Raw genomic sequence first — 56,505 nt, 5'->3', positions numbered from 1 at the left:
CAAGTGACCTTGCCGTTGATAACCAGAATGCAGGCGTGCTTACTCTATATTTAGGGGTTATTCAGCGCTTTGTGTTCACTCTTATTATGTTTGCAATCGGTATTAAAGTATTAGGCTTGGTTCCACCGTTCGCCATTATTATTGGATTCGCGGTGGCACAACTTGGATTTATGATTAGTGGCGTCCGGCAGCAGGCTGCTGATGGTGCGGCTAAGTGAAGTATTTTTTAACTTTAAAAGGTGGGTAAGTTGTGAGCGAAGGTAATGCGCCAGCAATTTCGAGCCCTGTTGAGTATATCCAGCACCATTTGCAGAATGGAAGTATCGGGGGTAAGCCTGAGTCTCTAGTAGACTTCAGCGTTTTCTTCTGGGACATCTTTGCAGTGACTGTGATTCTTGCAGGTCTTCTAGCATTTGTTTCCTGGAAAGTGGGTCAGAATCTTGATCCGGATAAACCAACAGGTATACAGAATGTTCTTGAGTCAATTGTCGAATTTGTAAATCAGCAAGTTCAGGATATTTTCCCGGATGCTGATGAGTGGATTGGTCCGCTGGCTATCACCATATTCATCATGGTCATCCTGATGAATACCATGGATATCATCCCGGTTGATTTGTTCCCGTCTTTGGTTGCTGGTGTTGCAAGTATCTTCGGAGCTGACCCTCATCACGTTTACTTTAAGCTTGTTCCAACAACAAACCTTGATACGACTTTCGCACTTGCATTGATGGTGTTCATCTTAGTGATGTTCTACAACATCAAAAGCAAAGGTCTGCTTGGTTACTTAAAAGTATTCGTTACTCACCCATTTAGTGCTGAGAAGACATGGGTCAAAATTATCCTTGCACCTGCAAACGTCATGATGACGATTATCGAAGAGCTAGCTAAGCCAATCAGTATGGGCTTACGACTATTCGGAAATATGTTCGCTGGTGAGTTGTTGTTCCTACTGATCGCTCTATTAGGTGTGGGTTGGGCAATGCCAGGTCAGATTGTTCTGGGATCGTTGTGGTCTATTTTCCACATCATGGTAATTATTCTTCAGGCATACATCTTTATGCTGCTGACTGTTATCTTCTTAGGATTAGCTAGTCAGAAGGCCGAAGATCACTAATTTTTAGTTTTATTATTTTTTAAGTTTTTATTTTTATTGTTTTAGGAGTTTCACAATGGATGCAACAGTAGTATCTGAAATCGTATCATCAACTGCATTAGTTGTAGGTATCGTTCTGGCAGCTGCAGCGTTTGGTTCTGCGCTAGGTTGGGGTTTAATCTGTTCTAAGTTTATCGAAGGTATTGCTCGTCAGCCTGAGATGCGTGCTCAGTTGACAGGTCAAATGCTATTCACAGGTGGTTTGATGGAAGCATTCCCAATGATCGTATTGGGTATTTCAATGTGGTTCATCTTTGCTAACCCATTCCTGGATGCAGCAAGAACAGCTATTGGCAGCTAATTCTCCTTCAATGTTAGAGAAGTTTTAAACTTAACATTCGGAGAGAGTAATTATGAATGTCACAGCTACCCTGTTTGGACAGCTAATAGTTTTTACTGTCCTGATTTGGTTTATCAAACAGTACCTGTGGGAGCCTGTCATCAGCACTTTAGAAGCGCGTAAAGCGCGTGTTGCTGAAGGCTTGGCAGCTGCTGAAGAAGGTCACAAGTTCGAAGAGCAAGCGCAAAAGCAAGTTGAAGCGGAGTTGGGCGAAGCAAAAGCTCAGTCAGCTGAATTAATTGCTCAAGCGCAGAAGCGCGCAGCTGAGATTGTTGATAAGGCGAAAGCTGATGCAGCAAGCGAAGCAGATCGTATTAAGACAGCTGCTGAAGCTGAAATTGCGATGGAGCGTAGTCGTGCGACTGAAGAGCTTCGTTCTCAGGTAGCGACATTAGCAGTTAGCGGTGCTGAAAAGATCCTTGGTAAGGAAATTGACGGTGCGGCACATGCTAAAGCGCTGGATGAACTGGCCGCAAAAATCTAGGTGGTGCCAAAATGTCTGAATTGACAACTGCTGCACGCCCTTATGCTAAAGCTGTATTTGAAATCGCTGAGGCGACTGGTTCTTTAGACTCTTGGTCTGATCAACTTGGTCTCATGGCGTCGATTGTTTCTGCGGAAGGTTCAGCGTCATTGCTGGAAAGTCCAAAGGCAAGTGCGACTCAAAAGGTTGATATGTTTGTTGATGTTGCTTCGGGCAACTTAAATGAGCAGAGCGTCAACTTACTGAAGTCACTTGGCGAGAATAATCGTTTTGCATTATTACCGGACATGGCTTCGTTATTTGAAGAGCTAAAGTCTGAGTCTCAAGGTGAAGTAGAAGGTGAGCTTATTGCTGCCGCTGCAGTTAGCCAAGAGCAGGAAAGTGCGATCGTTACAGCGTTAGAAAAGCGTTTGGGCCGTAAAGTAAAACTCGTTACCAAAATCGATGAGTCCTTATTGGGCGGCGCGGTGATTCGCGTAGGAGATTTGGTAATTGATGGTTCGCTACAAGGGCGTTTTCAAACAATGAAATCGAACTTGAGCTGATATAGAGGAATATCTAATGCAACTGAACCCAACTGAAATCAGTGATCTGATCAAGAAGCGTATTGAAAGCTTCGAAGCAGATTCTGAAGCAAGAACAGAGGGTACAATCGTCTCAGTAATGGACGGTATCGTTCGCATCCATGGCCTTGGCGATGTGATGTCGGGTGAGATGATTGAATTCTCAAATGGTACTTATGGTTTGGCGCTTAACTTAGAGCGTGATTCTGTTGGTGCCGTAGTCCTTGGTGACTACAAAGATATTAAAGAAGGCGACACGGCTAAGTGTACTGGTCGTATCCTTGAAGTACCTGTCGGTCCTGAACTAATGGGTCGCGTTGTTGACTCTTTGGGGCAGCCAATTGATGGTAAAGGCGCAATCGAGACTAAAGAGTTTGGTCCTATCGAGCGCGTTGCTCCTGGTGTAATCGATCGTAAGTCGGTTGATGAGCCAATGGAAACTGGTATCAAGGCACTTGATTCGATGGTTCCTGTTGGTCGTGGCCAGCGTGAATTGATCATCGGTGACCGCCAGACTGGTAAGACTGCAATCGCAATCGATGCAATCATCAACCAGAAAGGTAAGGACGTTAAGTGTATTTACGTAGCAGTAGGCCAGAAGGCTTCTTCTGTTGCTGGTATCGTACGTAAACTTGAAGAATACGGCGCAATGGATTACACAATCGTTGTTGCGGCTAATGCTTCAGATCCAGCGTCTATGCAGTACCTTGCGCCATATGCCGGTTGTGCAATGGGTGAGTACTTCCGTGATCGTGGTGAAGATGCACTGATCATCTATGATGATTTGACTAAGCAAGCATGGGCTTACCGTCAGGTATCTCTATTGCTACGTCGTCCGCCGGGTCGTGAAGCTTATCCTGGTGACGTTTTCTACCTTCACTCACGTCTGCTTGAGCGTTCTGCTCGTGTTAACGCTGACTATGTTGAGCGTATGACAAACGGTGAAGTGAAAGGTAAGACAGGTTCTTTGACTGCTTATCCAATCATCGAAACTCAGGAAGGTGACGTATCTGCATTCGTTGCAACAAACGTTATCTCGATCACTGATGGTCAGATCTTCCTGGATACAGATTTATTTAACTCAGGTAACCGTCCTGCGATCGATGCTGGTTTGTCAGTATCTCGTGTAGGAGGTTCTGCTCAGACTAAGATCATCAAGAAACTTGGTGGTGGTGTTCGTCTTGACTTGGCGCAGTATCGTGAATTGGCAGCATTCTCTCAGTTTGCTTCTGATCTTGATGAAGGGACTCGTAAGCAGCTTGAGCGCGGTCAGCGTGTAACAGCTTTGATGAGTCAGCCTCAGTACTCTCCACTGACAACAGGTGAATTAGGTTTGGTGCTATATGCAGCGAACGAAGGTTTTCTGGATGATGTAGAAGTATCTAAGATCGGTGATTTTGAATCTGCATTGCGTGCCTATGCTAACTCAGAAAAGTCAGACTTTATGGATTCTATTAATGAGTCCGGTAGTTACAGTGATGATATCGCTGGTGAGATGCGTAGCTTGATTGAAGATTTCAAATCCAAAAGTACTTGGTAACGGGAGGTAACGTCCCATGGCAGGTCTAAAGGAAATACGCTCACAAATTGGTAGTATTCAAAATACCAAGAAAATCACCAAAGCAATGGAAATGGTTGCTGCGTCCAAAATGCGTCGTGCAAAAGAGCGAATGGAAGAGTCTCGTCCATACGCTGACAAAATGCGACAAGTTGTTGGGCATTTAGCGGGTGGCCACCTCGAGTACAAACATCCTTACACGGTAGACCGTGATGATGTGAAGCGAGTTGGTTATATTATTGTCTCTACAGACCGTGGTTTGTGTGGTGGCTTGAACGGAAACTTGTTCAAAGCCGCATTTCGCGATATTGCGGACTGGAAAGAAAAGGGTGCTGAAGTTGATATTGCTGTTTTTGGCAGCAAAGCATTGTCAGCATTTCGTCGTTACGGCGTCGTAGCAGAGAAAACCCATATGGGCGATAAACCTTCAGTGACTGATTTGATCGGTACTGTGAAGGTAATGCTTGATGCATATGATGAAGGTCGTATCGATCGCTTATTCTTAGTAGAGAATAAATTCGTTAACAGCATGACTCAGACACCACAGGTTACTCAATTAGTACCTGTCGTTGCTTCCGGGCTTGAAGAGGTTGACCAGTCTCACTGGGATTACCTTTATGAGCCAGAGTCGGAAGTTGTAATTGATCGTTTGATGACTCGCTATATTGAGTCTTTGATCTATCAGGGTGTCGTCGAGAATATCGCCTGCGAAATGTCGGCGCGTATGATTGCTATGAAGAGTGCATCTGATAATGCGGGTAGCATCATCAATGACTTGAAACTGGCATATAACAAGGCGCGTCAGGCTGCGATTACTCAGGAAATTTCCGAGATCGTTTCAGGTGCTGCGGCGGTTGAATAAACCGCTGGCGACTGGCTGAGCAAAGTTTAATATATTTTATAGAGGTACTATCAAATGAGTACTGGACATGTAGTGCAGGTTATCGGGCCGATTGTTGACGTGGAATTTCCACGCGACGCGGTACCGAGTGTATACGATGCGCTTAAAGTGGCAGACCACGGCGGTTTGACATTAGAAGTGCAGTCTCAGCTTGGTGACGGTGTGGTTCGCACAATCGCCATGGGTGAGGCAGAAGGTTTGAAGCGTGGTATGGAAGCTGCTAACACAGGTTCCCCGATTCAGGTTCCGGTTGGTGAAGGAACGCTGGGTCGTATCATGAACGTTTTGGGTGAGCCGATTGATCACGCTGGTGACGTTAAGTGTGAAAAGACAATGGGGATTCACCGCGAGCCACCAAAGTATGATGAGTTGTCATCTGGTTTGGATATCTTAGAGACTGGTATCAAGGTTGTTGACTTGATCATGCCTATCGCTAAGGGTGGTAAAGTTGGTTTGTTCGGTGGTGCGGGTGTTGGTAAGACCGTAACACTGATGGAGTTGATCAATAACATCGCTAAGGCACACTCTGGTTTGTCTGTATTTGCTGGTGTTGGTGAGCGTACTCGTGAAGGAAACGACTTCTACTACGAGATGGAAGAGGGGGGCGTACTTGATAAAGTAGCGCTGGTTTACGGTCAGATGAATGAGCCACCAGGAAACAGATTGCGTGTTGCCTTGACTGGTTTGACAATGGCTGAGCACTTCCGTGACGAAGGTCGTGACGTACTAATGTTCGTTGATAACATTTATCGTTACACACTGGCGGGTACTGAGGTATCAGCACTGTTAGGTCGTATGCCTTCAGCGGTAGGTTACCAGCCTACACTGGCTGAAGAAATGGGTGCACTTCAGGAGCGTATTACCTCTACAAAGACTGGTTCGATCACATCGTTCCAGGCGGTATATGTACCTGCGGATGACTTGACGGATCCATCTCCGGCAACAACCTTCGCTCACTTGGATGCGACTCTTGTATTGTCTCGTTCAATCGCCGAGCTTGGTATTTACCCAGCGGTAGATCCATTGGATTCTACATCTCGCCAGCTTGATCCGTTAGTTATTGGTGAAGAGCATTATGGTGTTGCACGTGATGTACAGGGTGTACTTCAGCGTTATAAGGAGTTGCAGGATATCATTGCAATTCTGGGTATGGATGAATTGTCTGAAGAAGATAAGCAAGTGGTTGGTCGCGCACGTCGTGTTCAGCGTTTCTTGTCTCAGCCATTCCACGTAGCGGAAGTATTTACCGGTTCTCCTGGTAAGTATGTTTCTCTTGCTGATACTTTGGCTGGTTTCAAAGGCATCATTTCTGGTGAGTATGACCATATGCCTGAGCAGGCATTCTACATGGTTGGCGGAATTGATGAAGCCATCGAGAAAGCAGCTAAGCTGTAATAGCGGGGTAATATCATGGCTACAACGATACGTTTAGATGTTGTAAGTGCTGAAGAAGCACTATTCTCAGGTGATGTGCTGGAGTTGACAGCGCCCGGAGAAATGGGTGCGATGGGTATTTTGCCTAATCACAGTCAGTTAATTGCAACGCTGAAGCCTGGTGAACTCAACTATAAAACTAGTGAAGGTGTTTCTACACTGTTTGTTGCTGGCGGAATTATCGAAGTCCAGCCAACGATCGTTACGATTTTGGCTGACTCTGCGGTTCGTGCAGAAGACTTAGATGAGAAAGCTGCTGAAGCTGCAGTGGGTCGTGCTCAGGATGCACTGGCAGGTAAAGATCCGGAAGACTTGGATTATGCTGCTATTCAGGCTGAGCTAGACGCTGCTAAAGCACAGATTGAAATGATTCATCGAATCGGTAAAACGTTAAAGCACTAGTTTAACGGCTGTTAAGTAATATAAAAAAGCAACCTTTTACGGTTGCTTTTTTTATGTATACGAACTTAATATCTTCTTCAGGATGTGCGTTGATCATATTTTTAGGCATTTAAACAAAAAAACCGTATGTTTATCGCACCTTTTTTTTGAATATAGCTTGATTTAATACTATACTTCGGGAGCGGATAAACAATAATATATAGATCGTTTGTTCAATCTAAATCTACGCAGTTAACTAGTTAAAGGATGTATTACATGAAAATTAAACATCAACTCTCGGTTGCAACTTTAGTGATGGCTGGTGTCTTCGCTACGGGTTGCTCGCAGCAGTCAGTGATGGGTGAAGGAGCTTCACAAGTAGCAGGCGGTCAGCAAGTTGCTGGTGGTGCTCAGGTAGCAGGCGGTCAGCAGGTTTCTGGTGGCGAGCAAGTTGCAGGCGGCCAGCAGGTTGCAGGTGGTGAGCAAGTTGCAGGCGGCCAGCAGGTTTCTGGTGGTGAGCAAGTTGCAGGTGGTCAGCAAGTTGCAGGTGGTCAGCAAGTTGCAGGTGGTCAACAAACAGCTGGTGGTCAGCAAACAATAGATTCTCAAATTCCTGAGAAAATGGTTCCAAAGACTCCTATGGTTCCAGCAAAGCCGATGGCTCCGGCTAAGCCAATGGTTAAGCCTAAGCAAGTAATGAAGCCTAAGCCAATGGCTCCACGTCCTGCTAGCAACTGTCACGGTCATGCGGCTAACTCAATGACAAAGACTGTACGCCACTGTCACAAGAACCCACGTGGTCAGCACAACTACAAAGCTAAGCAAGCAGCTCGTCCAGCAGCTCCACGTGTTGTAACTAAGACTGTCTATAAGCCAGTTGTAAAGACTGTATACAAGACAGTACCTAAGGTTGTTTACAAAGATCGCGTTGTATATAAGCCAGTATACAAAACAGCTCCGGCTAAGCCAGCTGCTCCAGTACGTAAGCCAGTTAACCGTTGGTGTCACAGCCACCCGGCTAACAGCATGACTAAGAGCGTGAGCCACTGTCATAAGTACAACCAGCGTAACCACAGCCACATGTATGGTGGTAAGCGTCCTGCAGCTAAGCCAGCTTACCGAGCTCCAGCTAAGCCAGCATACGTAGCTCCAGCTGCACCTAAGGCTGCTACTCCTCCACCAGTTGATGTTTTTGCTCTACAGCAGAAGCTGAAAGCTAAAGGTTACTACAAAGGTCCAATCGACGGTGTAGTAGGAAGTGGTACTCGTGCAGCACTTCAGCAGTTCATGCAAAATCGTTAATCAGAAATAATGCACATTAGTGTATTGCTCTGATAAATGAGAGTTTAAAGTGGGATTGGGGGCTAACTTCAATCCCATTTTTTTTATGATTTTTTTGAACACCGAGTAATAAATTTATTATTAACAGTTCTAAGAATACTGAGCCAAAACGCATACTTAGAAAAATCTAAATGAGTAACTTATGGATAAGAAAATAAAGGGTTTCGTCATTAACGGTATTCTCTTGGTTGGGATTTTGTTTGCTTCATCAGCTAGTGCTGCTGTGTGGAAAGCAAAAAATACCTGGGATGAACGCTGGGAAAATAATTACCGTGCCTGGGTAACCCGTAATTGGAACGAAGAGTTTTTCATGGATGAGAAAAAACCTTTGTACTATAAATTTGAGCATGACTGTGCGGATGCAGTTTATGCGATGAGGCTGGTTTTTGCGTATGAGCACAGACTGCCTTTCGTGATTAACGACCCAACCAGAAAAAAGAAATTTATCACCAACAATATGAGTAAATGGGACAAATTGCCTGAACATCAACGGGTAAGAAAGTTCATGGATTATATCTCAGCTGTCGGTAGTACTTCATCGCTTAAGAAAGATACTTACCCTGTTGCTATGAATGATATTAAACCGGGCGATATCTATGTTGCACCGGGAGTACATTCATATACGATTGTGAATGTTACTGATGCAGGTGTTGCTGAAGTTGTCTATTCTACTACACCAAAAGCTGCTCGTTTTATGGATCGTATAGAGTCTTTTCCATTCTATGTGCCTGAAGACATGAAGGGCTATAGCGATGGCTATCGCCGTTTTGTTCAACCACAAAACATTAAGAAATCGTTGAAAAAGCAGCCTGGCTACAGTATCGAACAGTTTACGATTTCTAAGTCAGTAAAGCAGGATTATGTGAAATTCACGGATATTTTATCTAGTGCTTTAGGTAAGAGAAAAGAGCGTCCTGAAGAAAAGTCACTGCGTCTAATGATTGCGCTGTGTCAATATGCTAATGACCGCAGTGTTTATGTGTATGATGCTCTATGGCATTTACAGAAAATAAGAAAAGCTGGTCGACAGTGCATGAATAGATCTGAGTATGATAGTTACTCAACTCCATCACGTGACCGCAGGCTTAAGGCTTTCTTCAACGCGATTGGTCAGCACCATGCAAGAACCAGAGCAACGGCACCTAATAGTCAGCCACAGCAGTGGACAAACACATTGTTTTCTCCATCTGATCCAACACCTGCACAGAAAAAACAGTTAAACGATTTCTGCATGGTGCAAATGAGTTTGGGTGAAAACTATTATATGCCTCTTAGAGAGCTGAGAAAGAACCTATACGCCGGTCATGTGTCCTCGAACCCTAATGCTCCATTGGAGTACAGATGGGGGATTGTGCCAAAGCCATATAAATCTTCATGCAAGACTTATTGATCTATTTGCTTGATCTTAATTGTTTAACGGCCGATAATTTGTCGGTCGTTTTTGTTTGTAATGTTTACTTCATCGCAAAAAAAACATCTGTAATCGTTTATTACACACGACCTTTCGCTTAACTTGGTATAGTTTTGCCAATCTAAAAATAAGTTAATTGTATGAATATTAAATCTATTATTCTGGCCGCAGGTAAGGGAACCAGAATGCGTTCTGAACTTCCGAAGGTAATGCATAAAATTGGCGGTAAGCCGATGTTGCAGCATGTTATTGATACCTCACGTGAGCTAAGCTCAGGTCCAATCGTGGGTGTTGTTGGTCATGCAGCTGAGTCAGTAATTAACGGTATAAGCGACGACACTATTCAATGGGTGCATCAGTATGAACAGCTGGGCACAGGACATGCAGTCCTTCAGGCTGTTCCATACATTGATGATGAAGATATTGTACTAATCGCATATGGCGATGTTCCATTAGTGAAAAGTGAAACTCTGCTTCCATTGTGTGCTTGTATTGGTGAATACGACTACGCACTGCTGACTACTAAGTTGCGGCAACCATTTGGTTATGGCCGTATCGTAAGAGATCCGGCAGGTAATATTCGTAGGATTGTTGAAGAAAAAGATGCTGATGAAGAAATCAAGAAAATTAATGAAATCAATACTGGAATAGTCGCTGCCAAAGGGAGTTGTATAAAGCGATGGCTGTCCTTATTAGATTCAGATAATGCTCAGAATGAGTATTACCTGACTGATTGTGTTGAGCATGCCGTAGCGGAAGGTGCGTCAATCACTTCTGTTGATTGTGCTAATCCTGATGAAATACAGGGTGTTAATAATCGTCAGCAACAAGCAATGCTCGAAAGAGTTTATCAAGCAAGAAAAGTCTCCGAATTAATGGCAGAAGGCGTCACCATTCTTGACCCAGCCCGAGTCGATATCCGTGGTAATGTGAGTGTTGGTAAGGATGTTGTGATTGATATCAATGCTGTTTTAGAGGGTGATGTGAAGCTCGGCGATGGTGTTGTTATTGAGACTAATTGTGTGATTAGCAACAGTGTTATCGGCCCGAATGTTACTGTTAAATCGCATTCTGTAATCGATAATGCTGTTGTTGGTGAGTCCTGTGATATTGGCCCCTTTGCAAGAATTCGTCCTGGCACAGAGCTGGCATCAAATGCGAAAGTTGGCAACTTTGTTGAGATCAAAAAGAGCAACATTGGTGAGGGTAGTAAAATTAGTCACTTGAGTTATATCGGCGACACAGAAATGGGTGCCAATGTAAACATTGGTGCTGGGACCATTACCTGTAATTATGATGGTGTGAATAAGTTCAAAACGATCATTGGTGATGACGCTTTTGTTGGCTCAGACAGCCAACTCGTTGCACCTGTCTCAATTGCTAAGGGTTCTACAATTGGTGCCGGTTCAACGATCACTAAAAATACACCAGAAGACTGTTTGAGTCTTTCACGTTCGAAACAAGTCAGTATTCCAAGCTGGCAGCGCCCAGTCAAAACAAAATAGGATTAAGAGAATATGTGTGGAATAGTTGGAGCTGTTGCTCAAAGACCTGTTGCAGGAATACTGTTAGAGGGGCTACGTCGCCTTGAATATCGTGGATATGATTCAGCGGGTGTAGCGGTCATCGACAGTGACTATCAAATCAGTAGAACACGTGCCTTAGGTAAAGTTGCTGAACTTACAGAGAAGTTAAATGATGAGCCTGCCTTAGGTTCTATCGGTATTGCTCACACACGTTGGGCAACACATGGCGCTCCGTCTGAGCGTAACGCTCACCCTCACTTGAGTAATGAGCGCATCGCAGTAGTTCACAATGGCATTATTGAAAACTATGAGTCGCTTCGTGAGGACTTGACAGCGAAAGGTTATCGCTTTGATTCTGACACCGATACAGAAGTTGTTGTTCATCTGATCGATACTTTCCTTGAGTCAGGAACCACATTGCTTGAAGCTGTGAATCTTGCGACTAAAGAGTTGCGTGGTGCTTATGCTTTAGGTGTGATTTCAAAAAATGATCCTGATCACCTGATTGCAGTCAGACAAGGCAGTCCACTTGTTTTAGGGCTTGGTATTGGTGAGTATTTTATAGGGTCTGATATTCAGGCATTGCTGCCTGTTACAAATCGCTTTATCTATCTTGAGAATGGCGACAGTGTTGAGCTGGGACGTGGCGGTTTCAAAGTGTATGATGAGTCAGGTGCTGCTGTAGATCGTCCAGTGAAAGAGTCTAGTGCCAGCTCAATGGATGCTGATTTGGGTGAGTATCGCCATTTCATGCTTAAAGAGATATATGAGCAACCCGCCGCAATTCAAAACACACTATCGGGCCGTGTTGATTTAGAAAACGTACGTGATTGCATCTCTGGCAATCCTCAGAAGCTTGCTCAGGTTTTTGATGAAATTAAAGAGGTACAAATTATTGCTTGCGGAACGAGTTTTCACTCTGGTTTGACGGCAAAATACTGGATCGAAAGTTTGACTGATTTACCTTGTCAGGTTGAGGTTGCGAGTGAGTATCGCTATCGACGTCAGCCTAAACGCGATGGCGTGCTTGTTGTGACGATTTCTCAGTCCGGTGAGACTGCCGATACCTTGGCTGCGCTTGAAAAAGTAAAGAGTGAAAGCTATCTGGCAACACTAACCATTTGTAATGTGCCTGAAAGCTCGTTAACCAGAGAATCAGACTTTGCTTTGATGACAGTTGCTGGCCCTGAAATCGGTGTTGCATCTACTAAAGCATTCACTACCCAACTGGTCGCACTACAGTTGCTTACAATTGCCTTGATGCAGCGAGATTCAGCTAATGCTGAAAAAGCGACCGTCATGCTGAATAATCTTAAAAGACTGCCAGCGTTAATCGAGCAGTCATTACAAAAAGATGCTTCCATTAAAGCAATGAGTGAAGCATTCATAGATAAACATCACTCGCTCTTCTTAGGGCGTGGTGAGCTTTACCCGATTGCAATGGAAGGCGCACTGAAGCTAAAAGAAATATCCTATATTCATGCCGAAGCTTATCCTGCGGGTGAACTAAAGCATGGTCCATTAGCGCTTGTTGATGCGGATATGCCGATTGTCGCGGTCGCACCCAACACGCGGTTACTCGAGAAGTTGAAGTCTAATCTGGAAGAAGTCCGTTCACGTGGTGGTGTATTGTATTTATTTGCAGATGAAAATGCAGATATTGCTGAGCAGGAGAATATTCATATCATTCGGGTTCCGGAAATGCCAGAAAGTTTGGTTCCCATTGTTTACACAATTCCGCTACAATTACTGTCTTATCATGTTGCAGTATTTAAGGGAACAGATGTTGATAAGCCAAGAAATCTCGCAAAATCAGTTACTGTTGAGTAGGAAAACATTATGAAGGCTGTCAAAGTTTTATATTTTGCCAGTCTTCGTGAGCTACTCGGCAAATCAGGTGATACCTTACCGTTAGATGTCGAACAGACCGCATTGACCATCTGGCAAACACTTAATCCAAATAGTTCACTACCTGAATCTTGTTTGATAGCGATCAATCAAGAATATGCTGCGGCTGACTCTATCGTCAATGCCGGTGACGAGCTTGCATTCTTTCCACCTGTTACAGGAGGCTAAATGAATAAAGTTAATATTCATCCGGCGCCTTTCAACCCTTGGCGGGAAATAACTGATTTTCAGGAAACTAACTTACAAGGCCTTTGTAACTATGGGGCGACGGCAACATTTGTCGGTACCATGAGGGATTTTAATGAAGGCGATGATGTGGCTGAGATGGAGCTGGAGCATTACCCGGCAATGACTGAAAAGCAGTTACAATCGATAATCGCTGACGCTGAACAGCGATGGCCACTGCAACATGTCTTACTGAGTCATCGGGTTGGGCTAATAAAGCCTGCTGATCCAATTGTTCTGGTTTCAGTGTGGTCTGCGCATCGTGCAGCGGCTTTTGATGCATGTCGTGAGATCATGGAAGCATTAAAGCATAAGGCGCCTTTCTGGAAAAAAGAGAATCTGTCTTCCGGTGAGTCTCGTTGGGTGGCTTCCAATACACCTGGATTCAGCGAAGACTAAACTTCATTATGTCTTTATTAGTTAAAAAAGACCCAATCAATAATTATTATTTAAATAACTATCTGATTAGGTCTTTTATTTACTTATCGGTTAGTGCTGACAAGATTTATTGAGCTGACACCCACTGACCGTTCACCATGCAAGCTTTACCTTGAACTCGTTCAGGCTGGCCACCCATATCCACTAACATTGTATAGTTACGGCATTTTGTTGGCTTGTTATTGACCTGTGTCTGATAACTGCTCGTCGGAGTGAATGTGTAATTAGCGCCAGAGTTGTTGTTATTCCAGCGTACCTGACGATTATCCGGAGTACTGTTAAGAGCAGTATTTACATTGTTCGTATCGTAACCATCTAAGCTACGGCCCAATGTTGAACCCAGGTAACCACCCAATGCTGCTCCTAGTAGAGTTGTCACTCTACGGCCAGAGCCGCTACCAAACTCGCGACCGATAGCGCCACCAACGACGGCTCCCACAACGGCGCTGGTTTCACCACTAGTCATGCCGCTACCTGCGCAACCAGAAAGAATGATTACTGAACTGAATGATGCTAGTAATGCACCTGTTTTTAGTTTTCTTAACATTGTGGAAACCCTCTTTAAATTATTTATGATATTTGATTAATAGGTAGACTTTTCTATGCGTGATAAGTTTCTGGAATTTGTCGTTGAAAGATAAAAAAGTTCTGCATGTCAGGTTTATCCAGAGAAGTCAGGCGCATAGACATCTGGTGCAAAGTTATCAAAGCGCGTGTATTTACCATGGAATGTTAAACGTACGGTGCCAATAGGGCCGTTACGCTGTTTACCAATGATGATTTCTGCCTGACCTTTGTCTGGTGAGTCTTCATCATATACCTCATCACGATACACAAACATGATGATATCCGCATCCTGCTCGATTGCACCGGATTCACGCAGGTCAGACATGATTGGACGTTTATTGGGTCGTTGCTCAAGACTACGATTAAGCTGCGAAAGTGCGATTACTGGGCAATTGAGCTCTTTAGCCAAACTCTTTAGTGATCGTGAAATTTCAGAAATCTCACTGGCCCTGTTATCCGCTTTATTGCCTGACTGCATTAGCTGTAGATAATCGATGACGATTACCCCGAGTTGTCCGTGTTCTCTAGCCAATCGACGCGTTTTTGCACGAATCTCAATAGGAGACTGACCACCAACATCGTCAATAAACAATTTTGTTTTAGAGAATGCTTTAACCGCCATTGCGACGCGGGGCCAGTCTTCTTCACGAATTTTACCGGTACGAATATCACTTAACGGAACGCGGCCATTGGACGCAAACATTCTGAGAATGAGTTGCTCCGCCGGCATTTCCATGCTGAAGATTACAACAGGCTTATCATTGAGAGCGACATGCTCCGCCACATTCATCGAGAAGGTGGTCTTACCCATTGCAGGACGTCCTGCAACAATGACTAAGTCACCCGCGTTCAGGCCAGAGGTCATACTGTCAAGCTCAGTGTAACCTGTTGGCGTACCTGTAACTGTGCCTTCTGTTTCAGCTAAGCGTTGGATATTGTCCAAACTGTCTTTCAGAAGCTGTTTAATGGGCTTAAAGGATTGCTCTCTATTCCCTTGTTCTGCTATGCGGAATACTCGTTTTTCTGCTTCATCGAGTAGTGACTTACTGTCTCTGTCTCCACTGTCGTAAGCAAGGTCTGAAATATCGGTTCCCACTGAAATGAGCTGCCTTAGAACGGACTTCTCTCGCACTATGTCCGCATAGGCGCGAATGTTGGCGGCACTTGGTGTGTCTTTTGCTAAGGTGCCTAAGTACGCTTTACCGCCAGCATTTTCGAGTTCTGAGCGTTGCTTCAGCCACTCCGAAAGCGTAATAAAGTCTAGTGGTTGATTTTGTTCAGCAAGCTCGGCGATTGAGCGAAAGATTAGCCGGTGATCATGCCGGTAAAAATCCTCTTCTGACACACGGTCTGCGATAGTTTCCCATGCATGATTATCAAGCATGAGTCCGCCTAATACAGACTGCTCCGCATCTATTGAGTGGGGTGGTATTCTTAGTGATTCAAAGCTTTCATTATCCATGGCGAGATTGTATTCCCAAATCAGCCTTCACGATAGACTACAAAACTATCTCTTACATAAGGGCTTCTTTTATAACGTCTTTTTATTTTGTCGTTAACAGCAATCGCTTCCGCGCGGCTATAAGGGCCTAGTCTTACTAAATACAAAGGACTACCTCGCTGAGACGTTTCCACAATGAAGGAGGAGTAACCATCCAAAGCAAATTTATTCATTACCTTTTTTGCTTCAGCAAGGCTCGTCGTGGCGACAACCTGCACACCAAAACCTTCGAATTCATCCTTAAATGGATTGATTTTTTGCATGGGGGCGGTGATGGTTTTGGTATTCAAACCAAAATAATTGTTTTGATGAATCCATCTCAAGCTCAATATCAGCAGCACCAGTGATACAAGGATGAGTAGTATTTTGCTGAAGGCGATACCTGTTTGACGCGACGGTACGCTAGGTTTTTTTGAGTGTTTTAGCATGAGACGGTTTCCATATTATTCGTTTTCGTCGGGCATCCGATGCACGGTGATGTGTACATGATAGTACATGCCTTTTGAAACGTATACTGTCCGTCCAGAGCTGTCAGTTTAAACTTTCAACAGCTCAAGCTTTGATAGAGTCTTTACTGGGGTTGATAGCGATTGCTAGCCAAGATTCATAATTAATAGAATGAGGCCGCAAAGCGTCAGAAGCAGACCGCTGGCAATAATCATGATTCGGGACACGATCGAGCTCTCTTCAGGCTCAGCACTCATCATCATGACGCTTTCATAGGCTTCCTGATTAATTGTTTTATTTGTCTCACGATTGAAATAGCGATTGTATGTGCTGAAATCGAGACTAAAGCGGTCTTGTTCCTGTAGATGAGATAAGGTGTCGATTAGCGGGAGTTCTCTTTTGTGAACGGCATTAATCGTTTTGATATTTTGATTCTCATCCAGCACAGACATCCCTGTGACGGTACGGGTATTACCCAGCTCATCAGTGATATGGTAGGTCAGCATACCTTTTTTAGGAGAAATTGTTTGCTGTACGATTTTTTCAAGCGTAAATGTCTTAATCATTGCCAGGGCATCCATAATTAATTGTTATTGATATTGCATAGGATCTGACAGGTCCTTGTAGAGATTTTATCACTATCAAGTGGGAGTGGAATTAACTTCCGATGAGCGTCTCTTTTCCATTCATATTAAGAGCTTAGCCAACAAGCGAGTTACCTATCAGGAAAGTAAATATTGCAGGAAAGGCGTAATACACCAACACCGATTTACGGTCTTTTTGCATCACGATGCCCGGACGAATTAAGCCAACTAGAGTGATTAGCGTGAGCGCAACGCTCAGAATTACTAAGATAGAACCAAGGCTAGACATATTTAACTCCTGTGATAGTGAGTAGAGTATGGAGTCAGCGTATGGATCACTGCACACTGACATTCAGTAGGGTTGTTTCTAAAAAATAACAATCGCTTTGTAAGGTGTAACACTTCTTCTATGCAGGGGTAATGGCGTGCACAACCCGTACATTACGAATGTTAGCCAGTGCACTGCAATGTTGCTGTAGTTGAGCTAACACACGTTGAGAAGGTGCTTCTGATAGCGTTATTTCAACTTCAATTTGACCATCCAAATAATGCAAAATGACATTATCAAGTTGGTCAGCAAGTCCGACCTCTTTAAGTACCGGCTTGAGTTGTTTCAGAATATCTGCACGATTCGGAAGATCTCTGGATGGCGCTGCAGTTTCATCATCCTCTGGATCAATGTGCACCATGATATCGCTTACTTCGTCGTAGTGCTCTTTCAACGCGCCCATGACTTGTTCTGCAATATGATGACCTTCAGAGACGCTAATATAAGGTGACACCTGAATATGCACATCAACCAGTACGTTAGAACTCATTTTACGAGTTCGCAGCATATGCGCACTTTGAACACCATCGATATCACCAATTAGGCTCAGCATCGATTCAACTTTTTCAGTCTCCCAAGCCGTATCAACCAGCTCCATGGTGCTATCAAGAATCAGTTTTGCGCCCATGTAGAAAATCATCACGGCCACCGCCATTGCTGCCAGCGCGTCCAGCCATGGAATTGAGAACATAACGCTGGCACCGACACCAATAGCCACCATGACCGATGAGACTGCATCACTGCGGTGGTGCATTGCGTTTGCTTTTAATATGCTGGAGTTGACCGTCTTGCCAACCTTATAAGTGTACCGATAGAGACCTTCTTTACAAACAATCGCCAGAATCGCCAGTGAAACAGCTAAGGCACCGGGTTGTAACAGCTTTTCCGGGTTCTGCAGTCTATCCACGGCATCGAGTGCGATACCAATGCCGACACCGCCCAAGGCAAGCCCAAGAATAATCGTGGCAACCGTTTCGATTCTTTCATGGCCATAAGGATGGTCTTCATCAGGAGCCTTATTAGCCATTTTAGCAGCGACCAATACCACAAAATCTGTAATTAAATCAGACAGTGTGTGGAAGCCGTCGGCGATCAATGCTTGTGATTGAGCAATGAATCCACCGATGACCTGCGCCAGTGCTAAAACTATATTGACTACAACGCCAACCAGCGTTACTTTCTGTACTGCCTGGTAACGTAAGTCTTTCTTTTCGCTTTGATTCAAGCTGCTTCCTCAGGCGTGAGGGCAGTGATGGTCAAAGCATGAAGTTCACCTGATGTAATAGCTGAGTTTACAGCTGCGTAGACCATTTGATGACGCTTCACTTTGCCCAAGTTGGCAAACACAGGGCTGATAACGGTAGTCTCATATTTGTAGCCATCTCCGGATACAGTCACATCTGCATCGGATAGTGTCTCCAAAATCAAGGCTTTAACCGCTTCGTTACTAATGCTCATAGGTAAATATTCCTGTTGTAAAAGTCCGGAACTCCGGAATTAACCGTGTATTATAGCTTTTTTGGTGATTGCGTATAATACTAATCATAAATAGAACTAAGTGGATGTCCGAATGGATCCTTACCTGCAAAAACTAGCGAATACAGTGATAGAGACAAGTCCTGACTTCTGCGCTGCGCTCACTCGTGATGAAATAGAAAAATTCGTGGCCTTTACCCGTGAAAAAGAAGTCGGTGGTAACGAGGTGCTGAGCGAGCTGGGATCAATTAGCGATGAATTTTATTTGATCGTTGGAGGTGAGGTGGTGCTTTACAGGGAGGAGCTGGGGGAAGAAATTGAAATAGGACGTCTCGGACCAGGTCGGTTAACCGGACACATGTCGTTTTTTGATCGTGAACCACGTACCATCCGTCTCAGGGCTTCATCATCCGGAGCGCAGCTTCTCGGTGTGACACGTCCGATGTACAAGCGTCTTTGCATCGAACACCCATACATTAGCGTAAACCTTGTTGAATTTGTGGTGCTCAGTTTAGATAGTCTGCTGCGTTCAACGAGTCGAGAAGTCTCATCGTTATATCAAAAGCTAAGCACCTCCGGCTGAACCAAGCGACTTTGATAGCGTCAGACCCTTCAGAATTCCCCCGTCAGGTCTCGATATGTTAGCCGATTTTTTATACGGTCTTTTAATAGTCACTACTGTCTTAGCCGTATTTGGTATCTTCCGGATTGTCAGGCGTATTCGTCGCACATCAGGCGCGCCGACGGAACGGCTGTTAGTACTGACATTAGTCATGCTGGGTGGTCTGACGATACTGTTCTTTTTCCTCAGTGGCCAGTTAGATAATTACCGAAGCGCCAATGGAGAGGTGCGAAAAACAGACCAACAGCTGTTTGTTGAGAAAATCTATCCACCATTAGCTGAATCGCAAACGCTACTGGACTATCAATTAAAACAACTGACAACACTTCAGGAGCGTATCTATGAGCTGAGCAGGGATCATCCTCAGCAGTCATCACGCTTACAGTTCGCCTACAATACGTGGAAATATGAGCGTCAGGGCCTGACAAAGCTCAAAGCCAGAGCAGACAGGGCGGTACGGGTGGCTATGGGCGTGCATTCAGTGTCTGATAAGTCATACATCGAAAGTGCATTTACACAAGAAGCCGTTGATTGGGAGAAGGTTATCAGTGATCGTTTAAATGAATATCATGATAGCCAGTTGAAAGTGACAAACTCCATGATCGACAATGTAATATTGCAGAATAAGAACCTGAGTCAGCTTCGTCAGAATAAGAACACACTGGCAACCTCAAACAGAACGAGTCTGAAGTCTGGTTTTGATGCTAAGACGGTAAAGCTGCTTATTGAATATCTGGAAAATACAGAGTCTGGTTTGGCTGAAAGCCTGACGCAGTTAGAAGGTGAGGTTACCAATGCTACACAGAAGCGGAGGCAAGCCAGAAATTATGCACTAGAGAATCCTGATCTGGAACCCGTATTTCGTAAAGTGATTGATGGTTGGTTGCAACTTGAGAATAAAGGTGTCTACTTTCGTGATCAATTATTGCACGCGGTTCAGGCAGAATATTTGGCGGTATTGTTAGGGGCCAATAAAAAAGACCCACAAGTTGTTCGCTTAAAAAAATTAGTCTCGCAGTTGGCGCAGACTCTCTATGAGGACTTGGTAAGTTCACGCAAGGTTCTCGAAAAAAGCTATAGAATAGCGCCCAGATAACGGGAAATATTAGGAGTAGTGTTACATGCTGATCTCAAACCTTGAAATCATTCCTGACCGAAAAGTCGTCAAACACCTTGGCTTAGTGCAAGGCAGTTCCGTGCGGGCTAAGCACGTTGGTCGGGATATTATGGCGAGTCTGAAAAATATTCTGGGTGGCGAGTTGGTTGGCTATACCGAGCTATTGTCTGAGTCACGCGAAGAAGCAATGGATCGTTTGAAAGCTCAGGCAGAATCCATTGGTGCAAATGCCATTCTTAATGTGCGCTTTTCGACCTCTAGCGTTGCTCAGGGTGCGGCTGAGATTTATGTCTACGGCACTGCTGTCGTACTGGAGTAACAGGCATGATTTATCAAATCATCTGGGTACTCGCGCTACTTGTCGTTGGTTACATTATCGGTACTTATCTCGAGAGAAAGCATTATCGGTCGATCTTAAAGCGTGAAGAGGCTCTCAGGTCACTGCCTGTCGTTGCCAGTAAATATTTACCAGAAGACGGAGTGTCTTATCAGCAAACGTTAGTGATGGGCAATGTCACGATCTCTGTGGATTACTTCAAACGTTTTCTGGCGACACTGCATAATTTCTTTGGTGGCCGGGTAACGTCTTATGAGAGCTTGCTTGACCGGGCACGTCGGGAAGCGATGCTCAGAATGAAATCGCAGGCTGCATCGCAACAGGCTAGCTTAGTGCTCAATGTGAAATACGAGACGGCATCAATCTATAAGGGTAGTGGTAGTAATATCGGGTCTGTTGAGGTGCTGGCTTACGGTACCGCACTGATTCCAAAAAGTACTTAGAGATGAAATACGAAACGCCTAAAATTCCGGAAGGGATCAACGTTAGTAAGACTCACCCACTGAAGACCTTCACCGTGCTAATCGCAGGCATGCTGGCGGTACTATTGTTGAGTGCGTGGCTGTTGGGATTAGGCGGGGGTTATTTAGCAAAAAAGTTACCATACTCGCAGGAATTAAGACTTGCCGAGACCTATCAGGAGGTCGCCGCCCCACAAACTGAATTGCTATTCTACCTTCAACAACTTGCTGATCGTGTTGCTGCTGCAATGGAGTTGAGTGATTCGATGCCGGTCACCATCCATTATGTGTCTGAGCCCGTTGACAACGCCTTTGCAACCATTGGTGGAAATATTTTTTTATACAAAGGGTTGTTACAAAAACTCCCTAGTGAAAACACGCTGGCTATGTTGATCGCTCACGAAATTGCCCACGTAGCACATCGGGACCCGATTGTATCGGTGGGTCAAAACGCTGCAATTTCTATGGGAATGATGGTGTTATTGGGGAATGCAGATAGTGGTATTTTGGGAAGCACAGGTTTGTACACCCAGATGAATTTTAGCCGTGATATGGAAACTGCTGCAGATGTTCGTGGCCTGAATGCAGTACAGCGTATCTACGGGCATGTGGGTGGTGCGCTGGACTTGTATAAAATTCTGGAGTCCGTCAGTGCTGACTCTTCAGTGTCGCAACCTGAATTTTTTTCAACGCACCCTCAGAGTAGTACCCGACTGGATGATCTTAACAATTTGATTCAGAAGCATTCATGGCAGCAATCGCCAGATGTTAAATTATTGCCTGATGATTTTTCTGCTTGGTTGTCAGAAGGATAGCTGATTAAGCAAGGAGGTGGCTTAAGGTATGTGTTATAGCTTATTGATACTGCCATTAATCGTTTTTACATTCATTCTATCGTTTTCGGTTATAAATAAAATAAATTCTGTGTGATAGTAAGATCACTTCAGCGATCAACCCAGATCGTTGGGAATGAATAACAATTAACTAGAAAGCGTGTCATTAGTCATTTACCACTTCCCCCAAGTGAAAGTTTCAATGGCAGTCGTTCTTATTCTATCCAGTTGTTATTTCATAACTTGGCCTTAATTCATCAAGGCTTTAAGCGAATTTAATTTGTTTTGTTGTTAGCCCCCCAGAGCTCTGTGAGCTCGTTCTTACGCTTAGGTGCCCCCCTAGCGTAATACCTTGAGCCGGACTCATTTGGTCCGGCTTTTTTTATTCCTGAATATCAATCAGAAGCAGCGAAATACCCCTAAATCAGTGCTGCTTGTGCTAATATCCGCTCCTGTTGGCAATTCTGCCGATTCAGGCTCAAGTGAGGTTTTAGTGTATCAGTTCATTGACAGTCAACAAGCGCTGACTGATTTCGTCGCATCTATCCGTTCGAGTAAGTGGATTGCGATTGATACGGAGTTTATCCGTGAAAAAACTTACTACCCTCAGTTATGTCTGATCCAAATTGCCGCTGATGAGCACATGGCGTGCATCGATCCGATTGCTTTGGATGATTTGTCAGAGTTGTATGCTGTTTTTAATGATCCGGATGTCATTAAGGTGTTCCATGCTGCGCAGCAGGATCTTGAAATTCTTTATTATGGTAGCGGTAAGGTTCCATCACCCATATTTGATACACAGCCAGCGGCCTCGATCTTAGGGATCGGTGAGCAGATTGGTTATGCAGGACTGGTTGAAAATCTGTTGGGTGTCACTTTGGCAAAGGCTGAATCCCGCACGGATTGGTCAAAGCGTCCATTGAGTAAGGCTCAGCTGGAATATGCCATTGACGATGTGCGTTATCTTCAGCAGATGTATCCATTGATTCTGGAAAAATTATCAGAGGGTGGCCGCTCAAGCTGGCCAAGTCGTGATTTTAATCGACTCACCAATCCTGAGACTTATCAGTTAAATGCGCGTACCCGCTGGAAAAAAGTCAAGGGTTTACAGCACCTGAATCGCCAGCAATTGTCTATTCTCAGAGAGTTGGCCGCCTGGCGAGAAGAGGAGGCCGCTAAGCGCAACCGTCCGCGTCGCTGGATAGTCGGTGATGAAATTCTGGTAGATTTAGCGCGGCTACAACCTTCTGATCTGGATGGTGTGCAAGCGATTCGGGGGCTCAATGCTGATCAGGCAAAACGTCATGCTGAAACGTGGTTTGCTTGTATGGAAGCGGGCAGAAATTGTCCGGAAAATGAATGGCCAGAAATGAAACGCCGTCAAAAACCTACGCCACAAATCGATGCACTGGCTGAGTTATTGATGTTGGTTATTAGACTTGAAGCAGAAAAACAAGGCGTTACTGTTTCTGCGATCACCAGCAAAAGCCAGGTTGTGGCAATGCTGCAGGAAGGGCGTAGTACGCTGTCTGATGATTGGCGGGGTGAGTTGGTCAATGATGTAATCGCTGATGTCCGTTCACAAAAAGCGGTACTTGGTGTGGTGGACGGTAAAGTCCAGCTATTAACAGATTAATTATTAGAGTTTGGTATGTCAGGAAATACGTTCGGAAAATTATTTACAGTGACTTCATTTGGTGAGAGTCATGGTCTGGCAATCGGTTGTATTGTCGATGGTTGCCCTCCGGGAATGGCTTTGACCGAAGCGGATATTCAAGGTGATCTTGACCGTCGTCGTCCGGGTACCAGTCGCCATACCACGCAACGTCGTGAGCCTGATGAAGTACAGATTTTGTCAGGTGTATTTGAAGGTAAAACGACTGGGGCACCAATCGCGCTGGTCATCAACAACGTTGATCAGCGTTCAAAAGACTACTCCAATATTATGGATCGTTTCCGTCCCGGTCACGCAGATTACACGTATTACAAAAAATATGGCTTCCGTGATTATCGAGGAGGTGGGCGTTCGTCTGCGCGTGAGACTGCGGTTCGTGTTGCTGCTGGTAGTATTGCTAAGAAATATCTGGCAGAGCGTTGTGGTATCAAGGTTCGTGGTTATTTATCACAGCTAGGGCCGGTGAAAGCTGACAAGTTTGATTGGGATGAAATTGAGAATAATCCGTTCTTCTGTCCTGATGCAGACAAAGTCGAAGAAATGGAAGCTTATATGGATGCTCTTCGCAAAGAAGGAAATTCCATCGGTGCAAAGATTTCGGTTATCGCCACTGGAGTGCCTGTTGGTTTAGGTGAGCCGGTGTTTGACCGTTTGGATGCTGATCTTGCTTTGGCGATGATGAGTATCAATGCAGCGAAAGGCGTGGAAATCGGTGCTGGTTTTGACTGCGTCACACAAAAAGGTACAGAGCACCGTGATGAAATTACGATGGATGGATTCCTGAGTAATCATGCGGGTGGTATTCTTGGTGGAATCTCATCAGGCCAAGATATTATTGTTCACACCGCCTTTAAACCAACCTCGAGTATGCGCTTACCGGGTCAGACGGTTGGGTTGGATGGTGAGCCAAAAGAAGTAATTACTAAAGGCCGTCATGACCCTTGTGTAGGGATTCGCGCGACCCCAATTTGTGAAGCGATGATGGCGGTGACGCTAATGGATCATTTGCTACGACATCGCGCACAAAATGCGGATGTCACAACTGAATTGCCGGATATCCCAGCTCAAGCATAAATATCAGCGAACGCATAATGACTGTCCCTAATACGATGGTTTTGCGTCGCTAATAAAAATGCCGGTAGTCGGAGTCGACACCGGCATTTTTTATGATCGGTTTTGTGGATAACTTAGCCGAGTTGGAAATATGCCGTCATGCCAGTCACAATATCATCCCGCCAGAGTAGCCCGATTAATCCTGCCAGTGCCAGCCAAGGACCATAAGGAATAGGGTGACTGTCTTTGCGGCGTTGAATCTTCATCATGGCAATACCGACAACAGCGCCTAGTAGTGCTGATGCAAAAATGGTAAAAGGCAGAATCTGCCATCCACCCCATGCCCCAATTGCCGCAAGAATTTTGAAGTCGCCATAACCCATGCCATCCTTGCCCGTTACCAGTTTGAATAGCTGGAATACACTCCAAAGAGACATGTAGCCCACAATTGCACCAATAACGGCACTGTTGATATCGGCATAGAATCCATTGAGATTGACCAGTAATCCTAGCCACATGAGCGGCAAGGTTAAGCTATCCGGCAATAACATCGTGTTAGCGTCGATCATTCCCAGTGTAATCAAGGTCCACGCGAACACCAACATTGCCAACATGGGCCAGCCATAACCGAATTTCCATGCGATAAGCATCGACAACACCGAGGTCAGAATTTCAATAATCGGGTATTGCTTAGAAATTTTAGTCTTGCAGCCTTTGCACTTACCACCCAGCATGAAGTAACTCAGTACAGGAATATTTTCCATTGCTGAGATTTGATGGCCACAAGTGGGACAGCATGATCGTGGGACGAAGAGATTGAAGCGCTCCAGAGTCTCGGGAATGTAGTCAGGATCTTTCTCATGGATGTGTGCTGAGCACTCCGCATCCCATTCGCGCTGCAACATAATTGGTATGCGATGAATTGCAGCGTTCAAGAAACTGCCAATCAGTAAGGAAAAAATCCCAACCACAGTGATCAAAAATATCGGACTGTGTTCAAGGAGTGCAAGTAGTTGCATGATAAAAGAGCCCCTGTATGGCATATCCACGCCATTATTCTATGTGAGAGGTCGCAGCAAGCGATTATGCTGCGACATTGTTTTATTTTATGATTTACAGCTTTTTAGCCGACCACTGCGCCGAGCTTGAATATTGGCAGGTACATTGCGATAACTAATCCACCAACAATGACACCAAGCACAGCCATAACCAACGGCTCAATCTGCTTAGACAAAGTATCCACTAAGTCATCGACTTGCTCTTCAAAGTAATCTGCTACTTTATTCAGCATTTCCTCCAATCGTCCTGACTCCTCACCGATCTTTGTCATTTGTACTACCATGCTTGGGAAGCGTTGCGTGGTTAACATTGAGGTGTTGAGCTGCACACCTTTCGAGATATCGTCTTTAATCTGCAATGTCGCATTTTGATAGAGTCGATTACCGGTACTACCCGCAACAGAGTCCATCGCTTCCACCATAGGAACACCGGCGGCGAACATGGTTGATAAAGTGCGTGCAAAACGTGCAACCGCTGATTTTTCGATAATAACACCCATGACTGGGATTTTAAGTGCCAGTGTATCCACAAACACATTAAATTTCTCTGAGCGCTGTTTCGCTTGGGTGAATGCTATACCAATCACGATGATCGCGAGAATTGGTTGCCACCAAGAGGCTTGCAGCCATTCGGAGAGACCAATAACCCATAAAGTAAATGCAGGTAGATCCGCTCCGAAGCTCTCAAAGATGCTCTTAAACTGCGGGATTACCCAAATCAACATAATAGCGGATACTACCATCGCCATTATCAGTACCATAACCGGGTACATCATCGCTTTTTTAACCTTAGCCTTCATCGACTCGGTTTTTTCTTTGTAGGTCGCGATTTTTTCTAGCATATCCTCCAGTGACCCGGAGTGCTCACCCGCCTTTACAAGACTTACAAATAGGTCGTCAAAGTGCTTAGGGTGATTCGAGAGGGCAGTACCAAGATCTGCACCACTCTCAATATCCTGAGTGATCTTTTTGATTAGCGTTTGCATGCCCGCTTTTTCATGACCACTACCAATCAACTGAAGTGACTGAACCAATGGTACACCTGAACGCATCATTGCGGTAAGTTGTCGTGCAAAGTAAGCGATATCTGCGGGACCTACGCTAGCGCCTAAGAGTGGCTTGCGTTTGGGCTTTATGACGCGTGGTTGGATACCGCGACGTCGTAATGTGGCACGCAACATATTGGCATTGGCTGCCTGCTCTTCACCGCGTATTTTTACGCCGGCTTTATTTTTACCTTCCCAGATAAACGTAGGTTGTTCTTTAGGAAGTGCTTTTTTTGCTACTGTGGCCATAAGTTTTAATCCTTAGTTACCCGCTCGACTTCTGCCAGAGTGGTTATCCCTTGGCGCACTTTATCTAGTGCGGATTGTCGTAGGTCGTTAATATTTTCTGATTGAGCTAATTCTGCCAGCTCTAACGCATTACCATTCTCCATAACCAGCTTTTCCATATTGGCTGAGATAGGCATCACCTGATAGATACCGACACGTCCTTTATAGCCGCCGGAACACTCACCACAACCGTTAGCTTCATAGATGGTAAGGTCATCCAGTTCATCAGGTGAAAAGCCGATTTGTGTGAGCACATCAGCGGGAATATCTGCAGGTTGCTTGCAAGACTTACAAAGTCTTCTGGCTAATCGCTGAGCAACAATAAGGTGAACCGTAGAGGCGATATTGAAAGGGGGGATACCCATATTCAATAGACGTGTCAGTGTTTCAGGTGCGCTGTTTGTGTGTAGTGTTGATAATACTAAGTGACCAGTCTGTGCCGCTTTCACAGATATCTCAGCCGTTTCAAGGTCACGAATCTCCCCCACCATAATGATGTCAGGATCTTGTCGAAGAAACGCTCTTAGCGCACTAGAGAAAGTCAGCCCAACTTTGTCATTTACGTTAACCTGATTAATGCCAGGTACCTGAATTTCAGCTGGATCTTCCGCTGTAGAGATGTTTTTCTCTGAGGTATTCAATAGGTTAAGGCAAGCATAAAGCGTTACCGTTTTACCACTACCGGTTGGTCCGGTAACCAGCATCATGCCATCAGGTTTGGCGATAGCTGCCATCAAGTCGGCTTTTTGTTTGTCATCAAAACCCAGGTTATCAATACCCAACGATGCAGTATCTGAATCAAGAATACGCATTACGATTTTTTCACCGTAAAGCGTGGGTAAGGTGTTTACACGGAAGTCGATGAATTTGTCTTCTCCCACCTGAAAGTGTATTCGTCCATCCTGAGGGATGCGTCTCTCAGAGGAGTTAAGTTCCGCCATTACCTTGATGCGCGAAGTCATTTTTCGGGCAATGCCTTTTGGAGGCATACTGACTACCTGCAAAATACCATCGATACGATAGCGTACCCGCAGAATCTTTTCATAAGGTTCGATATGGATATCAGACACGCCTTTTTTAATGGCGTGTGACAAAAGCTCGTTCACGAATTTAGTAACATCCGTACCTTCGTCATCATCCTCTTCATCTTTCTTCTGTAGGGTAGATGTACCCACAACCAGATCCTGGCTGTGTGCTTGCGAAGTAATTGACAGACCTGCTGCCATATCCTCGCCACTGTCAGAGCCAAAGATTAATTTACGTAGTTTGTTATGCTCAACAATGACCGGCTCAGGCACAAGCTTGGTAGTTACTTTGATGTCACCTAGCTCAAAGCTGTAATGAGGGTCGGCAATCGCAACAATTAACGCACCACCGATAGTAAACAGTGGAACAGCCATAAGCCGTTTCATCATGTCATCGGGAATAAGGTCTTGCATCTCGGGCGCAATAGTGATGGCATCCAGGTCGACAAAGCTTAAGCCGTACTGATTACTACATGCGGTCGCAAGCTCAATGGAATCAACAATCTGCCGATCCAGTAGGTGCGTAACAATGGGTTTTTTTCTATCAGAAGCATCCCTGACCGCACGCGCTGCTGTATCACCGTCCAGTTTGCCGTTATTGACAAACGTCTGGACGATCGCAGGTAATGTAGATTCAGTACTTGTGGTCATTATGGATGGACTCTTATTTTTATTATTGTATTTATTACAGCCATGCTACGACGATTCGATAAGGGGTGAAAGTGTGTCCGGATAGTCGGTTATGTGTTTGAGTGTATGTGTTAATATCAGCCACAAACCTACAGTACTAAGTATGACTGCACTTTCTATGACACAGACTGAACAAGTATTTTTAAGCTATAGCCATACTGACTTGGATGCAGCCATTGCATTGCGACTAACCCTATAAATTCTAAAATTAGAGACAGCAGCCGACGTTAATAAGCGATATGCTATTATCATAAAAAACGACGGAGTGCTTATGCACGCAATAGAGTTTGAAGCAGATATTGAAAATGGTGTGATCAGAATTCCTGACGCCTCTGAGCACTTGCGTCAGCCTCTAGGCCTAAATACGATCTCAATAAACCTAAAATAATTATTCTAAAAAAATGGCAATCACACGAATTATCGGTATAGATCCCGGCTCACGCATCACCGGCATCGGTGTTGTTGACAGCGACGGACGTCACAATAAACACGTATACAGCACTTGCATACGCATGGGGAAACAATCATTTCCAGAGCGCTTAGGCATGATCTATCAGGGCATAACCGGCATTATCCAAACCTATCAACCGCAAGCTATGTCGATTGAAAATGTCTTCGTCTCCAATAACCCATCCTCCGCACTTAAATTAGGGCAGGCGCGTGGCGCAGCGATTTGTGCGGGTGTAATGAGTGGCTTAGAGGTGCATGAGTACAGTCCCAAAGAAGTGAAGCAGTCGGTCGTGGGAAAGGGGAGTGCTGATAAGGAGCAAGTTCAGCACATGGTGAAGATTTTACTCAATCTGTCAGGCCGCTTGCAGATTGATACCTCAGATGCCTTAGCTGTTGCCTTGAGTCATGCTCATTATGGGGCTTACAAATCTAAAATTGCACAAGCTACAAGAAAATGATAACAATGCCGCAGACAATCACTAAAGAGAAAACCGCATGATAGGAATGCTCCGAGGGAAACTGATTTATCGTCAGGCGCCGGATTTAATGTTGGATGTCAATGGTGTCGGCTATGAACTGCAAGCCTCAATGACTACATTTTATGACCTGCCGGAGTTGAATCAGGAAGTGACGCTGCACACGCATTTTATTGTGCGTGAAGATGCGCAGGTGCTGTATGCGTTTAGCTCCACCAATGAACGTGAACTATTTCGCACCTTATTAAAGGTGAATGGTGTCGGTCCGAAAATGGCTTTGGCGATTGTATCCGGTATGACAGTGAATGAGTTTGCCGAGAGAGTACGTGATGGTGATGTGACAGGATTAACTCGGTTGCCGGGTGTGGGGAAGAAGACGGCCGAACGTTTGATTATTGAAATGCGTGATCGCTTACCAAAAGCATTGCCTGATTTAGAAGGGCAAGCAGGTGAGCAAGCAACGATAGATACTAGCTCCACAGGTTCTCCAAAAGATTTGGAAGAAGAGGCGGTCACGGCATTACTGGCTCTGGGTTATAAACCCGCAGAAGCCAGCCGCATGGTCAGTCGCCAAGCGAATCAAGGCTTATCGGTTGAGGTGATGATCCGTAATGCGCTTAAGGATTCCTTGTCATGATGGATGATGATAATCGGGTCATTTCACCGGTTGCCGGGCTTGATGAGTTAATGACGGAAGAGAAAATCCGTCCGCAATACCTGAGTGATTACGTCGGGCAACCTGTTGTTCGCGAGCAAATGGAAATCTTTATTCCGGCTGCTAAGGCGCGTGGCGAGGCATTGGATCACGTATTGATTTTTGGTCCTCCGGGTTTAGGTAAAACAACACTCTCTCATATTATTGCTAATGAGCTAGGCGCTAATTTACGTCAAACTTCTGGCCCCGTTCTGGAAAAAGCAGGGGATCTCGCCGCATTACTGACAAACTTAGAACCGCATGATGTGTTGTTTGTGGATGAAATTCACCGACTCAGTCCAGTGGTTGAAGAAATCTTGTATCCTGCCATGGAAGATTTCCAGCTGGATATTATGATAGGTGAGGGGCCTGCAGCACGATCGATAAAGCTAGACCTGCCTCCATTCACTTTAGTTGGCGCAACTACGCGCGCTGGTCTGTTAACATCGCCATTGCGTGATCGTTTTGGCATTGTGCAGCGGCTGGAATTTTATAACGTGCCTGATCTACAATATATTGTGACACGTGCAGCGGGGATATTAGGGGTTCAAATCGATGATGGGGGTGCTTATGAAGTTGCACGCCGTGCCAGAGGAACACCTCGAATAGCCAACCGTTTGCTGCGTCGCGTCAGAGATTATGCTCAAGTCAAAGCTGATGGTATGATAAATGCCAGTATTGCTGATCAGGCATTGAATATGCTCAATGTTGATCAACAAGGTTTTGATCATATGGATCGACGTTTATTGCTGGCAGTGCTGGAAAAATTTGAAGGTGGGCCAGTCGGTATTGATAATATAGCCGCTGCAATTGGTGAAGAGCGTGGGACAATAGAAGATGTATTAGAGCCCTATCTCATTCAACAAGGTTATTTAATGCGAACTCCTCGAGGGAGAATGGCGACACGCCTGGCGTGGGATCATTTCTCATTAAGCATGCCGGACCAAACTACGTAAAGCTTTGTAAATGCAAAAGCTCCTTAAGTAAAAAAATGATAATTTGGAGAAGCTGTGCCAGCCACTCAATTCAATTCTGATTTATTTGTATTTCCGGTGCGGGTCTATTATGAAGACACCGATGCTGGTGGTGTCGTTTATCACTCCAATTATCTGAATTTTTTTGAGCGCTGCCGTACGGAATGGTTGCGTCATCTCGGTTATGAACAAGATGAACTCAGAGCAAATCACGGAATTGTGTTTGTGGTCAGATCGGTCAATATAAATTATTTGAAACCAGCCCTATTCAATCAGCAACTTATGGTGACGGCTGAGGTCATAGAATTGGGCGGTAGTAGCCTGAAAATGGAACAGAAAGTCCTTCATGGCCGAGGCTCTGGAGAAGTCGATACACTAGCACAGGGCAGTGTCAGTCTTGTGTGTGTCGATATGAATAAATTTAAACCAACACGGATTCCTGATGATATCAGAGAGTCTTTAACATCAACGGAAGCTCACACTAGCTCGTCAAATGCCAAGGGGAATATTTGAATGTCATTCGATCATTCAATTCTGTCACTGATACTGGAAGCCAGTATTGTTGTTCAGGTCGTAATGGGACTGTTGTTACTGGTCTCTTTGATTTCATGGACAATCATTCTTGTTAAATCATCACAAATTAACAAAGCCCGTCGTAATCAGGAAAAGTTTGAAAAGCGTTTCTGGAGCGGTGTTTCCTTAGATAAATTGTATGATGACTTGTCTTCAAAGACCGGAAAGAGTGGTTTAGAGACGATGTTCTTCAGTGGTTATCATGAGTTTTTAAGAGCGCGTCATACCGAAGGTGGTCTTCAGGTGCCCGCTGTGATTGGTGCACAGCGTGCGATGCGCGTTGCAGAATCCCGTGAGCTGGAAAAGCTGGAAGGTAATCTGTCTTTCCTGGCAACAGTAGGTTCAACCAGCCCATATGTGGGGCTGTTCGGTACGGTTTGGGGGATTATGAATTCCTTCTTATCATTGGGTCAGATGCAGCAGGCATCACTGGCTGTGGTTGCGCCCGGTATCGCTGAGGCCTTGATTGCAACGGCGATGGGACTGTTCGCGGCAATTCCTGCGGTTATTGCCTACAATAAATTTAGTGATGGCGTCGATCGTGTTGCAACGAATTATGAAAATTTCCGTGAAGAGTTTACGACATTGCTTGAACGTCACAGCAATCGTACTGGAGCGTAACGATGGCGCGTCGTAGTCGGGGCGGTCGTCGCTCAATGGCCGATATGAATGTTGTGCCATATATAGATGTCATGTTAGTGCTGTTAGTCATCTTTATGGTGACAGCACCGATGATGCAAACGGGTATCGAACTGAATCTGCCAAATGCTGATACCACTCCAATTGTTAACAATAGTGGTAGCACTGCTGTTGTGATCTCAGTAGATGAAACGGGGCAATACTTTGTGGATGGCAGTGATGCGTTGGATTTGGATGAGTTGGGTGACTTAATTAGCCGTGAGCTAAGTCGTTCTAAAGAAAAGCCTGTTTATATTCGTGCTGACAAAGAGGTGTCTTATGGCTTTTTGATGCAAGCTATGGCGGCAGCTCAACAAGCAGGGGCAACTAACATTGGCCTGATGGCTGATCCGGACGCGCTGAAAAACTGATGATGAAAACGCTTCTCAGGCATCCTTTTGCATTTATTCTGGCCATCATTCTGCATGGTCTGATTGCTCTGTTATTTGTGATTAGCTTTGATCTGCATTTGGTGGAAGGGTCACTAGGAAAGATATCGCCCGTCAAAGTGATGCTCAATTCACAAGCTATTAGCGAACTCCAATTAGAGCCAACGCCTGAACGTGATACACCTGATCCGGTAATGGATGCTGCGGCATTACAGGCTGAGTTGGAGAAGCAAGCACTTGAGAGTGCTGAAAAGGCTGAGCAAGAAAGGCTCGAAGCAGAGTTGGCGGCAAAAGCAGAGCAGGAAAGAATAGAGGCAGAGTCGCTGGCTCAAGCCGAAGCAGAGCGTATGGCTCAGGAAGCGGCTGAAAAGGCCTCGCAAGAAGCTGCAGAACAAGCCGAAGCTGCCAAGGAGGCAGCACGTCAAGCTGAAGAGCAGGCTCAGGCAGCAGCTCAAGCGGCTAGAGAAGCAGAAGAACAAGCGACAAAAGAGGCGCAAGCTAAAACAGAGCAAGAGCAAGCAGAAAAAGAAGCACGACTAAAAGCCGCTCAAGAAGCGCAAAGAAAAGCAGAAGAAGAGGCGGCCGAGCAAGAACGCCAAAGACAATTAGCAGAGGCCGCAAGAAAAGCGGCAGCTGCTCAGGCGGCATTGGTCGCTAAGCAAGCGAAAGAGGCAGCAGAAGCCAGAGAAGCCGCTAAAGCTAAAGCAGCCGCTGAGGCAAAGGCTCAACGTGAGCGCGAGGCAGCTGCAGCAAAAGCTAAGCAAGAGCGCGAAGCGGCGGCGGCAAAAGCAAAACTTGAAAAACAGAGGGCTGAAGCTGAGGCGAAGCGACAACAAGAGATTGCTGCTGCAAAAGCACGTGCCGAAGCCATCAAAAAGCGTCAGGAAAGAGAAGCCGCGATTGCTAAGGCAAAGGCTGAAAAAGAAGCCGAGGCATTACGCGCTAAACGACAGCGTGAAGAACAGGCGCGAATTGCAAAACAGAAGGCAGAGGAAGCTGCGCGCTTAAAAGAGCAAGAGCGAAAGCGGGCAGAGGCGGAGCGTGCGCGCATAGCCAAAGAAAAAGCGGAACAGGCTTTGATTGCGAAGCGTCGCGCTGAGTTTGAAGCGAAAAAACGAGAAGAGGCGCGAAAGAAAGAAGAAGAGGCCGCCAGAGCAAAAGCTGAGCGAGCTCGTTTGGCTGCTGAGAAGAAGCGTAAAGCCGAGGAGGCAAGAAAGGCTGCTGAAGCCAGAAAAGCGAAAGCACTTGCTGAGAAGAAGCGAAAAGAAGCAGAAGCCAGACGCGCAGCAGAGGCCCGTAAGAAAGCTGAAGCTGTGAAAAGAGCGCAAGCCGAGGCTGAACGTAAGCGTGTTGAGGCGGCCAGAAGGCGAGCTGAAGAACAACGCAAAGCTCAGGCTGCCGCAGCCGCAAGACAGCGACAAGCTGCTGCTCAGGCGCAGCGTGCTGCGTTAAACCAATGGGGTGCCCAGATAGAGAGGCATGTTAAACAACGTTGGTTCCCTCCACCAGGTAGCGGGGGGCAGGTTGCTAAAGTTCGGTTGCAAGTTAGCTCCAGTGGATATATAAGAGGCCAAATACAGTTTCTACAATGTGGTGATCCGGGCTTTTGTGCGTCTATCAGAGATGCCTTTGCCCGATCTGAACCGCTGCCAAGCCCACCACGAAACGTGTTGGACAGAACACTATTGATTACGATGGACTAACTTATGAAAATTAATAAACTAATTCGTAGCTTTGTATTTTTACTTGCCCTCGCGATGGCGGGATCAGCCTGGGCAGATTTAGAGTTGAGGATTTCTAAAACCAGCAACCGGGGTATACCGATTGTGGTTGCTCCTATTGCAGGTGGTGCACATGCCATTATTGAGGCCGATTTGAATCGTAGCGGACGCTTTAAAATTGTCAGTTCGCAGCGTGCAACTAATATGGCTACATTTGGTTCAACACTGGATCCTGCCAGATTAAAGATGTTGGGAGCAGCGTTTCTGGTGCGTGGTCGACGGACACAGGCAGGTTTGGATATAGAGCTCATTTCAACCGCTACCGGGCAGCGTGATGCCAGTTATCGGATTGGTAATCTGCCTAATCAGCGGCGTGTTGCTCATCAGGCAGCTGATAAGATATTTGAACAGTTAATTAAAGTGAAAGGTGCTTTTGATACCCGTCTTGTCTATGTGACCGTCACAGGCCGTGCGATTAGTGATCGTGTGTATCGTTTGTTTGTAGCTGATGCGGATGGTTACAACCCAAAAGAGATTTTGACATCGCGTAAACCGGTAATGTCGCCGAGCTGGTCGTTTGATGGTAGTCAAATTGCCTATGTATCATTTGAGCGTGGCACGCCAGCAATTTTTGTTCAGAATATATTTACTGGTCAAAAACGCATGGTGTCATCACGAAGAGGTATCAACGGCGCGCCGAGTTGGTCGCCTGATGGACGTAAGTTGGCATTGAGTTTGTCGGTGGATGGTAACCCGGAAGTCTACATACTCAGTTTGGCTAATGGTGCGTTTAAACGACTAACTAACTCAAGAGCAATTGACACTGAGCCAAACTGGACTGAGGATGGGCGTTCGATTATATTTACCTCAGACCGTGGCGGTCGCCCGCAACTGTATGAAATATCAGCAAATGGTGGTGGCGCTAAGCGTGTAACGTTCGATGGGAGTTATAACTCTGCGGCAGATGTCGTAGGAAAGAAAATTGCATTTGTGCGTCGGGTATCGGGTGCCTTTCGTATAGCTGTAATGGAAAAAGGGAGTCGTGGTGCGAACGTAGTATCTGATGGGCGTTTTGATGAATCGCCATCACTTGCTCCTAATGCCACTATGGTGGTGTACGCAACACAGAATAACGGGCGTGGTACATTATCGGTTGTTAGTGATAATGGTTACGCGAAACAAGAATTATTTTCGCCAGCGGGTGAGGTGCGAGAACCCGCATGGTCACCTTATTTAAGATAAAAGGAAAAACCAAATGAATTCAACAAAATGGATAGTCCCCTTGATTGCAGCGAGTGCTTTGGTGATCAGTGGTTGTTCACAGACACAGCAAACAGTTAAGCCTGCTAATGCTGCCAACCGTATTACGACTGGTACTGGAGCTGGTACATCAGGATCTAATGCTGGTTTAATTCCGGGTAGTCGTCGCGGTGTGGGTGTGACAACGGCTGGTAATGCGCTTCGTGGCTCTTCTGGTCTTGGTGGTAGCACTTCATCAAGCTTTGGTGGTGCAACCAGCACTAGCTATGGTGATGGACGCGGTAATTTGATTAATGGAATCGGCTCGGGCTCTGGTTCCGGCTCTTCTGGCTTTGGCTCAGGTGGCAGCAACTTCGGTAGTGGTGGATCTGGTTCAGCCGGTGGTCTAGGTGGTTATGGTAACTTTGACAATCGTTTGGGTGGCAGTGGTGCTGGTGACTACAAAGTGACGGATCTTAATGATCCTAATAGCATTTTGTCTCGTCGTGTCATCTACTTTGCTTATGATCAGTCAACCATTGAGCCGGAGTATTTTGAGATTCTTGACGCTCATTCTGAACTATTAGCAAGTAATCCGAATCTTACTGTTCGTTTAGAGGGTCATGCCGACGAGCGTGGTTCTCGTGAATATAATGTTGCGTTGTCTGAGCGACGTGCCCAATCTGTGAAGCAATTCATGGATCTGAAAGGCGTAGGCTCAGAGCAATCGCAAACTGTTGCATACGGCGAAGAGCTCCCGGTTGATCCTGGTCATAATGAGAGTGCCTGGAGCAAAAACCGCCGTGTGGAGATCAAATATATAGGACGTTAATATGCTCTACTCCTTACGCAAATCTTTAATTGCGGCAGGGTTCTTGACTGCACTGGCGGTTCCGCCAGTGCATGCAGTCAGCCCGGATGAACTGTTCGAAGTATTACAGCGCATTGAGTCACTGGAGAACGAAATTCGTTTTCTGAGAGGTGAGAATGAACAATTGCGCTATGATATTGAGGATGTAAAAAATACGCAGAAGTCGACATTCATCAGAATTGACGACCGTATGGATGATTTGTTTAGGTCAATCAATTCATCGAGTTCAAACTCCGTTACACCACCTTTGGCTCCATTAGCTTCAGTGTCTCCTCCTCCAGTGCTAACGACTCCTGTGGAGAAGTCCGTTACTCCTGCTTCGGTAGTCACAAAGTCCCCGGCAGCGCCTGCTTTGGTTGAGTCAAAAACTGAAGTAAAACCTGTAGTCGCGCAAGCAGCAAAGCCAGCTTCGGCTAAAGTACCGGCAGCTGCCGCTAAGGTTGTACCGGTAAGTTTAAGTGTTCCTGCCAGTAGTGCAGAGCAAATTGCCTATAACGCCGCACTTAGCAAAATGCAGTCGCAGCCAGCTGCAGCAATCGCGCAGTTTCGTGGTTTCCTGAAGAAGCATCCTCAAAGTCCTCTGGCGCCAAGTGCGCAGTATTGGCTGGGTGAGATGATGTACTCAAGCCGAAACTACCAGGGTGCGATTGATGAGTTTGTGACGGTGTTGCAAAACTATGGTACGAGCCCTAAAGCGCCAGATGCGGCTGTCAAACTTGGTTTAAGTTTTTATGAAATGAAGAACTGGGTTTATGCGCGTCGTACACTGGAAGATGTGATGAGAAATTATCCTCAAACATCGGCTGCAAATACCGCTCAGATGCGACTTGCTAAGATGAAAGCAGATAATCTATATTGATATTTGACTGACTGATGTTAAAACAAAAAAGCCTGATCAATGATCAGGCTTTTTTATTGGTTCGATATTGAGCTAAGACTTAGTCTTCGTCAACAAACGTACCGATTGATTCAGCTTTTTCCACAACTTCAACAACGTTGTCAGAGTGGATGATAACTTTCACTGTCGCGTCAACATCAGTGTGTAGGTGGATACCTACTTCGTGTTCACCAACGTTACGGATTGGGCCTTCAGGCATGCGAACGTTACGACGCTCAACCTCAAAACCAAGTTCCTGAAGTGCTTCAGCAATCTCATGGTTAGTGATAGAGCCAAACAGCTTGCCTTCGGAGCCAGCGTTAGCTTCCAGTTTGATCTCTGTCCCATCAAGCTTAGCGCGGACAGCTTCAGCAGCCGCTGTAGCTTCTGCTGCAACTTTTTCTAACTCAGCACGAATTTCTTCGAAAGCTTCGATGTTAGCTTTAGTTGCGATCTTAGCCTTACGACGTGGAACTAAGAAGTTACGTGCAAAACCTGCACGTACGTTGACGATCTCGCCCAAAGAGCCGAGATTATCAATTTTTTCCATTAAAATAACTTGCATGATAATTCACCTATTTTGAGCAGGTTTTACTTGTGCTGATCCGTATAAGGAATCAGAGCCAGGTAGCGTGCGCGCTTGATAGCAGTCGCCAATTGACGCTGATATCTGGCTTTTGTGCCAGTTACACGACTTGGCACAATCTTGCCCGTCTCAGTAATGTAGGCTTTAAGGGTATCAAGATCTTTATAATCGATCTCTTTAACGTTCTCAGCCGTGAAACGGCAGAACTTTTGACGACGAAAATAACGTGACATAGTAAACTCCGAATTAATTAAGCGTCAGAAGCTGCTGGTGCAGGTCTTCTTGCTGGTCTTTCTTCCGCTTTTTCTTTGCTCAGCAAAGAAGCTTCAGTGTCAGCACTGTCGCGACGGATAGTCAGGTTGCGAAGTACAGCATCGTTGAAACGGAAAAGATCTTCCAGTTCAGCCAATGTGCTGCTATCACATTCGATGTTCATTAGTACGTAGTGGGCTTTGTGCAACTTAACAATTGGGTAAGCCAGAGGACGGCGTCCCCAGTCTTCCAAACGGTGAACAGCACCGCCGTTGTCAGTCATCAGCTTGCTATAACGCTCGATCATAGCAGGCACTTGTTCACTCTGGTCAGGATGGACCAGGAACACAACTTCATAATGTCTCATTTAAGATTCCTTATGGATTAAACAGCCCTTTGAAATTCAAAGAGCAAGGAAGGGCCGAGACCCAGTAGGGGCGCGATTATGGGACAAGTGATGTTACTTGTCAATGCACTGTCAAAAACAGGTGATTAGTCGCTGATAGTTTCCAGAGAGCGGTGGATTTTTGCTTGTAAATCATCCAGTCGCGTGATCACATCCATATCAATGTTAGCAACCTGACCTTTTGACATCAGCATTTCATGGGCGATATTAATAGCGGCCATGACCGCGAGTCTTTCAGAGCTTATGATTTTACTGCCGCTGCGTATTTCGCGCATTTTATCATCAACATGTTGGACCGATGATAATAAAGCAGCATGCTCATCAGGAGGGCAAGAAATCGTATATTCCTTGTCGAGTATCTTTGCTGAAACGGGAATGGGTTTATCTGACATGGGGCGAGATCCTAGGCATTTTCCATCGCTTTTAAACGCTGAATCATCGCTTCGACCTGAGTGCGAATTTTATCATTCTTAGCATGAAGCTCAGCACGTTCTTTTATTAGTTGTGACTCTTTGGCTTTGAGAGACTGATTTTCATCGAATAAACGTTCGCTGACCGCGATTAACTGCGACAGCGTTGTTTCGAGTTCGAGGACTTGTTCTTTTAAGCGTGAATCTGTGTTGTTTGTATCCATAATTTCTCATCTTAGTCCAGAGCGGAAAGGCGGGTCAAACAATTTGCATGATGATACTATAGACGACCTTATAAATGTTCAGATTATTGATATGAATAAACCGATTGATTATGACGATGTAGCAGGCTGCTTAGAGAGAGCAGGTTTAGAGCTACTTCCTTCCGAAGTTCACGGAATTGCCTGTGGCATGCTGGCGGGTGATAACGCTGCGGATAAAATCAAATGGGTGCAGGAATTGGTACCAGCGATTGAGCAGGGCAATGTGCTGCAGAATGATGCTATCCGTGAAATGGGTAATCTGTTTGATCGTGCTCAGCGTGAAATGCAAGACAGCCAATTCAGGTTCGAATTGTTTTTACCTGAAGATGACGATTCCTTGGCAACCCGTATGGAAGCATTGCAGGACTGGTGTCAGGGTTTTATTCTTGGAATGACCATGGTGGGTATCAAAGACTACAGCGCGCTCCCGGAAGACTCGCGTGACTTGTTGGAAGATTTTGTCAATATCGGAACCTCCGGTGAATTTGACTTTGATGATGAGCAAGAATCCGAAATTGCTTTCACCGACATTTCTCAATATGTACGGGTAGGCGTGCTGCTGATCAATGAAGAGCTGCAACCAATGCGCCAAAGTGCCACTATTCATTAATATAAAAATGACGGAATAAATTAAGCATGAAAAACAACAATCCTGTTTTGCCAGCAAAAGAGTTCGCCGACCGCCGCGAACAATTAATGAGCATGGTCGGGCCCGATGGAATCGTTATTGTGCCTTCGGCTACTGTGTTGATTCGTAACCGTGATGCCGAGTTCCCGTTTCGTCAGGATAGTGACTTTCAGTACTTAACCAACTTCAACGAGCCTGATGCTGTTGCAGTGTTAGTACCTGAGCGTGAAGAAGGTGAGTTTATTCTGTTTTGCCGTGAGAAAGACCCACTGACCGAACGTTGGACAGGTCGTATGGCAGGTTTGGATGGTGCGCGTGAGTTGTATCAGGCTGATGATGCGTTTCCGATTGAAGACATTGATGAAATCCTGCCAGGTCTAATGGACCGTCGTGAAACCGTTCACTACAGTATGGGTGTGAATACAGAGTTTGATAATCAGGTTATGTCATGGGTCAATGCGTTGAAAGCTAAGATTCGCAATGGTGTGAACCCTCCCCACGAGTTTGTATCGCTTGATTTGTTGTTACACGACATGCGCCTTTATAAAACGAAGGCGGAAATAAAGCTGATGAAGCATGCTGCAAAAACATCGGTAGCGGCCCACGAGCGCGCGATGAAAATCTGCGAGCCCGGTATTAATGAAGGTCAACTTGATGCTGAATTTCTGCATGCGTTTCGTTGGAATGGCATGGTGCCAGCTTATACAAGCATTGTCGGTGGCGGTGAGAATGCATGCGTCTTGCACTACATTGAAAACAATAAACCGCTTGAAGATGGTGACTTAGTTCTAATCGATGCTGGTGCAGAATACGACTGCTATGCCAGCGACATTACACGCACATTTCCAGTAAATGGTAAGTTTAGTGAGCCACAGCGTCAGATTTATCAGGTCGTGTTAGACGCTCAATATGCTGCCATTGAAGCCGCGCAGCCGGGAAATACTTGGGATGACCCACATGCCGCTGCCGTTAAAGTAATTAGTCAGGGATTGTTGGACTTAGGTTTACTGGAAGGAGACCTGGAGACCATCATTGAAGAGGCGACTTACCGTGAATTCTTCATGCACAAGACCGGTCACTGGTTAGGTATGGATGTGCATGATGTTGGTGATTACAAGATCGATGATGAGTGGCGTGTGCTTGAGCAAGGCATGGTGCTGACGGTGGAGCCGGGTATTTATATTAATCCTGACCCGAAGATCGATGAGAAGTGGTGGAATATTGGTGTGCGCATCGAAGATGATGTGTTGATTACGCGTGACGGCAATGATGTTCTGACCGGAAAGCTGGTTAAGGAAGTGGCAGAGGTCGAAGCGCTAATGGCTAAAGGAAAAGCCGAACGAGCAGGATAAATCATGCAAACTGCATTTGATGTGTTGATTGTCGGTGGTGGAATGGTCGGTGCAAGTCTGGCCGTCGCCCTCAAAGATTTGCCAATAAAAGTGGGTGTTATAGAGGCATATCCTTTTGAAGCATTACAGCAGCCTGCTTATGATGACCGTGCTATTGCCTTGTCGTATGGGGCTGGTCAGATTCTTCGGGGCATGGGTGTTTGGTCATCCATTGAAGCAGTCGCAACGCCTATTGATAGTATTCACGTATCTGACCGAGGTCACTTCGGCGCAACACGGTTGAGCGCTAAGCAGCAAAAAGTGCCGGCTTTGGGCTATCTCATCCAAAGTCGGGATTATGGCTCGGTTCTACAGCGCGAGTTAGTCCACAGTGATGTGACTTTATTTCAACCAGCTCAGGTGTGCTCGATCGAAGATGCTGACGACACTTTGACTGTTTCAATCTCGCAAAATGCCGATACTGACGTTGTTTCAGAAGCACGCTTGAGCACTAAGCTACTCATTGCCTGTGATGGCGCAAACTCCAAAGTGCGTGACATGGTGGGAATAGAAGCAAAGCAGCATGATTATCAGCAGGTTGCCGTGGTTGCGAATGTTACCACCCAAAAGCCTCATAATAATCAGGCATTTGAGCGCTTCACTGAGCAAGGTCCCATTGCTTTATTACCCATGTCAGAAAACCGTAGTTCATTGGTGTGGACATTGGGTGTTGAGCACTATGAAGCTGTGTTAGCGCTTGATGATGCTGGTTTTTTAAAAGCGCTTGGTGAGGCTTTTGGTTACCGTTTAGGGCGCTTTGTCAAAGCTGGCAAACGAAGTTTCTTCCCTTTAAAGCTAACATCGGTCGAGCAGTTTACGACTCACAGAGTGGCTGTGATTGGTAATGCGGCACATGCTTTACATCCGGTTGCGGGGCAGGGACTGAATCTTGCGTTGCGCGATATTGCAGATTTGGCTAGCCAGATTGCAGAGTCTATGTTGGGTGACGATGACTTAGGTTCGGCTAAGCTACTCGATGCGTATGCCACACATCGAAAAAATGACACCAACAGAACCATCCGATACACCGATTCTCTGGTTAAGATCTTTTCAAATGATCAGTTTTTACTGGGACATGCGCGTGCGGTCGGTTTAATGATGGTTGACCGTCTGCCGCCATTAAGACGGTTGCTTGCTAAACAAAGCATGGGAATGACTCATCGTCAATCGCGTTTATCACGTGGTCTGCCATTACTGGAGAAGCAGCTATGACAATCTTGCAGTTTGATGCGGTTATTGTGGGAGCAGGCATTGTTGGTGGCACATTAGCAGGCTTGCTGATAAAGGGTGGTCGAAAGATTGCCGTTGTTGAGCCACGTTTGCCGGAACCATTCGAGCCAGAGAGTGACTTTGAGTTGCGTGTATCAGCGATTAGTCGTGCCTCGCAGCGAGCACTCGTTGAGGTATCGGCATGGGAAAGAGTCTTAGCCAAGCGCGCTCATGCCTATGAGGCGATGCAGGTCTGGGATGCTGGTGGTTCGGGCGAGATAAGGTTCGATTCAAGTGAGATGGGTGAGGCGGATTTGGGACACATCGTTGAAAACAATGTGATTCAGTCAAGCCTGTTAGAAGTGCTTGCGAAGAACACGCATGTCACCCTATTTACGCCGTCAAAAGTCGTTTCAATGAGTAACACAGAATCTGGCGGGCGCCTGATAACGCTGGATACGGGTGAACAACTTAGCGCAAACTTAATCGTGGGTGCAGATGGCTCACAGTCTGTGATACGTGATCTGGCAGGGCTATCGGTAATGCGAGAAGACTACGGTCAAAAAGGTTTGGTCACTGTCGTCAAAACAGAACAGGCACATCAGAATACAGCTTGGCAGCGCTTTTTGTCTGGTGGTCCTTTGGCGTTTCTTCCGCTAGATAACGGTTACAGCTCAATCGTATGGACGCTTCCGGCCGATAGAGCGGACCGTCACCTCAAACAATCCGAAGATGAGTTCAAACGTGTGCTGGCTGAGGCGCTGGATTATCGTTTGGGGGCTATTACTGATATTGGGCCAAGGGCTGCGTTTCCTCTCATGGGGTCACAGGCGTCAGCCTACATTGCGACAGGTGTTGCACTGGTAGGCGATTCGGCACATACCATTCACCCTTTAGCCGGACAGGGCGTCAATTTAGGCATTAAGGATGCAGTTGCTTTAGCTGAACTATTATCACCCTTGTCGAGTCGGGAATGGGGTAGTCACAAACGTTTGCGGCAATACGAACGTGCCCGTAAGGGTGATGATGTATTAACCATGAAAGTGATGGAAGGGTTCAAAACACTCTTTGGGCACGATGCTGATGTGGTTAAGCTCGCCAGAAATACCGGCCTCAATATATTTAATTCTATTCCCCTGTTAAAGCAGCAGATTATGCGCAGCGCCATGGGTCTGTAAAAACAATAGTAAAAAAGGGTACACAATGGATCTCATCCAAACATTTGCAGCGCTAATCACCTTAGCGGCTTTGTTTAGTTATATAAATCACCGCTTTATCAAGCTACCAACCACCATTGGTTTGTTGGTGATTTCACTGGTGTTGTCACTCGCGCTGATTGCTTTAGGGAAATTGGGTGTGCCGCTTGAGGGCTACGCGCAAGTGCTGCTTCAACAGGTCGACTTTAATAAAGCACTGATGGAAGGCATGTTGAGCGCACTGTTATTTGCAGGAGCTTTGCACGTCAGCATTGAAGACTTACGGGAGCAGAAGTGGGTTGTTGCCACTCTGGCGAGTGTCGGTGTGATTTGTTCCACCTTTATGGTGGGTTTTGCTTCGTTCTATATTTTTGGATGGTTCGGTCTTGATATACCGCTGATTTATTGCCTGCTTTTCGGCTCTTTGATTTCACCGACAGACCCAATTGCTGTGCTTGGCATTCTGAAACACTTGGGTGCACCTAAATCACTAGAGACAAAAATTGCCGGTGAGTCATTATTTAATGATGGTATAGCAGTTGTAATCTTTATTGTGATGTTAGGGATAGCAGGTGTGGGTGGTCATGGTGATGAGGCTGTCAGTGCCGGTAGCGTTATCAAGCTATTTTTGCAAGAAGCCGTTGGTGGTGTTGGCTTTGGTTTGATCGCAGGCTATCTGGTAAATCGTATGTTAGCCAGTATCGATAGCTATCAGGTAGAAATTCTGTTGACGCTGGGCTTAGTGTTCGGTGGTTATGCCTTGGCAGGTGCATTGCATATTTCGGGGCCAATTTTCGTGGTTGTGGCTGGTTTGTTGATTGGTAATCGCGGACGAAAATATGCCATGTCGGATCGCACCCGTGAGCATCTGGACGACTTCTGGGAGCTGATTGATGAGATTCTTAATGCCGTGTTATTTGTATTGATTGGTCTTGAGGTGTTAATCCTAAGCTTCGACATGACTTACGTTTATGCCGGTCTGGTGATGATTCCGTTAACACTCGGTGTGCGCTTTATTACCGTGGGTATTCCTGTCTCGATTATGAAACTGCGTAAGACTTTTACGCCTAACGTGGTGCGTATTTTAACCTGGGGTGGTTTGCGCGGAGGTATTTCCATTGCCTTGGCATTAACACTCCCGGCTGGCGAGTCACGAGAAAGCTTATTAGTGATCACTTATGTAGTCGTTATTTTTTCAATTATTGTGCAGGGATTGACCGTCGGAAAATTAATCAAACCTGAGTAGCTGCTCTTTACTTTAGGTGGCGTATAGACAATACTAAAAAATCAACATTCAGACCGTATCGAGTCGGAATCCCCGACGACTTTCGTCATAAATGCGGTTGTTTTCGTCGACAATGTACTTAGCCAACACAAACGGACGTGCGCGTGGCTAAGTCTGCACCCGAGGTTGAGATATGTATGAAATTGTTATACCTGTGATTGCCGGTATCCTCATCGGACTAGCTATCGCATTATTGTCTTTTCGGTTGGCCTCTAAAGAGCAAATTAAGAACGCCAAACAGCAGGGCATGAACCTGATCTATAAGGAAATAGTGACGAAGCGTAAATACAAAGATTATCAATATAGTGATGAGGTGAAGAGGGTGATGGATAAAGTCCATCTGTCTCAGATACTGGAATAACACTTCGCTACAAAACAAAAAAGGCCACTGATAAAAGTGGCCTTTGTCTTACTGTGAGTAGCGAAAGATTACTTAATGAAAAGCATCTCACGGTACTTAGCTAGTGGCCACATGTCGTCAGCAACTTCGCCTTCCAGTGTATCAGCATGAGCACGTACTTCATCCATCAGGCCGCGAACATCATTTGCAAGGAACTGCATGTGCTCGTCAGTTGATGCGAAGTCTTCCTTCTCAAGTGCAGCGCTTAGCTTGGCTACAGCAGCCATCATTGCATTCGCTTCGGAAGCAACAGTAGCAGCAGTAGTCTTGTCGAAGTCGATACCCATGTCCTTCAGGTCATCAGCCGTGCTAGCCAAGCTAGCCAGGTAAGAGACAGCCGCAGGGTAGATTGAAGTCTTAGCCATTTCTACAACAAGCTTAGCTTCTACTTCGATTGACAGAATGTACTGCTCTGAGTAAACCTCGTAGCGGCTAGCCAGCTCAACAGGAGATAGTACGCCAGTCGAGTCAAACAGCTTGATCACTTCTTCAGAGTTGAACGCTGGAAGTGCATCTGCTGTTGTTGGGATGTTCTTCAGGCCACGCTCTTCAACAGCCGCTTTGTGCCACTCATCAGAGTAACCGTCACCGCCAAATACTGCGTTACCGTGAAGCTCCATTAGCTCTTTAAGTACTGCAATAACTGCTGCATTCCTGTCAGCGCCACCGTTAAGTGCTGCTTCGAGTTTTTCAGCAATCCAGTTCAGAGAGTCAGCAAGCATAGTGTTCATTGCAACCAATGGGCCAGATACTGACTGAGCAGAACCTACCGCACGGAACTCAAAACGGTTACCAGTGAATGCGAATGGAGAAGTACGGTTACGATCACCCGGATCACGAGTGAAGTTCAGGATTTGATCCAGACCTAAGTCCATCTCGCCGCCTTCAGCAACTGCTTCTAGTTTGCCATCTTTAATGTCGTTGTAAACTTGCTCAAGCTGGTCGCCCAAGTAAACAGACAGGATAGCTGGAGGTGCTTCGTTAGCACCCAAACGGTGGTCGTTACCTGCAGAAGCGATGACCGCACGTAATAATGGTCCATAAAGGTGCACGCCTCGAATTACTGCACCACAAAAGAGCAAGAAGTTCAGGTTTTCGTTTGGTGTCTTACCTGGATCTAACAAGTTACCTTGTGTTGGGTTACCAACTGACCAGTTAACATGCTTACCAGAACCATTGATTCCTGCGAATGGTTTCTCATGTAGAAGACATAGGAAACCGTGTTCCTTTGCAGTCATCTTCATCACAGTCATTAGCAACTGCTGGTGATCTGCTGCAACGTTTGCTGCTTCAAAGTAAGGAGCGATTTCAAACTGACCCGGTGCAACTTCGTTGTGGTGAGTTTTCGCCGGGATACCTAAACGATAGAGTTTGTCTTCGAAGTCCTGCATGAAGACCTGTACGCGTGAAGGAATAGCACCGAAGTAGTGGTCATCAAATTCCTGACCTTTCGCAGCCGGAGCACCGAACAATGTACGACCAGCAAGTAGCAGGTCAGGGCGGCTGTTTGCAAAGTTAGCGTCAACCAGGAAGTATTCCTGCTCAGCACCACAGCTAGAGTTCAGTGTAGCGATTTCTTCTTCGCCCATTAGCTTTAGTACTTTCTGTGCAGCATCGTTCATTGCTGAGTTAGAACGTAATAATGGGATCTTTTTGTCTAGTGCTTCACCAGTCCATGACATAAATACACTAGGAATCATTAGTGTAGCGCCATTGTCAGTCTGCATAACGTACGCAGGGCTGGTTGGGTCCCAAGCAGTGTAACCACGTGCTGCGTTAGTCATACGCAGGCTACCATTCGGGAAAGAAGAACCATCTGGCTCGCCTTTGATCAACAGGCTGCCAGTGAATTCTGTGATGCAGTTACCTTCAGGGGTTGTGATGATGAAGCCGTCGTGCTTCTCAGCAGTCGCGTTCGTCATTGGGTAGAAAATGTGAGAGAAGAATTTAACCCCTTTCTTCGTCGCCCATTCTTTCATTGCAGCAGCAACAACATCCGCTGTTGCAGGGTCTAGTGGCTCACCAGTTTGTGATGTCTTCTTAATCTTTTTGTAAGCGCTTTTAGAGAGTGCTTCTTCCATCTTAGCCAGATTAAATACGTCACAGGCCCAGATTTTGCTCAATGCCTTAGGCTCTTTCACATCCATCGGTGTACGGTTAGTGATTTGATGGATTGCTTGCTGTCGGCTTTCGTTGCCACTCATACTTAGTTCCTCGGTATAGTTTTAAATCGCATTTCACAGGTTATTGTAAGCAAAATCCATGCCATTGTTAATATTCCCTTAATGAGTACGCTATCTTACTGATTTTTCGTCGGCTGGTTCAAAATAGGGCGAGATTTGGAAAAAATCTAATCTATTTGATTTAAATGGTTGCACTAATTTGGTGCGAATTGTTATAAAGCTTTGACTTCATCGCCAACGGAAATCATTGAGCCAACTGCTTCAGAGGTAAGTCGTACGTTGATGCCCATCAACGGCTGGCCTGCCTCATTGTGGTGCTTTTCCATCAATGCTTTCATCGGCTGTTTGTCAGGATGCGCAATGCCCGAGTCGGGGTCGCGCGTTGTTAATATGCACCTTACACAGGTATCGAGCATTTCAAAGCTGACGTTACCAATCTGGAAGTGGGTCCAGTTGTCTTCAGCGAATGCCTCAATCCCGTCGACAATAATATTTGGTCGAAAACGTCTGGCATCATACGGTACGCCACCCCAGTCGCAGCCTTGTTTCATACTGGCTTCACTGGCGATTAGTAGCGGTGCTGCATCTGCAAAGCTCGTTTCAAGGTCGTACTTGCCTGAGTGTCGGGATTTAGGTGTCCATAGGGCAATTCGGCTGGTTTTACCTAGGATGCTGCTAATCCACTCAGCGGCTTGCTCGCCCGCATCAATAGCGTTGATTTTGTCACGCCAGACCTGACCAGCTAGAGAGGTATTAGTGTCTGCTGCATTGGTAAAAGGAATTATGCAGTCGGAGGCTTGTTCAGGGTGGCTCAGCATCCAATGATCTGTATTCATCCGTACGTTAATGCTAAGCAATTGTGGGTTGTGGCGCGAAGTGATGAAGATTCCTTTTTCATCAACTGCCATTAGGCGTCGGTCGTTTAGCATGCCTTCTGCATCAAAACCTGTACAGGGCAATGAAATGCCTTGGGCAGATTTTAAGGGGTAGGTGATGAGTTTTGTGACGGTGATCATAGTTATCCTTGGCTACTTGGGGGCGGAATTCCTGTATTAGCATTACACAGACCTTGCTGCCACAGGCTGTGGCGAAGCAATGTTAATACCGGAGTGCTCTGGTTATTTGTTGCTGTAGTGCTTGTGTCGTACTTTCCTTAAGTCTAAACATATTGACCCGCACACCAGCCAGACGCCCAAGCCCACTGAAAATTATAACCTCCAAGGTGTCCTGTGACATCGACGCTTTCACCGATAAAATACAGGTGAGATATTTTTTTACTTTCCATGGTTTTGGATGATAATTCGTTGCAGTCAACGCCGCCCAGTGCAACCTCAGCTGTACGCATGCCCTCTGTACCGTGGGGTTTTAGTTCCCACTCGCTAAGTTGTGTTGCAATAGTTTGTAATTCATTTGGTGTGTATTGTTTCATCGGTTTGCTGGCAATGAAGAGTTCGCACAATCTGGCAGCAAGTCGTTTTGGAAGAGCGCGTGCTAGTAATGTTTTGAGCTCTGCATTGGGGTGTTCAACTTGCTGGTCCATTAACCAGTCCTCAGCATTGTGTTCTGGTAATAAGTTCACACTAATGCTGTCACCCAATCTCCAGTAAGATGAGATTTGTAGGGTAGCAGGACCACTTAGTCCACGATGAGTAAATAATATCGCTTCTTTAAAGCTCGTATTATTAACCGTTAAAATGACGTCCACTGCAGTGCCGGATAATTCCCGAAACAATAATTCCAATTCTTTTTCAGGGAAGGTAAAGGGGACTAGGGCAGCGGTGAATGGGTAGGTATTGAGGTTAAACTGTTTAGCAACCCGAAGGCCAAAGTCAGTTGCTCCCATTTTAGGGATAGAGGGGCCACCGCTGGCAATGACTAAAGAGTTTGCCGTGTAAACCCTCTCTTGTGTGATAATCGTAAACTGCTGTGAGGCATCGTCTGTAGTCTCATTGCTATGTTTGGTGATAGTGTCCACTTCGCTGTTTAGTTCAACTTTAACATCCGCCTCACGACATTCCGCCAGCAACATATCCACAATCGCCCCAGCTTTTTGATCACAAAACAATTGCCCCAGTGTTTTCTCTGTCCAGCTCAATCCATGCTTTTCCACCAAACCAATAAAGTCCCATTGTGTATAGCGGGAAAGGGCGGATTTGCAGAAGTGTGGGTTGTGTGAGAGGTAGCAATCAGGTTCTGTGTAGAGGTTGGTGAAGTTACACCGGCCACCTCCGGATATCAGAATCTTACGTCCCGCTTTATTCGACTTTTCCAGTACCAGAACGGATCGTCCGCGTTGTCCTGCCTGAATAGCACACATCAGGCCAGCTGCGCCTGCACCAATAATAATTACGTCAAAGTGAGTCAATGGGTAGTCCGTGTGGGGTTACTAGTAAACGCATGGGATAACTAACAATGCCTGAGCATGATATCTACAATAAAAACCATGAGCAAATCACGTAGGGGGATTTGGGATGATAAACGGTTTGGGAATGTGGTGTGGTTAATCTCTGGTTCTGTGAAGTGGCTGCATACTGCAATGACAAATATAAAAAGAAAAGGGTGCTGGGTATGGGTAACAATAAGCAATCGACTGGTAAAAGCGATGATATGGTTCCAACATATACGTTGGCGGCCGCTTTCGCAATTTCACTAGCAATGGGCTTGGTAGTGGTTTCAGGTATTATCTTCAAGCCTTATGAGGCAAAAGAAGTGGTTGAAGAGCTTCATCAACGAATTCTGTATGAAAAAGAAATGCGTGAGTTACGTCGTCTGAGCTATGGCACACAGCATGTCAATTATGTGCCTACAGTGGTTTCTGATAGTGCAGATGCTGGTCGCTATTACACTACAGATTCTTCATACGCTATTACACCGCCTAAACCGGTCACAATGGGTAAGAAAACAGAGCGCGCAGAAAACTTTGAGCGTGAAGTACGTTCTGACGATTACTGGGCGCATTTACAGGCGAGCGTTCGTGGCGAGAGCATGCCGCCAAGTTCTGAGCCGGTTGTTATCCCGCCGGTTGTAATCGGTTCTGCTGACTAATCAGACGGAGAGGCTACGTCCAGAGTTGTTGTAGCTTCTCCTTCAGTAATGCCCGAATACTTTCCTGTCGGTCAACATCCGTAATTGGGTTGTTTTCAGTATCTGTGAGGTAGAAAATATCTTCTGCTTCTTCTCCTAGCGTAGAAATTCTTGCTCCTTGCACAACCAATCCTTCGTTATAAAATACTTCACTGATTCGGGTGAGCAGTCCCGGGCAGTCGGAGGTATACAGCGTCAGTACCGTCTGGCCTCTGAGCTCATTCTGAGTGAACGTGACTCGTGTTGGGATATCAAAATACTTTAGCTGTCTCGGTATGCGGTAATTCCTGTCACTGACGCTAAAGTCCTCGCGAGTTATATTCCGTTTGATGGTCTTTAAAATCGTTGCCTGATCGCTGGGCATGGTGACACGTTTACCGTGGGCATCAAGAAAGGTTAGTGTATCCAATGCGTGTCCATTATTTCTTTCCGCCAGATCAGCCGCGACAATGTTTAACTGCATTTGCTCCAGCGCAGAGCAGATGCGAGTAAATAGGCTGCTTTTATCTTTAGCATAAATAAATACCTGACTACTACTGAGTTTTTCATCCTGTTTCATCCGAACAATAGGCGTATCGGTGACTTGTTGAATTTCCTCGATATGCCAGACTAGCTCATCGACAGAATGTTGCAGTAAGTATTCTGCATTCATCTCGGACCAGAACGTTTCACACTCTTCCCTGCTAATATTTTGCTTCGCTAACTGACTAGCTGCTGAGTTTTTCTTTTCTTCAAGAAGTTCTTGAGTCGTCGGATTGGGAGTCTCATCTTGTTGTAGATAGCTACGCGTTGATTTATACAACTCCCGTAATAAAGCGTTTTTCCAGTCAGTTAACAGGGTTGGGTTGGTACTGCGAATGTCGCAGATGGTCAACAAGTACAGGTAATCCAAACGTTGCTGAATGGCGACGGTGTTTGCAAACTCTTTGATAATCTCTGGGTCGCTAATGTCTTTGCGTTGCGCAGTTGTGCTCATCAATAGATGTTGTTTAACCAGCCAGCTTACTAAGTTGGAATCGTATTCATTTAAACCGTGAGATTGACAAAATTCCAGCGCATCAACGGCACCAAGTTCTGAGTGAGACCCCGGACGGCCCTTGGCAATGTCGTGAAACAGTGCGGCCAGATAAAGCAGTTGCGGCTTGTTGAGTGTATTGAATATTTTGCTGAGTAAGGGGTGTTTCTTTCTGCCATCTTCGACGCTCAGGTGACGAATATGCCTCACCAGATTGAGTGTGTGGTCATCAACAGTGAAGGCGTGGAATAAATCATATTGCATTCGCCCGACAATGTTTGCGAATGCAGGAATGTACGCGGCAAGTACGCCATAGCGATTCATACGGCGCAGAACGAATGTGATGCCATAGGACTCCTTGAGGATGTCCATAAAGATTTGTTTGTGTTCGTCTTTATTACGAAATTCTTCATCGATCAGATGAAGGTTGTTTCGAAGTTCCCGGATGGTATCGGGCGTTAAACCTTTTAATTGTGGCGTTACCTGGATGGTATGAAAGATTCCCAGAAGCGTATGTGGATGGTTTTTAAAGACATCAGGGTTTGCAATCGCCAGATAGTCATCATCGTTTAGATAGAGCGGTGTGACATGGTAGGGTTTAGTATTGGTTGGCGGCAGTATTTTTTTACGCAGTACACCCAGCAATACTTCGTTCAAACGTTCCAGCTCAGTTATAGTCCGATAGTAGCTCTGCATGAATTGTTCTATGGACTCATTATTGGCATCATTTTTATAGCCAAACATGTGAGCGAGTGAGCGTTGGTAATCAAACAGTAAGCGGTCTTCTTTTCGGTCAGCCAAAATATGGAGTGCAAAACGGACTTTCCACAGAAAGTGTTTGCCCTTGATGATGGTATCAAGTTCCTTGCGGGTCAAAAGGTTCTGCTCGAAAGGGACTTCAAGCAAGCGCACGCCATAGGTTCGCTCCGTTACCCAGTCGATGGTTTGTATATCACGTAGACCGCCCGGACCTTCTTTGAGGTTTGGCTCTACTCGGTAGGCTGTGTCACCGTATTGATCATAGCGTGCTCTTTGTTCGCCCATTTTGGCATCAAAAAATACCTGGCTAGGCCACAGGCGATCTGTGCCGATGCTTTGTGTTAATTGATCGAATAACGTCTTGTTCCCGGTTAGGTGGCGCGATTCAATCAGGTTTGTGATGACGGTGAGGTCTTGCTCTGCTTCCTCAACACACTGTTCGACGGTGCGGACGCTGTGTCCGACCTCCAGGCCCAGATCCCACAATGATGTTAGGAAGTCTGACAGCTTTGATTCGAGTTCACTGTCTGGCTCGCTTTGCAATATAATGAGTAAATCGACATCAGAAGCGGGATGCATTTCAGCACGTCCGTATCCCCCCACCGCGATTAGTGCAGTGCTGTTAGTGTCAGTTAGTCCGGAGTCATTCCACATCTCAGTGACTACGTGGTCAATGGTGTCACTGCGGTCCTGCATTAAGTCCTGAACAGGTACTCCCTTATCAAAATCATCCTTAAGCTTTTGATAAGACTGCTCCATAGTTTCTTTTAATTTCACAGGTACTCTAATGCCTCTTCTAGTCGTTGTGCGGCAAAGATTGTCATGCCTTTTGGTGTTTTTCTCGGCATATTGCCTTTTGGGATAATGGCGCGTTTAAATCCATGTTTCTGTGCTTCTTTCAGCCGCTCTTCGCCGTTTGGTACGGGACGAATTTCACCGGCTAAGCCTATTTCCCCAAACACCACCATGTCTGATGGGTGAGGGCGGTTTCTAAAGCTGGAGAGTGCTGCCAGCATCAGCGGTAAGTCAGCCGCGGTTTCAGATATTTTTACACCACCTACCACATTGGCAAATACATCTTGGTCGAACATTGAAATACCACCATGACGATGCATAACCGCCAGGAGCATAGCCATTCTATTTTGCTCGAGTCCTAGCGCTACCCGGCGTGGTTGCGAACCGTGGCTTTCATCAACCAATGCCTGTACTTCTACTAGGAGTGGTCGTGTGCCTTCGCGGGTTACCATGATCACACTGCCGGGTACGTCATCTTCATGACGCGACAGAAAGATGGAGGAGGGGTTGCTGACGCCTTTTAGGCCCTTGTCAGTCATGGCAAACACGCCTAACTCATTGACTGCCCCAAAACGATTCTTTACAGCGCGTAGCAAGCGGAAGCGACTACCCGGATCACCTTCAAAGTACAGTACAGTATCCACCATATGTTCAAGGACACGAGGGCCGGCAAGTGTACCTTCTTTGGTCACGTGGCCAGCGATAAAGACCGCAGTATTGGTCTGTTTAGCATAGCGTGTCAGTTTAGCTGTAGCTTCACGAATCTGGCTAACAGAGCCGGGTGCAGAGGTCAGGTGTTCGGTGTAAATCGTTTGGATCGAGTCAATCACCATGACTTCGGGTTTTTCAACGCTGGCCATTTCGATAATGCGCTCAATACAAGTCTCTGTGAGTAAGCGTAGCTTGTCTGTCGGTAGCTCTAGTCGTTGAGCACGCACTGAGACCTGCTGCAAGGATTCCTCGCCGGTGACATAGAGCGTTTTCATTTCCTGAAAGGAGGATAATGTCTGAATTAATATCGTAGACTTACCAATTCCCGGATCTCCACCAATCAGGATCACTGAACCTTGAACCAAACCGCCACCCAGTACCCGATCCAGTTCAGACATGCCTGTATGTGTTCTGATGTCATCTCGTGTGTCAATTTCATTGATCGACTTGATGCGATTGGTTTCAGCGCCGGCATAACCTACTCGCTGCGCCACTTTTGAGGTGGGTGTGCTGGGGATAACCGCTTCTTCTTGTAGTGTATTCCATTCATGGCAGTCGCTACACTGGCCAGCCCATTTTAAATGGACAGTGCCACAGGCAGTACAAACATATTGAGTCTTTGGTTTAGCCATGATCTTCCGAAGGTGGTTGACGATTGATGCGAGGATACAGAATTAATGTTTTTACTGCATTATTTCGGGTTTGGCGAACTTCAAGCGGATAGTTATTTACCAGAATAGTAACGCCGGGAACCGGTATAGAGCCAAGGTGTTCGGAGATTAGTCCATTGATTGTTTTTGGGCCATCGGTCGGGAGTTCTATTTTCAGATCTCTGTTGATCTCGCGGATATGCATGCTGCCATCAACCCATACTGTGCCGTCTTCCTGCGGAATAAGCTCTGCATTAAATGCTGTTGGTGAGAAGGCTCCGACGATTTCTTCCAGAATGTCTTCCAGTGTGACCATACCCTGTATTTCGCCATACTCATCCACCACAATCGCCACCCGTCTCTTTTCAGACTGGAAATTGATGAGCTGCTGGGTCAGTACTGTACCTGCGGGGGTAAAATAAGCGGGACGAATGGTTTCCAGAAGATCTTCACGAGCTAAGCGATCCTCGTGCAGGAGTGGTAGTAGGGAGCGTATATTGACGAAGCCTAAAACATTATCTAACTGTCCTTCATAGATCAGCAGTCGGGTGAAATTAGTTTGTAAAATCTGCTCTTCAATATCATTCCAATCATCCAGAATATCGATGCCACTGACATCGGTTCGGGGAATCATAATATCCTCAACCGTTGTGGATTCCATATCCAAAATACTAACCAACATGTCTTGGTGGTTTGTTGGAATTTTATCCCCCGCCTCATTCACCACGGCCTTGAGTTCTTCATGTGAGAGTGATTCTAAGCTGGCATCTTTTGGGTCGACACCAAACAATTTGACGATCGAGTTTGCCAATAGATTAATTAGCCAGACCATCGGATAAGCGATTCTTAGTAATGGCGTATAAACATAAGCCGCCGGAAATGCGATGGCTTCTGATTTGAGTGCTGCGATCGTTTTTGGTGTTACTTCAGCAAAGATAAGCAACATAAACGTCAGCGCACCCGTAGCCAGCGCGACACCCAAATTTCCCGCGATGCGAAACCCAATGAGGGTAGCGAGCTGGGTTATGAGTATGTTAACCAGGTTGTTTCCGAGAAGGATTAAACCAATCAATCGGTCCGGTTGGTCTAATAATTTGACGGCAAGTCTTGCCCCTCGACTGCTTTTTGCAAGGTGCTTAAGTTTGTAGCGGTTGAGTGCCATTAGAGCGGTTTCTGAGCCTGAGAAGAAGGCGGAGAGCAGAAACAAAATGAATAAAATAAAAAATAATAGGCCTAGCGGAATGCTATCGATGTTCACGGTGCTAGTAGATACTCTTGTACGAATTTGGTGCCAAAAAAGGCAAGCATAAGGATGCCGAAGCCGCTGAGTGTCCAGCGAGTGGCGCTAATTCCCCGCCATCCATAGCGCCAGCGGCCATAGAGTAGGGCTGAAAAAACGAACCAGGCAATGATGGATAAGATGGTTTTGTGCGCGACATGCTGTCCAAATAAATTATCCAGATAAATGAAGCCGGTGATTAAGGCAAGACTGAGTAGTGCTACGCCGACACTGATAAAGCGGAATAACAGGTTATCCATGTCCTGTAAGGCAGGGAGTGCCCTGAGCAA

The 56,505-nt window shown here is 45.8% G+C and carries 61 protein-coding genes (2 of these 61 only partly in view); 39 read left to right on the top strand and 22 right to left on the bottom strand.

Going from position 1 to position 56,505, the window contains the following annotated elements; all coding sequences use genetic code 11:
- The 15 genes from DKW60_RS03050 to DKW60_RS02980 form a co-directional block, all read left to right on the top strand.
- A protein-coding gene (locus tag DKW60_RS03050; RefSeq protein WP_181389559.1) for an ATP synthase subunit I crosses the window boundary here: on the top strand, positions 1-218 show its 3' portion. 154 nt of this gene lie to the left of the window's left edge; 218 of the gene's 372 nt are visible here — the last part of the coding sequence; the start codon falls outside the window, past its left edge; the stop codon is at positions 216-218.
- Positions 219-250: 32 nt separating this feature from the next.
- Positions 251-1,114: a F0F1 ATP synthase subunit A gene (gene atpB / locus DKW60_RS03045; RefSeq protein WP_109836186.1), complete on the top strand. Its 864-nt coding sequence runs from the start codon at positions 251-253 to the stop codon at positions 1,112-1,114.
- Between the two features lie 55 nt (positions 1,115-1,169).
- Entirely contained in the window at positions 1,170-1,454 is a 285-nt protein-coding gene (gene atpE, locus DKW60_RS03040; protein ID WP_022950327.1) for a F0F1 ATP synthase subunit C, read from the top strand.
- A gap of 52 nt (positions 1,455-1,506) precedes the next feature.
- Complete coding sequence (locus DKW60_RS03035; protein WP_109836185.1) at positions 1,507-1,977, top strand: F0F1 ATP synthase subunit B; 471 nt, start codon at positions 1,507-1,509, stop codon at positions 1,975-1,977.
- Between the two features lie 11 nt (positions 1,978-1,988).
- Positions 1,989-2,522 (top strand): F0F1 ATP synthase subunit delta, encoded by a 534-nt coding sequence (locus DKW60_RS03030; protein ID WP_109836184.1) that lies wholly within the window; start codon positions 1,989-1,991, stop codon positions 2,520-2,522.
- A gap of 16 nt (positions 2,523-2,538) precedes the next feature.
- A complete protein-coding gene (gene atpA, locus DKW60_RS03025; protein ID WP_109836183.1) occupies positions 2,539-4,080 on the top strand; it encodes a F0F1 ATP synthase subunit alpha in 1,542 nt (513 codons plus the stop codon).
- Between the two features lie 16 nt (positions 4,081-4,096).
- Entirely contained in the window at positions 4,097-4,960 is an 864-nt protein-coding gene (atpG, locus tag DKW60_RS03020) for a F0F1 ATP synthase subunit gamma (RefSeq protein WP_109836182.1), read from the top strand.
- A gap of 54 nt (positions 4,961-5,014) precedes the next feature.
- A complete protein-coding gene (gene atpD / locus DKW60_RS03015; protein ID WP_109836181.1) occupies positions 5,015-6,394 on the top strand; it encodes a F0F1 ATP synthase subunit beta in 1,380 nt (459 codons plus the stop codon).
- A gap of 15 nt (positions 6,395-6,409) precedes the next feature.
- A complete protein-coding gene (locus DKW60_RS03010; RefSeq protein ID WP_109836180.1) occupies positions 6,410-6,835 on the top strand; it encodes a F0F1 ATP synthase subunit epsilon in 426 nt (141 codons plus the stop codon).
- Positions 6,836-7,090: 255 nt separating this feature from the next.
- Entirely contained in the window at positions 7,091-8,116 is a 1,026-nt protein-coding gene (locus tag DKW60_RS03005) for a peptidoglycan-binding domain-containing protein (RefSeq protein WP_109836179.1), read from the top strand.
- A gap of 181 nt (positions 8,117-8,297) precedes the next feature.
- Positions 8,298-9,545: a hypothetical protein gene (locus tag DKW60_RS03000; protein ID WP_109836178.1), complete on the top strand. Its 1,248-nt coding sequence runs from the start codon at positions 8,298-8,300 to the stop codon at positions 9,543-9,545.
- Positions 9,546-9,706: 161 nt separating this feature from the next.
- A complete protein-coding gene (gene glmU / locus DKW60_RS02995) occupies positions 9,707-11,071 on the top strand; it encodes a bifunctional UDP-N-acetylglucosamine diphosphorylase/glucosamine-1-phosphate N-acetyltransferase GlmU (RefSeq protein WP_109836177.1) in 1,365 nt (454 codons plus the stop codon).
- Between the two features lie 12 nt (positions 11,072-11,083).
- On the top strand, positions 11,084-12,922 hold the full coding sequence (gene glmS / locus DKW60_RS02990; protein ID WP_109836176.1) for a glutamine--fructose-6-phosphate transaminase (isomerizing): 1,839 nt from the start codon (positions 11,084-11,086) through the stop codon (positions 12,920-12,922).
- 9 nt (positions 12,923-12,931) lie between these two features.
- Positions 12,932-13,168, top strand: a complete 237-nt coding sequence (gene moaD, locus DKW60_RS02985; protein ID WP_109836175.1) for a molybdopterin converting factor subunit 1 — start codon at positions 12,932-12,934, stop codon at positions 13,166-13,168.
- Complete coding sequence (locus tag DKW60_RS02980) at positions 13,169-13,624, top strand: molybdenum cofactor biosynthesis protein MoaE (RefSeq protein WP_109836174.1); 456 nt, start codon at positions 13,169-13,171, stop codon at positions 13,622-13,624.
- A gap of 106 nt (positions 13,625-13,730) precedes the next feature.
- On the opposite strand, the gene DKW60_RS02975 is transcribed toward DKW60_RS02980, so the two are convergent.
- From DKW60_RS02975 to DKW60_RS02950, 7 genes are all read right to left on the bottom strand, one after another.
- A complete protein-coding gene (locus DKW60_RS02975; RefSeq protein ID WP_109836173.1) occupies positions 13,731-14,210 on the bottom strand; it encodes a glycine zipper 2TM domain-containing protein in 480 nt (159 codons plus the stop codon).
- Positions 14,211-14,324: 114 nt separating this feature from the next.
- A complete protein-coding gene (gene dnaB / locus DKW60_RS02970; protein WP_109836172.1) occupies positions 14,325-15,692 on the bottom strand; it encodes a replicative DNA helicase in 1,368 nt (455 codons plus the stop codon).
- Positions 15,693-15,712: 20 nt separating this feature from the next.
- Entirely contained in the window at positions 15,713-16,159 is a 447-nt protein-coding gene (locus DKW60_RS02965; RefSeq protein WP_109836171.1) for an SPOR domain-containing protein, read from the bottom strand.
- Positions 16,160-16,324: 165 nt separating this feature from the next.
- Positions 16,325-16,744: a hypothetical protein gene (locus DKW60_RS02960; protein ID WP_109836170.1), complete on the bottom strand. Its 420-nt coding sequence runs from the start codon at positions 16,742-16,744 to the stop codon at positions 16,325-16,327.
- A gap of 133 nt (positions 16,745-16,877) precedes the next feature.
- Complete coding sequence (locus DKW60_RS23565) at positions 16,878-17,051, bottom strand: hypothetical protein (protein ID WP_181389558.1); 174 nt, start codon at positions 17,049-17,051, stop codon at positions 16,878-16,880.
- A 118-nt stretch (positions 17,052-17,169) separates the two neighbouring features.
- A complete protein-coding gene (locus tag DKW60_RS02955) occupies positions 17,170-18,315 on the bottom strand; it encodes a cation diffusion facilitator family transporter (RefSeq protein WP_109836169.1) in 1,146 nt (381 codons plus the stop codon).
- Complete coding sequence (locus DKW60_RS02950) at positions 18,312-18,548, bottom strand: BolA family protein (protein WP_109836168.1); 237 nt, start codon at positions 18,546-18,548, stop codon at positions 18,312-18,314. Before DKW60_RS02950 ends, DKW60_RS02955 begins: the two co-directional genes overlap by 4 nt.
- Before the next feature lie 100 nt (positions 18,549-18,648).
- Here DKW60_RS02950 and DKW60_RS02945 point away from each other — a divergent pair, with 100 nt between their 5' ends.
- The 7 genes from DKW60_RS02945 to aroC all read left to right on the top strand — a co-directional run bounded on the left by DKW60_RS02945 (position 18,649) and on the right by aroC (position 24,685).
- The gene (locus tag DKW60_RS02945) at positions 18,649-19,149 is read left to right on the top strand and encodes a Crp/Fnr family transcriptional regulator (protein WP_245929555.1); all 501 of its coding nucleotides are present in this window, start codon (positions 18,649-18,651) and stop codon (positions 19,147-19,149) included.
- 55 nt (positions 19,150-19,204) lie between these two features.
- Positions 19,205-20,284 (top strand): hypothetical protein, encoded by a 1,080-nt coding sequence (locus DKW60_RS02940; protein WP_109836166.1) that lies wholly within the window; start codon positions 19,205-19,207, stop codon positions 20,282-20,284.
- 25 nt (positions 20,285-20,309) lie between these two features.
- The gene (locus DKW60_RS02935) at positions 20,310-20,624 is read left to right on the top strand and encodes a YbjQ family protein (protein WP_109836165.1); all 315 of its coding nucleotides are present in this window, start codon (positions 20,310-20,312) and stop codon (positions 20,622-20,624) included.
- 5 nt (positions 20,625-20,629) lie between these two features.
- Complete coding sequence (locus tag DKW60_RS02930) at positions 20,630-21,085, top strand: YbjQ family protein (RefSeq protein ID WP_109836164.1); 456 nt, start codon at positions 20,630-20,632, stop codon at positions 21,083-21,085.
- Positions 21,086-21,087: 2 nt separating this feature from the next.
- A complete protein-coding gene (locus DKW60_RS02925; RefSeq protein ID WP_109836163.1) occupies positions 21,088-21,918 on the top strand; it encodes a M48 family metallopeptidase in 831 nt (276 codons plus the stop codon).
- Between the two features lie 511 nt (positions 21,919-22,429).
- On the top strand, positions 22,430-23,572 hold the full coding sequence (gene rnd, locus DKW60_RS02920) for a ribonuclease D (protein WP_109836324.1): 1,143 nt from the start codon (positions 22,430-22,432) through the stop codon (positions 23,570-23,572).
- Between the two features lie 15 nt (positions 23,573-23,587).
- Positions 23,588-24,685: a chorismate synthase gene (aroC, locus tag DKW60_RS02915; protein ID WP_109836162.1), complete on the top strand. Its 1,098-nt coding sequence runs from the start codon at positions 23,588-23,590 to the stop codon at positions 24,683-24,685.
- A gap of 113 nt (positions 24,686-24,798) precedes the next feature.
- On the opposite strand, the gene DKW60_RS02910 is transcribed toward aroC, so the two are convergent.
- From DKW60_RS02910 to pilB, 3 genes are all read right to left on the bottom strand, one after another.
- Positions 24,799-25,683, bottom strand: a complete 885-nt coding sequence (locus DKW60_RS02910) for a prepilin peptidase (protein ID WP_109836161.1) — start codon at positions 25,681-25,683, stop codon at positions 24,799-24,801.
- A gap of 104 nt (positions 25,684-25,787) precedes the next feature.
- Positions 25,788-27,017, bottom strand: a complete 1,230-nt coding sequence (locus DKW60_RS02905; RefSeq protein ID WP_109836160.1) for a type II secretion system F family protein — start codon at positions 27,015-27,017, stop codon at positions 25,788-25,790.
- A 5-nt stretch (positions 27,018-27,022) separates the two neighbouring features.
- Positions 27,023-28,732: a type IV-A pilus assembly ATPase PilB gene (gene pilB, locus DKW60_RS02900; RefSeq protein ID WP_109836159.1), complete on the bottom strand. Its 1,710-nt coding sequence runs from the start codon at positions 28,730-28,732 to the stop codon at positions 27,023-27,025.
- A gap of 440 nt (positions 28,733-29,172) precedes the next feature.
- On the opposite strand from pilB, the gene ruvC reads away from it, so the two are divergent.
- Genes ruvC through ybgF form a run of 10 tightly spaced genes read left to right on the top strand, consistent with a single transcriptional unit; the run spans position 29,173 to position 37,695 of the window.
- Complete coding sequence (ruvC, locus tag DKW60_RS02895) at positions 29,173-29,679, top strand: crossover junction endodeoxyribonuclease RuvC (protein ID WP_109836158.1); 507 nt, start codon at positions 29,173-29,175, stop codon at positions 29,677-29,679.
- Between the two features lie 37 nt (positions 29,680-29,716).
- Complete coding sequence (gene ruvA, locus DKW60_RS02890) at positions 29,717-30,334, top strand: Holliday junction branch migration protein RuvA (protein ID WP_109836157.1); 618 nt, start codon at positions 29,717-29,719, stop codon at positions 30,332-30,334.
- Positions 30,334-31,347 (top strand): Holliday junction branch migration DNA helicase RuvB, encoded by a 1,014-nt coding sequence (gene ruvB / locus DKW60_RS02885; protein WP_109836323.1) that lies wholly within the window; start codon positions 30,334-30,336, stop codon positions 31,345-31,347. The genes ruvA and ruvB overlap by 1 nt, the downstream gene beginning before the upstream one ends.
- A 54-nt stretch (positions 31,348-31,401) precedes the next feature.
- Complete coding sequence (gene ybgC / locus DKW60_RS02880) at positions 31,402-31,878, top strand: tol-pal system-associated acyl-CoA thioesterase (RefSeq protein WP_109836156.1); 477 nt, start codon at positions 31,402-31,404, stop codon at positions 31,876-31,878.
- On the top strand, positions 31,879-32,559 hold the full coding sequence (gene tolQ / locus DKW60_RS02875) for a protein TolQ (protein ID WP_109836155.1): 681 nt from the start codon (positions 31,879-31,881) through the stop codon (positions 32,557-32,559). It begins immediately after the preceding gene.
- Positions 32,560-32,561: 2 nt separating this feature from the next.
- On the top strand, positions 32,562-32,987 hold the full coding sequence (tolR, locus tag DKW60_RS02870; RefSeq protein ID WP_109836154.1) for a protein TolR: 426 nt from the start codon (positions 32,562-32,564) through the stop codon (positions 32,985-32,987).
- The gene (gene tolA, locus DKW60_RS02865) at positions 32,987-34,708 is read left to right on the top strand and encodes a cell envelope integrity protein TolA (protein ID WP_109836153.1); all 1,722 of its coding nucleotides are present in this window, start codon (positions 32,987-32,989) and stop codon (positions 34,706-34,708) included. The genes tolR and tolA overlap by 1 nt, the downstream gene beginning before the upstream one ends.
- 3 nt (positions 34,709-34,711) lie before the next feature.
- The gene (gene tolB / locus DKW60_RS02860; protein ID WP_109836152.1) at positions 34,712-35,968 is read left to right on the top strand and encodes a Tol-Pal system beta propeller repeat protein TolB; all 1,257 of its coding nucleotides are present in this window, start codon (positions 34,712-34,714) and stop codon (positions 35,966-35,968) included.
- 13 nt (positions 35,969-35,981) lie between these two features.
- Positions 35,982-36,797, top strand: a complete 816-nt coding sequence (gene pal / locus DKW60_RS02855) for a peptidoglycan-associated lipoprotein Pal (protein WP_109836151.1) — start codon at positions 35,982-35,984, stop codon at positions 36,795-36,797.
- Position 36,798: 1 nt separating this feature from the next.
- On the top strand, positions 36,799-37,695 hold the full coding sequence (ybgF, locus tag DKW60_RS02850; protein WP_109836150.1) for a tol-pal system protein YbgF: 897 nt from the start codon (positions 36,799-36,801) through the stop codon (positions 37,693-37,695).
- Between the two features lie 79 nt (positions 37,696-37,774).
- Here the strand turns inward: ybgF and rplI are convergent, their stop codons facing one another.
- The 5 genes from rplI to DKW60_RS02825 all read right to left on the bottom strand — a co-directional run bounded on the left by rplI (position 37,775) and on the right by DKW60_RS02825 (position 39,591).
- The gene (gene rplI, locus DKW60_RS02845; protein ID WP_109836149.1) at positions 37,775-38,278 is read right to left on the bottom strand and encodes a 50S ribosomal protein L9; all 504 of its coding nucleotides are present in this window, start codon (positions 38,276-38,278) and stop codon (positions 37,775-37,777) included.
- A gap of 26 nt (positions 38,279-38,304) precedes the next feature.
- Positions 38,305-38,532: a 30S ribosomal protein S18 gene (rpsR, locus tag DKW60_RS02840; RefSeq protein ID WP_109824209.1), complete on the bottom strand. Its 228-nt coding sequence runs from the start codon at positions 38,530-38,532 to the stop codon at positions 38,305-38,307.
- A 17-nt stretch (positions 38,533-38,549) separates the two neighbouring features.
- The gene (rpsF, locus tag DKW60_RS02835; protein ID WP_109836148.1) at positions 38,550-38,918 is read right to left on the bottom strand and encodes a 30S ribosomal protein S6; all 369 of its coding nucleotides are present in this window, start codon (positions 38,916-38,918) and stop codon (positions 38,550-38,552) included.
- Between the two features lie 125 nt (positions 38,919-39,043).
- On the bottom strand, positions 39,044-39,349 hold the full coding sequence (locus tag DKW60_RS02830) for a cell division protein ZapA (RefSeq protein WP_109836147.1): 306 nt from the start codon (positions 39,347-39,349) through the stop codon (positions 39,044-39,046).
- Between the two features lie 11 nt (positions 39,350-39,360).
- Entirely contained in the window at positions 39,361-39,591 is a 231-nt protein-coding gene (locus DKW60_RS02825) for a TIGR02449 family protein (protein ID WP_109836146.1), read from the bottom strand.
- Between the two features lie 91 nt (positions 39,592-39,682).
- Between DKW60_RS02825 and DKW60_RS02820 the strand changes: the two genes are divergently transcribed.
- From DKW60_RS02820 to DKW60_RS02795, 6 genes are all read left to right on the top strand, one after another.
- Positions 39,683-40,240, top strand: coding sequence for a UPF0149 family protein (locus DKW60_RS02820; RefSeq protein ID WP_146203421.1), 558 nt, complete (start codon positions 39,683-39,685; stop codon positions 40,238-40,240).
- A gap of 26 nt (positions 40,241-40,266) precedes the next feature.
- Positions 40,267-41,610, top strand: a complete 1,344-nt coding sequence (locus DKW60_RS02815) for an aminopeptidase P N-terminal domain-containing protein (RefSeq protein ID WP_109836144.1) — start codon at positions 40,267-40,269, stop codon at positions 41,608-41,610.
- A 3-nt stretch (positions 41,611-41,613) separates the two neighbouring features.
- Positions 41,614-42,861, top strand: a complete 1,248-nt coding sequence (gene ubiH, locus DKW60_RS02810) for a 2-octaprenyl-6-methoxyphenyl hydroxylase (RefSeq protein WP_109836143.1) — start codon at positions 41,614-41,616, stop codon at positions 42,859-42,861.
- Positions 42,858-44,036 (top strand): UbiH/UbiF/VisC/COQ6 family ubiquinone biosynthesis hydroxylase, encoded by a 1,179-nt coding sequence (locus DKW60_RS02805; RefSeq protein ID WP_109836142.1) that lies wholly within the window; start codon positions 42,858-42,860, stop codon positions 44,034-44,036. The genes ubiH and DKW60_RS02805 overlap by 4 nt, the downstream gene beginning before the upstream one ends.
- 25 nt (positions 44,037-44,061) lie before the next feature.
- On the top strand, positions 44,062-45,300 hold the full coding sequence (locus tag DKW60_RS02800; protein ID WP_109836141.1) for a cation:proton antiporter: 1,239 nt from the start codon (positions 44,062-44,064) through the stop codon (positions 45,298-45,300).
- A gap of 172 nt (positions 45,301-45,472) precedes the next feature.
- Positions 45,473-45,700 (top strand): hypothetical protein, encoded by a 228-nt coding sequence (locus DKW60_RS02795; protein WP_109836140.1) that lies wholly within the window; start codon positions 45,473-45,475, stop codon positions 45,698-45,700.
- A gap of 68 nt (positions 45,701-45,768) precedes the next feature.
- Here DKW60_RS02795 and DKW60_RS02790 read toward each other — a convergent pair whose 3' ends face one another.
- From DKW60_RS02790 to DKW60_RS02780, 3 genes are all read right to left on the bottom strand, one after another.
- Positions 45,769-47,943 (bottom strand): glutamine synthetase III family protein, encoded by a 2,175-nt coding sequence (locus tag DKW60_RS02790; protein ID WP_109836139.1) that lies wholly within the window; start codon positions 47,941-47,943, stop codon positions 45,769-45,771.
- A 191-nt stretch (positions 47,944-48,134) separates the two neighbouring features.
- Positions 48,135-48,938, bottom strand: a complete 804-nt coding sequence (locus tag DKW60_RS02785; protein WP_109836138.1) for an MOSC domain-containing protein — start codon at positions 48,936-48,938, stop codon at positions 48,135-48,137.
- A 143-nt stretch (positions 48,939-49,081) separates the two neighbouring features.
- The gene (locus DKW60_RS02780) at positions 49,082-50,287 is read right to left on the bottom strand and encodes a BaiN/RdsA family NAD(P)/FAD-dependent oxidoreductase (RefSeq protein WP_109836137.1); all 1,206 of its coding nucleotides are present in this window, start codon (positions 50,285-50,287) and stop codon (positions 49,082-49,084) included.
- Positions 50,288-50,490: 203 nt separating this feature from the next.
- Between DKW60_RS02780 and DKW60_RS02775 the strand changes: the two genes are divergently transcribed.
- Entirely contained in the window at positions 50,491-50,967 is a 477-nt protein-coding gene (locus tag DKW60_RS02775; protein WP_109836136.1) for a hypothetical protein, read from the top strand.
- A gap of 13 nt (positions 50,968-50,980) precedes the next feature.
- On the opposite strand, the gene glnD is transcribed toward DKW60_RS02775, so the two are convergent.
- The 4 genes in view from glnD to DKW60_RS02755 are tightly spaced (each overlapping or abutting the next) and all read right to left on the bottom strand, a layout consistent with a single transcriptional unit that may run on beyond the window.
- Positions 50,981-53,557, bottom strand: a complete 2,577-nt coding sequence (gene glnD, locus DKW60_RS02770; protein ID WP_109836135.1) for a [protein-PII] uridylyltransferase — start codon at positions 53,555-53,557, stop codon at positions 50,981-50,983.
- Positions 53,554-54,918, bottom strand: coding sequence for a DNA repair protein RadA (gene radA / locus DKW60_RS02765; RefSeq protein ID WP_109836134.1), 1,365 nt, complete (start codon positions 54,916-54,918; stop codon positions 53,554-53,556). Before radA ends, glnD begins: the two co-directional genes overlap by 4 nt.
- The gene (locus tag DKW60_RS02760) at positions 54,911-56,194 is read right to left on the bottom strand and encodes an HlyC/CorC family transporter (RefSeq protein ID WP_219988618.1); all 1,284 of its coding nucleotides are present in this window, start codon (positions 56,192-56,194) and stop codon (positions 54,911-54,913) included. Before DKW60_RS02760 ends, radA begins: the two co-directional genes overlap by 8 nt.
- A protein-coding gene (locus tag DKW60_RS02755; protein ID WP_109836133.1) for a cytochrome C assembly family protein crosses the window boundary here: on the bottom strand, positions 56,191-56,505 show its 3' end. The gene runs 495 nt beyond the window's last position; 315 of the gene's 810 nt are visible here — the last part of the coding sequence; the start codon falls outside the window, past its right edge — the gene reads right to left on this strand; it ends in the stop codon at positions 56,191-56,193. Before DKW60_RS02755 ends, DKW60_RS02760 begins: the two co-directional genes overlap by 4 nt.

Source organism: Leucothrix pacifica, assembly GCF_003172875.1.
In the GTDB taxonomy this organism is placed as follows: Bacteria; Pseudomonadota; Gammaproteobacteria; order Thiotrichales; family Thiotrichaceae; genus Leucothrix; species Leucothrix pacifica.
This window is presented reverse-complemented; position numbering and strand designations above follow the sequence as displayed.

Bases quoted from the DNA above. Each gene is read 5' to 3' on its own strand.
- DKW60_RS02905 (WP_109836160.1), bottom strand. From the start codon at position 27,017: ATGGCCACAGTAGCAAAAAAAGCACTTCCTAAAGAACAACCTACGTTT.
- DKW60_RS03010 (WP_109836180.1), top strand. From the start codon at position 6,410: ATGGCTACAACGATACGTTTAGATGTTGTAAGTGCTGAAGAAGCACTA.
- DKW60_RS03000 (WP_109836178.1), top strand. From the start codon at position 8,298: ATGGATAAGAAAATAAAGGGTTTCGTCATTAACGGTATTCTCTTGGTT.
- ubiH (WP_109836143.1), top strand. From the start codon at position 41,614: ATGCAAACTGCATTTGATGTGTTGATTGTCGGTGGTGGAATGGTCGGT.
- DKW60_RS02785 (WP_109836138.1), bottom strand. From the start codon at position 48,938: ATGATCACCGTCACAAAACTCATCACCTACCCCTTAAAATCTGCCCAA.
- tolQ (WP_109836155.1), top strand. From the start codon at position 31,879: ATGTCATTCGATCATTCAATTCTGTCACTGATACTGGAAGCCAGTATT.
- atpE (WP_022950327.1), top strand. From the start codon at position 1,170: ATGGATGCAACAGTAGTATCTGAAATCGTATCATCAACTGCATTAGTT.
- DKW60_RS02960 (WP_109836170.1), bottom strand. From the start codon at position 16,744: ATGATTAAGACATTTACGCTTGAAAAAATCGTACAGCAAACAATTTCT.
- DKW60_RS02975 (WP_109836173.1), bottom strand. From the start codon at position 14,210: ATGTTAAGAAAACTAAAAACAGGTGCATTACTAGCATCATTCAGTTCA.
- rpsR (WP_109824209.1), bottom strand. From the start codon at position 38,532: ATGTCACGTTATTTTCGTCGTCAAAAGTTCTGCCGTTTCACGGCTGAG.
- DKW60_RS02800 (WP_109836141.1), top strand. From the start codon at position 44,062: ATGGATCTCATCCAAACATTTGCAGCGCTAATCACCTTAGCGGCTTTG.
- pal (WP_109836151.1), top strand. From the start codon at position 35,982: ATGAATTCAACAAAATGGATAGTCCCCTTGATTGCAGCGAGTGCTTTG.
- DKW60_RS02925 (WP_109836163.1), top strand. From the start codon at position 21,088: ATGAAATACGAAACGCCTAAAATTCCGGAAGGGATCAACGTTAGTAAG.
- DKW60_RS02950 (WP_109836168.1), bottom strand. From the start codon at position 18,548: ATGAGCATTAGTAACGAAGCGGTTAAAGCCTTGATTTTGGAGACACTA.
- radA (WP_109836134.1), bottom strand. From the start codon at position 54,918: ATGGCTAAACCAAAGACTCAATATGTTTGTACTGCCTGTGGCACTGTC.
- DKW60_RS02930 (WP_109836164.1), top strand. From the start codon at position 20,630: ATGATTTATCAAATCATCTGGGTACTCGCGCTACTTGTCGTTGGTTAC.
- rpsF (WP_109836148.1), bottom strand. From the start codon at position 38,918: ATGAGACATTATGAAGTTGTGTTCCTGGTCCATCCTGACCAGAGTGAA.
- tolA (WP_109836153.1), top strand. From the start codon at position 32,987: ATGATGAAAACGCTTCTCAGGCATCCTTTTGCATTTATTCTGGCCATC.
- ruvC (WP_109836158.1), top strand. From the start codon at position 29,173: ATGGCAATCACACGAATTATCGGTATAGATCCCGGCTCACGCATCACC.
- DKW60_RS03030 (WP_109836184.1), top strand. From the start codon at position 1,989: ATGTCTGAATTGACAACTGCTGCACGCCCTTATGCTAAAGCTGTATTT.
- DKW60_RS02805 (WP_109836142.1), top strand. From the start codon at position 42,858: ATGACAATCTTGCAGTTTGATGCGGTTATTGTGGGAGCAGGCATTGTT.
- atpG (WP_109836182.1), top strand. From the start codon at position 4,097: ATGGCAGGTCTAAAGGAAATACGCTCACAAATTGGTAGTATTCAAAAT.
- ruvA (WP_109836157.1), top strand. From the start codon at position 29,717: ATGATAGGAATGCTCCGAGGGAAACTGATTTATCGTCAGGCGCCGGAT.
- DKW60_RS03035 (WP_109836185.1), top strand. From the start codon at position 1,507: ATGAATGTCACAGCTACCCTGTTTGGACAGCTAATAGTTTTTACTGTC.
- DKW60_RS02980 (WP_109836174.1), top strand. From the start codon at position 13,169: ATGAATAAAGTTAATATTCATCCGGCGCCTTTCAACCCTTGGCGGGAA.
- tolR (WP_109836154.1), top strand. From the start codon at position 32,562: ATGGCGCGTCGTAGTCGGGGCGGTCGTCGCTCAATGGCCGATATGAAT.
- DKW60_RS02910 (WP_109836161.1), bottom strand. From the start codon at position 25,683: ATGCAACTACTTGCACTCCTTGAACACAGTCCGATATTTTTGATCACT.
- DKW60_RS02790 (WP_109836139.1), bottom strand. From the start codon at position 47,943: ATGAGTGGCAACGAAAGCCGACAGCAAGCAATCCATCAAATCACTAAC.
- DKW60_RS02830 (WP_109836147.1), bottom strand. From the start codon at position 39,349: ATGTCAGATAAACCCATTCCCGTTTCAGCAAAGATACTCGACAAGGAA.
- ybgF (WP_109836150.1), top strand. From the start codon at position 36,799: ATGCTCTACTCCTTACGCAAATCTTTAATTGCGGCAGGGTTCTTGACT.
- pilB (WP_109836159.1), bottom strand. From the start codon at position 28,732: ATGACCACAAGTACTGAATCTACATTACCTGCGATCGTCCAGACGTTT.
- DKW60_RS02940 (WP_109836166.1), top strand. From the start codon at position 19,205: ATGTTAGCCGATTTTTTATACGGTCTTTTAATAGTCACTACTGTCTTA.
- atpD (WP_109836181.1), top strand. From the start codon at position 5,015: ATGAGTACTGGACATGTAGTGCAGGTTATCGGGCCGATTGTTGACGTG.
- dnaB (WP_109836172.1), bottom strand. From the start codon at position 15,692: ATGGATAATGAAAGCTTTGAATCACTAAGAATACCACCCCACTCAATA.
- ruvB (WP_109836323.1), top strand. From the start codon at position 30,334: ATGGATGATGATAATCGGGTCATTTCACCGGTTGCCGGGCTTGATGAG.
- DKW60_RS02820 (WP_146203421.1), top strand. From the start codon at position 39,683: ATGAATAAACCGATTGATTATGACGATGTAGCAGGCTGCTTAGAGAGA.
- aroC (WP_109836162.1), top strand. From the start codon at position 23,588: ATGTCAGGAAATACGTTCGGAAAATTATTTACAGTGACTTCATTTGGT.
- DKW60_RS03005 (WP_109836179.1), top strand. From the start codon at position 7,091: ATGAAAATTAAACATCAACTCTCGGTTGCAACTTTAGTGATGGCTGGT.
- DKW60_RS02965 (WP_109836171.1), bottom strand. From the start codon at position 16,159: ATGCTAAAACACTCAAAAAAACCTAGCGTACCGTCGCGTCAAACAGGT.
- rplI (WP_109836149.1), bottom strand. From the start codon at position 38,278: ATGCAAGTTATTTTAATGGAAAAAATTGATAATCTCGGCTCTTTGGGC.
- DKW60_RS02775 (WP_109836136.1), top strand. From the start codon at position 50,491: ATGGGTAACAATAAGCAATCGACTGGTAAAAGCGATGATATGGTTCCA.
- DKW60_RS23565 (WP_181389558.1), bottom strand. From the start codon at position 17,051: ATGTCTAGCCTTGGTTCTATCTTAGTAATTCTGAGCGTTGCGCTCACG.
- glmS (WP_109836176.1), top strand. From the start codon at position 11,084: ATGTGTGGAATAGTTGGAGCTGTTGCTCAAAGACCTGTTGCAGGAATA.
- DKW60_RS02935 (WP_109836165.1), top strand. From the start codon at position 20,310: ATGCTGATCTCAAACCTTGAAATCATTCCTGACCGAAAAGTCGTCAAA.
- glmU (WP_109836177.1), top strand. From the start codon at position 9,707: ATGAATATTAAATCTATTATTCTGGCCGCAGGTAAGGGAACCAGAATG.
- atpA (WP_109836183.1), top strand. From the start codon at position 2,539: ATGCAACTGAACCCAACTGAAATCAGTGATCTGATCAAGAAGCGTATT.
- tolB (WP_109836152.1), top strand. From the start codon at position 34,712: ATGAAAATTAATAAACTAATTCGTAGCTTTGTATTTTTACTTGCCCTC.
- DKW60_RS02815 (WP_109836144.1), top strand. From the start codon at position 40,267: ATGAAAAACAACAATCCTGTTTTGCCAGCAAAAGAGTTCGCCGACCGC.
- DKW60_RS02795 (WP_109836140.1), top strand. From the start codon at position 45,473: ATGTATGAAATTGTTATACCTGTGATTGCCGGTATCCTCATCGGACTA.
- moaD (WP_109836175.1), top strand. From the start codon at position 12,932: ATGAAGGCTGTCAAAGTTTTATATTTTGCCAGTCTTCGTGAGCTACTC.
- DKW60_RS02825 (WP_109836146.1), bottom strand. From the start codon at position 39,591: ATGGATACAAACAACACAGATTCACGCTTAAAAGAACAAGTCCTCGAA.